The organism is Rhizobium sp. K33 (genome assembly GCF_056501445.1).
Window position 1 is genome coordinate 3,223,659 of record NZ_CP096478.1, and the last position, 56,667, is coordinate 3,280,325.

The 56,667-nt window shown below is 59.0% G+C and carries 55 protein-coding genes (2 of these 55 running past the window's edge); 31 read left to right on the plus strand and 24 right to left on the minus strand.

Annotated features, from left to right (window positions below; translation table 11 throughout):
* The 4 genes in view from M1E12_RS15700 to M1E12_RS15715 are tightly spaced (at most 2 nt apart) and all read left to right on the plus strand, a layout consistent with a single transcriptional unit that may run on beyond the window.
* A protein-coding gene (locus M1E12_RS15700; protein ID WP_479562474.1) for a chaperone NapD crosses the window boundary here: on the plus strand, positions 1-54 show its 3' end. It extends 240 nt beyond the left edge of the window; the window shows 54 of its 294 coding nt (coding positions 241-294); its start codon lies beyond the left edge, outside the window; the stop codon is at positions 52-54.
* Positions 29-2,533: a periplasmic nitrate reductase subunit alpha gene (napA, locus tag M1E12_RS15705; protein ID WP_479562475.1), complete on the plus strand. Its 2,505-nt coding sequence runs from the start codon at positions 29-31 to the stop codon at positions 2,531-2,533. The genes M1E12_RS15700 and napA overlap by 26 nt, the downstream gene beginning before the upstream one ends.
* Positions 2,503-2,994 carry a nitrate reductase cytochrome c-type subunit gene (locus M1E12_RS15710; protein WP_479562476.1) on the plus strand — a complete coding sequence of 164 codons (492 nt, stop codon included), beginning with the start codon at positions 2,503-2,505 and terminating at the stop codon, positions 2,992-2,994. The genes napA and M1E12_RS15710 overlap by 31 nt, the downstream gene beginning before the upstream one ends.
* 2 nt (positions 2,995-2,996) lie before the next feature.
* A complete protein-coding gene (locus M1E12_RS15715) occupies positions 2,997-3,707 on the plus strand; it encodes a NapC/NirT family cytochrome c (protein WP_479562477.1) in 711 nt (236 codons plus the stop codon).
* Positions 3,708-3,808: 101 nt separating this feature from the next.
* Here the strand turns inward: M1E12_RS15715 and M1E12_RS15720 are convergent, their stop codons facing one another.
* The 4 genes from M1E12_RS15720 to nirK form a co-directional block, all read right to left on the minus strand.
* Complete coding sequence (locus tag M1E12_RS15720) at positions 3,809-4,255, minus strand: pseudoazurin (RefSeq protein WP_479562478.1); 447 nt, start codon at positions 4,253-4,255, stop codon at positions 3,809-3,811.
* 97 nt (positions 4,256-4,352) lie between these two features.
* Entirely contained in the window at positions 4,353-5,054 is a 702-nt protein-coding gene (locus M1E12_RS15725) for a Crp/Fnr family transcriptional regulator (RefSeq protein ID WP_479564899.1), read from the minus strand.
* A gap of 97 nt (positions 5,055-5,151) precedes the next feature.
* The gene (locus tag M1E12_RS15730) at positions 5,152-6,048 is read right to left on the minus strand and encodes an SUMF1/EgtB/PvdO family nonheme iron enzyme (RefSeq protein WP_479564900.1); all 897 of its coding nucleotides are present in this window, start codon (positions 6,046-6,048) and stop codon (positions 5,152-5,154) included.
* A gap of 69 nt (positions 6,049-6,117) precedes the next feature.
* Positions 6,118-7,257, minus strand: a complete 1,140-nt coding sequence (nirK, locus tag M1E12_RS15735; RefSeq protein ID WP_479562479.1) for a copper-containing nitrite reductase — start codon at positions 7,255-7,257, stop codon at positions 6,118-6,120.
* Between the two features lie 229 nt (positions 7,258-7,486).
* On the opposite strand from nirK, the gene M1E12_RS15740 reads away from it, so the two are divergent.
* The gene (locus M1E12_RS15740) at positions 7,487-8,731 is read left to right on the plus strand and encodes an NnrS family protein (RefSeq protein ID WP_479562480.1); all 1,245 of its coding nucleotides are present in this window, start codon (positions 7,487-7,489) and stop codon (positions 8,729-8,731) included.
* On the opposite strand, the gene M1E12_RS15745 is transcribed toward M1E12_RS15740, so the two are convergent.
* Both M1E12_RS15745 and M1E12_RS15750 read right to left on the minus strand, forming a co-directional pair.
* Entirely contained in the window at positions 8,695-9,219 is a 525-nt protein-coding gene (locus M1E12_RS15745; RefSeq protein ID WP_479562481.1) for a DUF2249 domain-containing protein, read from the minus strand. The genes M1E12_RS15740 and M1E12_RS15745 overlap by 37 nt on opposite strands.
* Positions 9,220-9,306: 87 nt before the next feature.
* Entirely contained in the window at positions 9,307-9,660 is a 354-nt protein-coding gene (locus M1E12_RS15750; RefSeq protein WP_348625556.1) for a DUF2249 domain-containing protein, read from the minus strand.
* 123 nt (positions 9,661-9,783) lie between these two features.
* On the opposite strand from M1E12_RS15750, the gene hemN reads away from it, so the two are divergent.
* Complete coding sequence (gene hemN / locus M1E12_RS15755) at positions 9,784-11,136, plus strand: oxygen-independent coproporphyrinogen III oxidase (RefSeq protein WP_479562482.1); 1,353 nt, start codon at positions 9,784-9,786, stop codon at positions 11,134-11,136.
* Positions 11,137-11,208: 72 nt separating this feature from the next.
* Here the strand turns inward: hemN and M1E12_RS15760 are convergent, their stop codons facing one another.
* The 6 genes from M1E12_RS15760 to M1E12_RS15785 form a co-directional block, all read right to left on the minus strand.
* On the minus strand, positions 11,209-13,107 hold the full coding sequence (locus M1E12_RS15760) for a nitric oxide reductase activation protein NorD (protein WP_479562483.1): 1,899 nt from the start codon (positions 13,105-13,107) through the stop codon (positions 11,209-11,211).
* A 9-nt stretch (positions 13,108-13,116) separates the two neighbouring features.
* Positions 13,117-13,920 carry an AAA family ATPase gene (locus M1E12_RS15765; RefSeq protein WP_479562484.1) on the minus strand — a complete coding sequence of 268 codons (804 nt, stop codon included), beginning with the start codon at positions 13,918-13,920 and terminating at the stop codon, positions 13,117-13,119.
* A 61-nt stretch (positions 13,921-13,981) separates the two neighbouring features.
* Positions 13,982-15,328: a cbb3-type cytochrome c oxidase subunit I gene (locus tag M1E12_RS15770; RefSeq protein WP_479562485.1), complete on the minus strand. Its 1,347-nt coding sequence runs from the start codon at positions 15,326-15,328 to the stop codon at positions 13,982-13,984.
* A gap of 27 nt (positions 15,329-15,355) precedes the next feature.
* Positions 15,356-15,808, minus strand: coding sequence for a c-type cytochrome (locus tag M1E12_RS15775; protein WP_054149255.1), 453 nt, complete (start codon positions 15,806-15,808; stop codon positions 15,356-15,358).
* Between the two features lie 155 nt (positions 15,809-15,963).
* Entirely contained in the window at positions 15,964-16,239 is a 276-nt protein-coding gene (locus M1E12_RS15780) for a cytochrome C oxidase subunit IV family protein (RefSeq protein ID WP_479562486.1), read from the minus strand.
* Between the two features lie 8 nt (positions 16,240-16,247).
* Positions 16,248-16,793: a cytochrome c oxidase subunit 3 gene (locus M1E12_RS15785; protein ID WP_479562487.1), complete on the minus strand. Its 546-nt coding sequence runs from the start codon at positions 16,791-16,793 to the stop codon at positions 16,248-16,250.
* A gap of 124 nt (positions 16,794-16,917) precedes the next feature.
* Here M1E12_RS15785 and M1E12_RS15790 point away from each other — a divergent pair, with 124 nt between their 5' ends.
* The 8 genes from M1E12_RS15790 to M1E12_RS15825 all read left to right on the plus strand — a co-directional run bounded on the left by M1E12_RS15790 (position 16,918) and on the right by M1E12_RS15825 (position 23,354).
* Entirely contained in the window at positions 16,918-17,073 is a 156-nt protein-coding gene (locus tag M1E12_RS15790; protein ID WP_479562488.1) for a hypothetical protein, read from the plus strand.
* A gap of 10 nt (positions 17,074-17,083) precedes the next feature.
* Positions 17,084-17,560 (plus strand): hemerythrin domain-containing protein, encoded by a 477-nt coding sequence (locus M1E12_RS15795; protein ID WP_479562489.1) that lies wholly within the window; start codon positions 17,084-17,086, stop codon positions 17,558-17,560.
* Positions 17,557-18,240, plus strand: coding sequence for an NnrU family protein (locus tag M1E12_RS15800; protein WP_479562490.1), 684 nt, complete (start codon positions 17,557-17,559; stop codon positions 18,238-18,240). The genes M1E12_RS15795 and M1E12_RS15800 overlap by 4 nt, the downstream gene beginning before the upstream one ends.
* A gap of 103 nt (positions 18,241-18,343) precedes the next feature.
* Complete coding sequence (locus M1E12_RS15805; RefSeq protein ID WP_479562491.1) at positions 18,344-19,381, plus strand: ABC transporter substrate-binding protein; 1,038 nt, start codon at positions 18,344-18,346, stop codon at positions 19,379-19,381.
* Positions 19,382-19,392: 11 nt separating this feature from the next.
* Positions 19,393-20,199: an ABC transporter permease gene (locus M1E12_RS15810; protein ID WP_479562492.1), complete on the plus strand. Its 807-nt coding sequence runs from the start codon at positions 19,393-19,395 to the stop codon at positions 20,197-20,199.
* Positions 20,196-20,945 carry an ABC transporter ATP-binding protein gene (locus M1E12_RS15815; RefSeq protein WP_479562493.1) on the plus strand — a complete coding sequence of 250 codons (750 nt, stop codon included), beginning with the start codon at positions 20,196-20,198 and terminating at the stop codon, positions 20,943-20,945. Before M1E12_RS15810 ends, M1E12_RS15815 begins: the two co-directional genes overlap by 4 nt.
* Positions 20,942-22,162 carry an NnrS family protein gene (locus M1E12_RS15820; protein ID WP_479562494.1) on the plus strand — a complete coding sequence of 407 codons (1,221 nt, stop codon included), beginning with the start codon at positions 20,942-20,944 and terminating at the stop codon, positions 22,160-22,162. Before M1E12_RS15815 ends, M1E12_RS15820 begins: the two co-directional genes overlap by 4 nt.
* Before the next feature lies 1 nt (position 22,163).
* Positions 22,164-23,354, plus strand: a complete 1,191-nt coding sequence (locus tag M1E12_RS15825) for an NnrS family protein (protein WP_479562495.1) — start codon at positions 22,164-22,166, stop codon at positions 23,352-23,354.
* A 19-nt stretch (positions 23,355-23,373) separates the two neighbouring features.
* Here the strand turns inward: M1E12_RS15825 and M1E12_RS15830 are convergent, their stop codons facing one another.
* On the minus strand, positions 23,374-23,943 hold the full coding sequence (locus M1E12_RS15830; RefSeq protein WP_479562496.1) for a UbiX family flavin prenyltransferase: 570 nt from the start codon (positions 23,941-23,943) through the stop codon (positions 23,374-23,376).
* Entirely contained in the window at positions 23,940-25,463 is a 1,524-nt protein-coding gene (locus tag M1E12_RS15835; protein ID WP_479562497.1) for a UbiD family decarboxylase, read from the minus strand. Before M1E12_RS15835 ends, M1E12_RS15830 begins: the two co-directional genes overlap by 4 nt.
* A gap of 107 nt (positions 25,464-25,570) precedes the next feature.
* On the opposite strand from M1E12_RS15835, the gene ubiT reads away from it, so the two are divergent.
* From ubiT to ric, 4 genes are all read left to right on the plus strand, one after another.
* Entirely contained in the window at positions 25,571-26,074 is a 504-nt protein-coding gene (ubiT, locus tag M1E12_RS15840; RefSeq protein ID WP_479562498.1) for a ubiquinone anaerobic biosynthesis accessory factor UbiT, read from the plus strand.
* Positions 26,074-27,051 (plus strand): ubiquinone anaerobic biosynthesis protein UbiU, encoded by a 978-nt coding sequence (gene ubiU, locus M1E12_RS15845; RefSeq protein WP_479562499.1) that lies wholly within the window; start codon positions 26,074-26,076, stop codon positions 27,049-27,051. The genes ubiT and ubiU overlap by 1 nt, the downstream gene beginning before the upstream one ends.
* Complete coding sequence (ubiV, locus tag M1E12_RS15850) at positions 27,048-27,971, plus strand: ubiquinone anaerobic biosynthesis protein UbiV (protein WP_479562500.1); 924 nt, start codon at positions 27,048-27,050, stop codon at positions 27,969-27,971. The genes ubiU and ubiV overlap by 4 nt, the downstream gene beginning before the upstream one ends.
* Positions 27,972-28,079: 108 nt before the next feature.
* The gene (gene ric / locus M1E12_RS15855; RefSeq protein WP_479562501.1) at positions 28,080-28,748 is read left to right on the plus strand and encodes an iron-sulfur cluster repair di-iron protein; all 669 of its coding nucleotides are present in this window, start codon (positions 28,080-28,082) and stop codon (positions 28,746-28,748) included.
* A 924-nt stretch (positions 28,749-29,672) separates the two neighbouring features.
* Here the strand turns inward: ric and M1E12_RS15860 are convergent.
* Positions 29,673-30,218: a dihydrofolate reductase family protein gene (locus M1E12_RS15860; RefSeq protein ID WP_479562502.1), complete on the minus strand. Its 546-nt coding sequence runs from the start codon at positions 30,216-30,218 to the stop codon at positions 29,673-29,675.
* 45 nt (positions 30,219-30,263) lie between these two features.
* Between M1E12_RS15860 and M1E12_RS15865 the strand changes: the two genes are divergently transcribed.
* A complete protein-coding gene (locus tag M1E12_RS15865) occupies positions 30,264-30,875 on the plus strand; it encodes a TetR/AcrR family transcriptional regulator (protein ID WP_479562503.1) in 612 nt (203 codons plus the stop codon).
* Between the two features lie 438 nt (positions 30,876-31,313).
* On the opposite strand, the gene M1E12_RS15870 is transcribed toward M1E12_RS15865, so the two are convergent.
* The 6 genes from M1E12_RS15870 to M1E12_RS15895 all read right to left on the minus strand — a co-directional run bounded on the left by M1E12_RS15870 (position 31,314) and on the right by M1E12_RS15895 (position 38,278).
* Positions 31,314-32,204, minus strand: coding sequence for a dihydrodipicolinate synthase family protein (locus tag M1E12_RS15870; RefSeq protein ID WP_479562504.1), 891 nt, complete (start codon positions 32,202-32,204; stop codon positions 31,314-31,316).
* 27 nt (positions 32,205-32,231) lie between these two features.
* Positions 32,232-33,851: an ABC transporter ATP-binding protein gene (locus M1E12_RS15875; RefSeq protein WP_479562505.1), complete on the minus strand. Its 1,620-nt coding sequence runs from the start codon at positions 33,849-33,851 to the stop codon at positions 32,232-32,234.
* Entirely contained in the window at positions 33,844-34,761 is a 918-nt protein-coding gene (locus tag M1E12_RS15880; protein WP_479562506.1) for an ABC transporter permease, read from the minus strand. The genes M1E12_RS15875 and M1E12_RS15880 overlap by 8 nt, the downstream gene beginning before the upstream one ends.
* 10 nt (positions 34,762-34,771) lie before the next feature.
* The gene (locus tag M1E12_RS15885; protein ID WP_479562507.1) at positions 34,772-35,686 is read right to left on the minus strand and encodes an ABC transporter permease; all 915 of its coding nucleotides are present in this window, start codon (positions 35,684-35,686) and stop codon (positions 34,772-34,774) included.
* An 82-nt stretch (positions 35,687-35,768) separates the two neighbouring features.
* Complete coding sequence (locus tag M1E12_RS15890) at positions 35,769-37,268, minus strand: ABC transporter substrate-binding protein (RefSeq protein WP_479562508.1); 1,500 nt, start codon at positions 37,266-37,268, stop codon at positions 35,769-35,771.
* Between the two features lie 23 nt (positions 37,269-37,291).
* Positions 37,292-38,278, minus strand: a complete 987-nt coding sequence (locus M1E12_RS15895; RefSeq protein ID WP_479562509.1) for a DMT family transporter — start codon at positions 38,276-38,278, stop codon at positions 37,292-37,294.
* A gap of 120 nt (positions 38,279-38,398) precedes the next feature.
* Between M1E12_RS15895 and M1E12_RS15900 the strand changes: the two genes are divergently transcribed.
* From M1E12_RS15900 to M1E12_RS15910, 3 genes are read left to right on the plus strand one after another with little or no spacing between them, the layout of a single operon-like run.
* The gene (locus M1E12_RS15900; RefSeq protein ID WP_479562510.1) at positions 38,399-39,589 is read left to right on the plus strand and encodes a sialidase family protein; all 1,191 of its coding nucleotides are present in this window, start codon (positions 38,399-38,401) and stop codon (positions 39,587-39,589) included.
* Between the two features lies 1 nt (position 39,590).
* On the plus strand, positions 39,591-40,547 hold the full coding sequence (pdxA, locus tag M1E12_RS15905; RefSeq protein WP_479562511.1) for a 4-hydroxythreonine-4-phosphate dehydrogenase PdxA: 957 nt from the start codon (positions 39,591-39,593) through the stop codon (positions 40,545-40,547).
* Positions 40,544-41,665 (plus strand): iron-containing alcohol dehydrogenase, encoded by a 1,122-nt coding sequence (locus M1E12_RS15910; protein WP_479562512.1) that lies wholly within the window; start codon positions 40,544-40,546, stop codon positions 41,663-41,665. Before pdxA ends, M1E12_RS15910 begins: the two co-directional genes overlap by 4 nt.
* An 88-nt stretch (positions 41,666-41,753) precedes the next feature.
* On the opposite strand, the gene M1E12_RS15915 is transcribed toward M1E12_RS15910, so the two are convergent.
* Positions 41,754-42,479, minus strand: a complete 726-nt coding sequence (locus M1E12_RS15915) for a FadR/GntR family transcriptional regulator (RefSeq protein ID WP_185811840.1) — start codon at positions 42,477-42,479, stop codon at positions 41,754-41,756.
* Between the two features lie 2 nt (positions 42,480-42,481).
* Positions 42,482-43,510, minus strand: coding sequence for a four-carbon acid sugar kinase family protein (locus M1E12_RS15920; RefSeq protein WP_479564901.1), 1,029 nt, complete (start codon positions 43,508-43,510; stop codon positions 42,482-42,484).
* A 321-nt stretch (positions 43,511-43,831) separates the two neighbouring features.
* Here M1E12_RS15920 and M1E12_RS15925 point away from each other — a divergent pair, with 321 nt between their 5' ends.
* The 8 genes from M1E12_RS15925 (at position 43,832) to M1E12_RS15960 (ending at position 54,947) form a co-directional block, all read left to right on the plus strand.
* Positions 43,832-44,545 (plus strand): FadR/GntR family transcriptional regulator, encoded by a 714-nt coding sequence (locus tag M1E12_RS15925; protein ID WP_479562513.1) that lies wholly within the window; start codon positions 43,832-43,834, stop codon positions 44,543-44,545.
* Between the two features lie 57 nt (positions 44,546-44,602).
* A complete protein-coding gene (locus M1E12_RS15930; RefSeq protein WP_479562514.1) occupies positions 44,603-45,577 on the plus strand; it encodes a sialic acid TRAP transporter substrate-binding protein SiaP in 975 nt (324 codons plus the stop codon).
* Between the two features lie 67 nt (positions 45,578-45,644).
* Complete coding sequence (locus tag M1E12_RS15935; protein ID WP_479562515.1) at positions 45,645-46,220, plus strand: TRAP transporter small permease; 576 nt, start codon at positions 45,645-45,647, stop codon at positions 46,218-46,220.
* Between the two features lie 2 nt (positions 46,221-46,222).
* The gene (locus M1E12_RS15940; RefSeq protein ID WP_479562516.1) at positions 46,223-47,629 is read left to right on the plus strand and encodes a TRAP transporter large permease; all 1,407 of its coding nucleotides are present in this window, start codon (positions 46,223-46,225) and stop codon (positions 47,627-47,629) included.
* A gap of 56 nt (positions 47,630-47,685) precedes the next feature.
* Complete coding sequence (locus M1E12_RS15945; RefSeq protein ID WP_479562517.1) at positions 47,686-48,756, plus strand: L-idonate 5-dehydrogenase; 1,071 nt, start codon at positions 47,686-47,688, stop codon at positions 48,754-48,756.
* Positions 48,753-49,952, plus strand: a complete 1,200-nt coding sequence (uxuA, locus tag M1E12_RS15950) for a mannonate dehydratase (protein ID WP_479562518.1) — start codon at positions 48,753-48,755, stop codon at positions 49,950-49,952. Before M1E12_RS15945 ends, uxuA begins: the two co-directional genes overlap by 4 nt.
* On the plus strand, positions 49,952-51,355 hold the full coding sequence (locus M1E12_RS15955) for a mannitol dehydrogenase family protein (RefSeq protein ID WP_479564902.1): 1,404 nt from the start codon (positions 49,952-49,954) through the stop codon (positions 51,353-51,355). The genes uxuA and M1E12_RS15955 overlap by 1 nt, the downstream gene beginning before the upstream one ends.
* Before the next feature lie 970 nt (positions 51,356-52,325).
* Positions 52,326-54,947 (plus strand): bifunctional diguanylate cyclase/phosphodiesterase, encoded by a 2,622-nt coding sequence (locus tag M1E12_RS15960; protein ID WP_479562519.1) that lies wholly within the window; start codon positions 52,326-52,328, stop codon positions 54,945-54,947.
* Positions 54,948-55,014: 67 nt separating this feature from the next.
* On the opposite strand, the gene M1E12_RS15965 is transcribed toward M1E12_RS15960, so the two are convergent.
* Complete coding sequence (locus M1E12_RS15965; RefSeq protein ID WP_479562520.1) at positions 55,015-55,380, minus strand: hypothetical protein; 366 nt, start codon at positions 55,378-55,380, stop codon at positions 55,015-55,017.
* A 294-nt stretch (positions 55,381-55,674) separates the two neighbouring features.
* On the opposite strand from M1E12_RS15965, the gene M1E12_RS15970 reads away from it, so the two are divergent.
* A protein-coding gene (locus tag M1E12_RS15970; RefSeq protein WP_479562521.1) for a methyl-accepting chemotaxis protein crosses the window boundary here: on the plus strand, positions 55,675-56,667 show its 5' portion. It continues 1,212 nt past the right edge of the window; the window shows 993 of its 2,205 coding nt (coding positions 1-993); its start codon is at positions 55,675-55,677; its stop codon lies beyond the right edge, outside the window.

Here is a 56,667-nt window from a genome sequence, read left to right on the forward strand (position 1 = left end):
GCAGAGAGTTTGGAGGAGGGTTCGATCGATGGACACAGAACTGACGCGGCGTAGTCTGCTCAAGGCCCATGCTGCCGCGATTGCGGCGGCCACTGCCGGCGTAAGCTTGCCGGCCAATGCACAGTCTGTTCCCGGCGGCGTCGAGTCGCTTGAGATCAAATGGTCCAAAGCGCCCTGTCGGTTCTGTGGGACCGGTTGCGGTGTCATGGTCGGCGTCAAGGAAGGACAAGTCGTCGCTACGCATGGCGACATGCAGGCGGAGGTGAACCGCGGCCTGAACTGCATCAAGGGCTACTTCCTCTCCAAGATCATGTATGGCGAGGACCGCCTGACCACACCACTCCTGCGCAAACGCAACGGGCAATTTGCCAAAGACGGCGAGTTCGAACCCGTCGGCTGGGACGAAGCATTCGACGTCATGGCCGAGCAGTGCAAGAAAGTGCTGCGCGAGAAGGGTCCCACTGCCGTCGGCATGTTCGGTTCCGGCCAGTGGACGATTTTCGAAGGCTATGCTGCGACCAAGCTCATGCGCGCCGGCTTCCGTTCCAATAACCTCGATCCTAATGCAAGGCACTGCATGGCATCGGCGGCTTACGCTTTCATGCGAACCTTCGGCATGGATGAACCGATGGGCTGTTACGATGACTTCGAGCACGCCGACGCCTTCGTGCTCTGGGGCTCGAACATGGCCGAGATGCACCCAATCCTCTGGACGCGCCTCGCAGACCGCCGACTGGGCCACGAACATGTAAAGGTTGCCGTGCTGTCGACCTTCACTCACCGCAGCATGGACTTGGCGGATATTCCCATCATCTTCGCACCCAGCACAGATTTGGCGATCATGAACTACATCGCCAATCACATTATATCGACAGGTCGCGTGAACGAGGAGTTTGTGAAAGCACACACGACCTTCATGAAGGGTGTGGATGATATCGGCTATGGGCTTCGAGAGGATGATCCGCTTGAGGTGAAGGCGAAGAATGCCGGCGACCCAACAAAGATGGAGCCGATTGACTTCGATAGCTTCAAGGCCTTCGTTTCGGACTATACACTCGAGAAAGTGGCTGAACTGACAGGCGCTGATCCAGGCTTTCTGGAGCAGCTCGCCGAACTCTATGCCAATCCCGACACCAAGATCATGTCGCTTTGGACCATGGGCTTCAACCAGCACACACGCGGTGTCTGGGCAAACCACATGATCTACAATCTGCATCTGCTGACGGGGAAGATCTCGGAGCCGGGCAATGGGCCGTTTTCGCTGACGGGCCAGCCATCGGCTTGCGGAACGGCGCGCGAAGTCGGCACTTTTGCGCATCGCCTGCCAGCGGACATGGTCGTGACCAATCCGGAGCACCGGCATCACGCAGAGGAGATATGGAAGCTGCCGGACGGCCTTCTTCCCGACAAGCCCGGATACCACGCTGTGCAACAAGACAGGATGCTGAAGGACGGCAAGCTGAATTTCTACTGGGTTCAGGTCAACAACAACGTTCAGGCGGCACCCAATAACAGCAATGAAACCTATCTGGGCTATCGGAACCCCGATAATTTTATCGTGGTCTCAGACGCCTACCCGACGATCACGGCCATGTCTGCGGATCTCATTTTGCCCGCAGCGATGTGGGTCGAGAAGGAAGGGGCCTATGGCAATGCGGAGCGGCGAACGCATGTCTGGCATCAACTTGTCAATGCGCCGGGTGAAGCACGCTCCGATCTCTGGCAAATGGTGGAGTTCTCCAAAAGGTTCACCACGGACGAAGTCTGGACCGAGGAGGTCCTGACGCAAAACCCGGACTACCGTGGAAAGACGCTTTTCGACGTGCTGTTCGCAAATGGGAAGGTAGACCGGTACCCCCTGTCCGAAGTGGACGCCGACTATGCCAATCGCGAAGCCGAAGCGTTCGGATTCTACATCCAGAAGGGCCTCTTCGAGGAATATGCCGAGTTTGGTCGTGGCCATGGCCATGATCTGGCGCCCTATGACGTCTATCACCGGGAACGGGGCCTTCGTTGGCCGGTTGTCGATGGCAAGGAGACGAAGTGGCGGTACCGGGAGGGCTATGATCCCTATGTCAAGCCGGGTGAAGGTGTACGCTTCTACGGCAAACCTGACGGACGTGCAGTCATCCTGGCGGTGCCCTATGAACCGCCGGCGGAGTCACCGGACGAGGAATATGATTTTTGGCTGGTGACGGGGCGCGTGCTGGAACACTGGCACTCCGGTTCAATGACGATGAGAGTACCTGAACTGTATAAGGCCTTCCCCGGCGCCCGCTGTTTCATGAACGCCGATGACGCCCGAAAGCGAGGGATCAATCAGGGCGCGGAAATCACCATCGTCTCGCGCCGTGGCGAGATGCGAACCCGCGTCGAGACCCGGGGCCGCAACCGAATGCCACCCGGCGTTATCTTCGTTCCATGGTTCGATGCCAGCCAGCTGATCAACAAGGTGACGCTTGACGCCACCGATCCGATCTCCAAACAAACGGATTTCAAAAAATGCGCAGTCAAGATCGTTCCCGTCGCCTGACAAGAGGCCGAATTGGTGCCGTCGCTTTGCTGGCAGTCTGCCTCATTGGTGGTGGCGTCGTCGCACAATCGGTTCCGCAATTGTCGGGTCCACCGCAACAGATGGAGAGCGTCCCGGCAAAGCCCCTGCCAAAATGGAATGTGGATGACGTGCGAAAGATGCGTGCCTACCCCGATCAACCGCCTGTGATTCCCCATTCCATCGAAGGCTACCAACTGTCGGTCAATACGAATAGATGCCTCTCTTGCCACAAGCGCGAGTTCACTGAGGGCTCTGGTGCACCGATGATCAGCGTGACGCACTACATTACAAGGGAAGGACAGATGCTGGCGGATGTCTCGCCGCGTCGATACTTCTGCACGGCCTGCCATGTTCCCCAGGCAGAGACGAACCCTCTGGTTGGCAACACCTTTCGCGACATGAGCGACATGGGGGTGAAGCTGATGGGTGAGGAGCATTAAAGATGCAGAGGCTCCGCAATCTGTTTGCCTGGATATGGCGCGTTCTCACGACACCGGCGGCGACGCTGAGCCTTGCCTTCTTAACGCTGGGCGGCTTTGTCGGGGGCGTGATGTTCTGGGGCGCCTTCAACACCGCACTCGAGCTCACCAATACGGAAACCTTCTGTGTCAGCTGTCACGAAATGAAAACCAACGTCTACGAGGAGATGACCAGAACCGTGCATTTTTCCAACCGATCCGGAGTGAGAGCATCTTGCCCAGACTGCCATGTGCCTCATGAATGGACGGATAAGATCGCCCGTAAGATGCAAGCCTCGAAAGAAGTTTGGGGCAAGATCTTCGGGACGATTGATACACGCCAGAAGTTCTTGGACCAGAGGTTGCGCCTTGCGCAGCATGAGTGGGCAAGATTGAAGGCAAACGACAGTCTCGAATGCCGAAACTGCCATTCCTCGGCCGCCATGGACCTGTCGAAGCAGACAGAACGTGCGGCTGAGATCCACACTCGTTATCTCCTGAACGGCAAGGCAACGTGCATCGATTGCCATAAGGGCATCGCCCACGAGCTTCCAAATATGCAAGGGATCGATCCTGGCTGGAAAATGCCGGAGGAACTGGAAGGGAAGGAGCTGCCGACCGCATCGGCAGTTGACGAGCTACGCGACGCTATCAACCGCGCCCATAGCGGCCTTCTTGCTGACGGCGGGATTTGATGCGTGCATCGATCGCATATCAATGCGGTCCAGAAATGCCGACGCCGCCGGGGATCACACCCCGGCGGCGTCGATCAAGCAACATCAGCTAGCACACGTCTTTACTGGGCCGCAGCGACGGCTGCATCAATCCGCTCACGGGCCTTTTTTGGTAGCTTGGCAGCATTGAAGGCGTCGAGATTGGTGGCTGGAGCATCACCAACAAGGATCGCGGCAACCATACCCATGCCGACATGTGGTGCGCATTTTACGCCGTAAAGCCCCGGCACGTCGAACGTCACCTTGATTTCTTCGTTCATTTTGCCTTTGAACTCCGCAGCACCTTCCGGGATCATGCCCTTGATGGCTTCGGCATTGTGACCCTTATCGGTTGGGATGAAGGTGACAGTGTCGCCGGGGGCAATCTTCAAGCCAGCCGGTTCGAAGACCATGGCTCCCTCGGCGCCCTTGTTCAGCATCTTGACTTCGAAATCGGCAGCAATCGAGAGGGCCGGGGCCGAAAACAACAGTACGGCTGCCATGGTTACACTACGCAGTTTCATTTTCATCTCCTTAGACAGAACACCTCGTTCCGTTGCAAAAGAGATAGGCCAGGATGAACGAGCCTTCTTTGCGCAATATCAAGTATCAGAACGCTTCACGTGGTCATCGGCGCTCGGGGAGAGAATCCGCCAGCGATGCCAATTGCGCCATATCGCGCACAAGCAGTTTCTGCCGACCACCTTCGATCAGGCCCCTGCTCTCCCAGGCACTGAATATTCGCGAAACCGTATGAATCGTAGTACCGGTCATCTCGGCAATATCCTGCCTGGAGATCGGAAAGTCGATACGTATACCCGCAGCTTCTGAGCGACCAGCCTTCTGTGCAAGCCGCAACACGGTATGTGCCACTCTCTTTTCGACTTCTTGCGTCGACATTTCACGAATACGGACATGGGCTTCTTCGAGCCGTTGCCCGATGGTCTCCATCGCGCTAACGGCAAGCCTTGGATTACGCTCCACGAATTTCGGCCACATCTCTGTGGGCCAGGACAGAACAATGCTCTCAGCAGCAGCAAGTGCCGTACCCGGATAGTCTTGTCGCTGAAGCGCCTTGGCAAAACCGAACAGATCCCCGGGATGCACCACACGCACGATGATCTGTTGACCGGCGCTCGTCACTTGGGTGACCTTGAGACGGCCATGCAGGAGGAGAAAGAAATATGAGGCGGGCTGTCCCTGCTCGAACACCGACTCGCCGATCGGCAGTCGCTTCGTCTGGGCGGGAACCAACAGCGCGTCCAGCTCGTCATCGGTCATCTTGTCGAACAATGACAAAGACTTGATGATTGTCCGATCAAGCTTCAAAACATATCCCTCTCCCGCCACCAGCGCAAATTCTTTAGAGCTCGACGAGCCCATAGTGGCGGTTATGGTGAGTATCCAATTTGAGGGCTAGCCTATCTCACAAGGCACCGATCGAAAAGAGCAAAGGGGCATACCAGCGACGATCTTCGACCAGCCGGAAGCCGACATGGTCGGGAGGAACCCCAACAGAGCAGCCACCGCTTTTCGGGTCGCGGATAAACGAGCTTAATGGCGATCGGTGTTTGCCAGCGGTGATGTAGACGCCGCAGGCTTCAGTTGTGACTGGCTGCCCTTCATTGACGAGGTCCACACGTCGATTGCAGGTCGTTGTCCACTCCCAAATATTACCAGCAAAATCGGCAAGTCCGTGCTCGTTCTCGCCGAAGCTTCCATAGGCAAGCGGTTCCGGTTCCTTGGATCTCTTGCGGGCGGCCTCGCGCTCGTAATCCGCGAGCCAACGCAAGGCCGGGTTCCGATTGTCCGGATCTATGCCGAGGGCGTCATCTGGAAATTTTTCCCCTGCAGCGAAGGCCAGCTCCGCATCGCTTGGCAGGCGCCAGACCCCACCGCTCCTTCTCGAAAACCACCTGGCGAACAGTGTCGCGTCGTCGTGACTAACGCCGGTTGCCGGGATGTCAGGGCGCGAAGGGGTCGTCGATTCCCGACCCGGGCACGCCCCGTCGGTCACGCAGGCATCGTAGTCCTGGGTGCTGACCTGATACTTCATGATGGTGAGAGGAGCCGTCATCACATAATCGGCCTTCGGCCCGTCGACGGCATATCCCGCGCGGTAAAATTCGCCGGGCTGACGGTACAGGAAGCTGCCGGGAGCCAATTTAATGGTTTGAGGCGGCGGCATTCCGGCGCCATCACTCAGCCGGATGATGCCCGATTGAATCACGACGGCGGCCGACAGAGCGCCGATGAGCAGAAGCGGCAGCAGCACCGAGCCGATCGAGTTGGGCTGCCTGGGAGTGAGAACGGCGCCGGACATGGCGTTTTCCAACCAGTTGAAGAAGAGGTCCACGGGGGTGCTCGATGAGCACCCCCGTATTCTTGAGGATCAGCTTCCCGGCTTGACCACAGCGGTCATCAGATCGTCGTTCCAGTCGCCGGTGACCTTGAAGTGGGCGGCCGCCCCCTTTTCGAAGGCTTCGATCAGGTTGTGGTTGACATAAGCGTAAATGCCCGGCTGCTGGAAGGTATAGTAAGCAGCACCTGCTGCACCACCAGGGATGAACCAGGTTTCCTGATCGAGCTCTGGCGGGTTGGCAAACTTGCCGGTTGCCCAGACATAGTCGCCATGGCCACCGATCAGGTGCGGACGGGTGTCACGATTGGCCTGCGAATGCAGGATCAAGACCCGGTCGCCGACTTCTGCCGTCATAGCATTGTCGCCTGTCAGAGCTCCGACAGCACCATTGAAGACGATGTGGCTCGGGGTCAGCGTGTTCATCACTTCGAGCACGTCCGAATAGGCATCGCCGGCACTCTCATACTTCTTGTAGTTGCCGTCAGCATCCTTGGGGACATAAAAGTCCTGCTCGCCGACATAGTATACCTTGTCATAAGGCAGATCATTGCCCTTGTGGTCTTTCAGGCCTTCACGCGGCAGGACCATGATCGCGCCGTTCATGCCCGAGGTGACGTGCCACGGCACCATGCCGGGAGGTGCACAATGGTAGACGAAGACGCCGGCCTTTGTGGCCTTGAAGCGCAGTACCGCCGTTTCGCCCGGATTGACCAGTGTCAGCGCGCCGCCGCCAAGCGCACCGGTTGCCGAATGGAAATCGATGTTGTGCTGCAGGCTGTTGGTGTCGGGGTTGATCAGCGTAAGCTCAACATAGTCGCCTTCATGAACGACCATCATCGGGCCGGGGACCGAGCCATTGAAAGTCATGGCATGGACTTCGGTGCCAGCGTCATCGATGACGATCTTCTTTTCCTCAATGGTGAGCGTGAACTCGACGACCTTGGGCCCGCCTTCGGCCTTCTGAGCATGCGCATGGACGAAAGGAGGCGCGATAAGATCGACCTTCACCCGCTCCAGCTTAGCGATGTCAGCCGCCACGGCTGCGGCATTGGTCTTGATGTCGCCGCCTTCGGCGCGTGCCACTGTTCCTGTCAAAACGGGCACAAGCGCGCTTGCAAACACTGCTCCCGCGAGCATTGTTCTTCTGGTCAGATTGAGGCACTGGGTCATGATCTTTTCTCCTTGTCGTGCAGTAAGCGTTTCGCTCGAACTGTTGACATTGTTTTACTTCATCACGTGCCTTTCTATTTGACTTGGAACAATGAGCCGCTGAAGAAGCAGTGCGTCATTCAGCCGCCGACCAAATAATATTTTGGCCGGGGCTCTTTGATCGAGATCAATTACTTTACCTCGAAATCTCAGAGTCAGCGTCGAACGAGTATTTTTGAAAGCGATTTCCATGAAGGAAAAGGAACGAATAACCAGTGGCGGGATCCCGCGGGGCCTGGGGCGCGACGGCCTCGTCCTGCTGTCTTATGGGTTCCGGCCATTTTATCTCGGCGCGCCTTTATGGGCCATCACGACGATCGCAATCTGGATTTGCGCGGTGAACGGCTGGCTTGAGGTGGCGAAAGTCTACGGCCCATCCGCCTGGCATGCGCATGAACTGCTGTTCGGCTTCATGCCGGCCGTTCTGGTCGGATACCTAATGACAACAGTTCCAAACTGGACTGGTCGCTTTCCGCTTTCAGGCAAGCCGCTTGGCATTCTCGTGCTCATCTGGATTACCGGGCGCATCTCCATGCTGATGGTCGGAGAAACAACGGCCCTAACCACCCTCCTGATCGACTTGATCTTCCTCCCGCTCTTCGCCTACTTCTGCTTGAGGGAGGTATGGGTTGCGCGAAGGATCGCAGATGCGAAGCCGATCCTTTCTGTTATGTCGCTTGCCTTGATCAATGGCGGGTTTCACATGGCGGCGATGAACGGAGGAGACGTGGATGCTTGGGCACGGGCAGGTCTTTCAGTCTATATCCTGCTGATCACTGCGACCGCGAGCAAGCTAATCCCTAGCTTCACCAACAACTGGCTTGCCCAGGCGGGTAGATCACGCCTCGCCCCCGCAAATCACTTCATCGATCGTTTCGTGCTTGTTGCCACTCTCCTTGCCGCAACGGCTTGGACCTTTGAACCCTCCGGGCCAGTCGCGGCAATCGTGGCACTAGTGGCAGCCGGTTCGCACTTTGCCCGCGCAATAAGATGGTTCAGGCCAATAATCCTCAAATCGTCCATGATCGCAGCGATGCAGGTTTCGTACGCCTTCATCCCCCTGGGCCTGTTGGGAATTACAGGAACCGCGCTCGATACACTCGGCCTGCTCACTGCAATGCATCTTCTTGCTATTGGAGCCGTCACAGGAATGATGATTGCGATCATGAATCGTTCGATCCGCCTTCACACCGGTCGGAACGAGCAGTTTTCCTTGCGCCAGCGGCTGTCCGTCCCGTGCATACTGCTCGCAGCAAGCGGCCGCATCGCAGCCGACATCGTTCCGGGATACTATGGGGCGCTTATCGCAACGTCTGGCTTTTTCTGGATTGCCGCCTTTGTCTTCTTTCTAAGCGACAATGCGGGTCTCCTATGTCACGTTCAGCGGCAACCCGGTCGTCAACCTTCACCGCCCACTCGGATCAACATGCGATAGGCACGCTTTGAAGCATCGAGATTGCCGACCCATTGGTGACCGCGCTTTTCCAGCTCCGCACCGAGAAAGCGCGATTCCTCTGAAAACACCGCGAAAAGTACTTCGCCTGGCTCCATGAGCTCAATCAGCGAGAGAACTTTCTCCATAGGCGCCGGTGGCTGCTGCTCGGTGAGGTCGACCCTCCACAACGGGTCCGGCCAGGCCGCCGCTTCCTCTGCACCGATTGAGTGGAGAACTTCTGCAGAAGTGTCTGGGGTTGGGATGAACAGAACCTCCCACTCGCCGCCATCCAACTCCTTGAGCTCGGCCGAATAGCCGCGGCGCGCCATGACGCTCATGAGTGGTACAGGGCGAAAGGTAGCAAGCAAACGCAAACCTTCTCCTGGCTTCAATGACTGAACCGCATCCATGATTGCGGGAAATGGCTCGCCTCCGTCACGAAGGATGGGCCTCACATCGAGTTCTTTGAAACTGGCTGTTGTCGACACTTGACCTCCCGATTTTCGACTTCACCTGTCTGATCACGATGAACCTGCATGGGAGCGACCGCTATCGCCCGATCGCTCCCATGCAGTTCAATGACCACCACCGCAGTTGCAGTTGCATCCTTCGTGCTTCTTCCGGCGAATGCGGACTTCCCATATCTCCGGCCCACGGGAAAGGTATTCCCACCCGAACATCCCATCATAATGCATCTCGAGATGGTAGTAGAGCGGAACCGGATCATGATCGACGGTCAGGATCAACTGATAATCCGGAAGCAGTGAATTCAACATTCCGAATATACGGGGATGCCTTTCCACGCGCGGAATTTCGCGCACGTCGAGCTTGAGAATATGATCTTCAACAACAGTCATTCGCTGGCTTTCTTCAATGCGGGTTGCGGGAGTCGCATGCAGCGTAAGCTGCACCGCAGGATACTGAAGCACGGGCGCCTAGGCTTCGTTGTGCTGTAACAAGCAAAACCAGGAAAGCAGTGTTCCTGTTTGCCTTTCGACAACGAAGCGATGGCACCTGGCACTATCGTTAGGGCACCGAACCGGAGCGATACAATGAACACAGAGATTATCCGCCGTTATGGCGAAAGCCGCCTGCCCCGTTACACAAGTTATCCGACGGCGCCCCGCTTCTCGCCCAGTATTGGAGCCGGCACCTATCGTGATTGGCTGGCTAACATCCCCAAAAGCGAACCGGTGTCGCTTTATCTTCACGTGCCCTTCTGTCGATCCATGTGCTGGTATTGCGGCTGCCACACCACGATCACCCAGAAGGACGCACCGATCCTCGACTATCTGACCGTGCTGAAACAGGAAATCAGGCTGGTGGCAAAAGCCCTTGGACGGCGACAGGACGTAAGCGACATTCACTTTGGCGGTGGCACACCCACGATCATGACGCCGGAAGAGTTCCTCGATCTGACTGCCACCGTGACAGCGGCCTTTGGGATTAGCAGCGCGACCGAATTGGCGGTGGAAATCGATCCGAGAACGCTGACCCTCGAAATGTCAGAAGCGCTCGGTGAAGCGGGAATGACCAGGGCCAGCCTTGGCGTACAGAGTTTCGATCCCAAGGTGCAAAAAGCGATCAATCGCATCCAGTCGGCAGAGCAGACGGAGACAGCCCTTTCGAACCTGCGCAAGGCAGGAGCCAGAAGCATCAATTTCGACCTGATCTATGGCTTGCCCCATCAAACCGTCGACTCTGCAATTGAAACTGCGCGAGTGGCGGCTGCCATGCGCCCTGAGCGCTTCGCCGTCTTCGGTTATGCCCATGTCCCGGCCTTCAAGAAGCATCAACGCCTGATCGACACGGCAGCGCTCGGCGACGCACATGATCGACACGCCCAGGCGGAAGCCATCGCGGCGACGCTGTGCGAAGCCGGGTACCGACGGATCGGTCTCGACCATTTTGCGCTTCCTGGGGATCAGCTTTCGATCGCCGCCAATCGCAAGGCGCTGCACCGCAACTTCCAGGGTTATACGACCGACACTGCCTCAACACTGATCGGGTTCGGCTCGTCGGCGATCGGACGTCTTGCCGAAGGCTATGCGCAGAACGATATCGCCATCGGCCGATATGCCAGCCTCATTTCTTCCGGGAACTTTGCCACGTCGAAAGGCTACCGCCTCACACAGGAGGACCGCGTCCGCGCCTGGATCATCGAGCGGTTGATGTGTGACTTCCAAGTGGATTTTACAGCCAAGCCGGATGGCTTTGAACTTCCGGAAGAGAGCTTTGGAAAAGCCAATCTGCTGCTCAAGACCTTGTTGGACGAAGGGATTGTGACCTTGCGTGGCGATGTGCTGAGCGTGGACACGGAACACAGATTCCTCGTTCGAACGGTGGCGTCGTGCTTTGATGCCTATCTCGGCGAAACGAGCAGAACACACGCCACCGTGGCCTGAGACAAAACGGCAAAAAACGAGAAAGCCCGGTCCGATCTCTCGGTCCGGGCTTCCCCTTTGCGCGTTCGCGGATCAGCGGACGAGCGCGCGGTAGATCTGTGGCAAGGTCGCCGGAAGGCGGCGAATGTCGGGAACGACGGCATAGCCATGGTGGCCAAAGACAGCCGGCACATAGGTTTTGGCATCCTGATCGACCGTGACGCCGAAGACATGGATGCCACGCCGCCTTGCTTCGCTCACGGCCCGACGTGTGTCTTCAAGCGCATAACGTCCCTCATAATGATCGACATCATTCGGTTTTCCATCGGTCAGGACAAGAAGCAAGTGCTTGCGATTGGGACGCTCGGCAAGTTTGGCCGTCGCGTGGCGTAGGGCTGCTCCCATGCGTGTATAGTAACCGGGCTTCAGCGCGGCGATGCGATGGCGCACCAAGGCACCCATCGGCTCGTCAAAGTCCTTGATCGTCTCGACGCGCACCCAGTCCCGCCGTCTCGACGTGAAGCTCAAGATAGAATGCATGTCGCCGCAGGCAGCCAGCCCTTCGGCCAGAACCAGAAGCGCCTCCTTCTCGACATCGAGTACCCGGCGGTCGTTGAACCAGGCGTCGGTCGACAGCGAGACGTCGACCAGCAGGGTCACCGCAAGATCATGGGCCTGCGGCCGGCTTGCCAGGTGGATGCGCTCGGAGCATTCACCGCTCGCAGCGAGCTCGGTGCGGCTGCGCACGACCGCATCGAGATCGAGATCGGCACCGTCGACCTGTGCACGCAGCATCTCATGGCGCGGACGCATCGCTTCGAACTGCCGCCGCACCCGGCGAATCATCGCCTTCATCTCGGACGACTGGACCGGCGCCTTGTCCTGTTCGCACGCCGGGCCGGCAAAGACCCGGCAGTGGTCCCTCAGATAGACCTCGTGTCTGTAGTCCCATTCCGGATAGGTCAGTTCCGCTTCGATCGCGGAATGGATGAGCGCCTCGGGCGGCAGGTCCAGGTCGAACCGAAATTTCGCGGCTGGCCGGCCCTTGCGTTCTCCAAGCACCATCTCATCGAGTTCGTCAGCGGCCGACGCATCGTGATCGTCACTGTCGTCGGCGGGTCGGTCGACATTGACCATCTCGGCCATGGCGAGGATCTTCTCGAAGCGATTGAGGATGAAGGGGCTACGCTCGCCCTTGGCGGCGGAATCCTTCTCGCGGATTGCCACATGGCGTCCAGCCGGCTGCGCATCCGCCTGGCTGGAGCCGACGGGCTGGTCTAATTCCTGGCGACCGGCCCATTCCTCCCTAAGAATTGCCTGCGGCCAGAGCGGCACGGGCAACATCGGCAGATAGCCCGCAGGTGCCTGCGTCGGCATATCATTGCCTGCAGAGAGAGGGGCAAGGCCCGCGCCACGGCGCAGGAGATCAATGATGCAGTCCTCCAGCATCCCCTCCACCCGAGGCAGCGAGCCGCGGCGGCGCTCCGACAGGAGGGCGCGGCAAAGCCGACGATAGCGATCGACCAGACCGGGGAAGGTCTTCAGGACCCGCACTTCAAGCACCGACGCCGCGTCCAAAAGTGCAAGATCGGCCTTGAGGGGATCAGTCTCGGTCATCGGTTGAAGCGGCATCACGGCCATGGCTGCGGCCAGCCACACATAGAGGTCAAGATTGAGCGACTGCTCCGGCATGAGATCCAAGACTGGGGGCAACATCACGCTAGCTTCGTCCCGCGCCGGATGAATGAGCTTTTCTTCGCCCAGCCCCATGCGTTGCCGGAACTTCAGCCGGTGTTGCGAGGTCTTAGCCCGCGCCGGCACCAGTTGAACCGTCCGTTCACCGCCGAAGCCACGAAAGCAGACAGAGAGTACCGGAAGCACGTCTTCGAGCAGGACGGCCGCTTCGGGGTAACGTGGCCAGGTGCGGGTATCACCGGCAAGCCTATGCCAGGCGCGCCCAACCGTCTCCTCAAGCTCCAGAAAGTCCAGCATGACATTCTCCTAGCGGATGACCGCCTGTGCCAGTTCGAGGAGTGCAGTACGCACGTCAGGTTCGTCGGTCAGCGGCTCGATCATGGCGGCACGAACGGCGTCCCGTGGAGAAAGACCGGCATCAATGAGGCTGGCGCAATAGACGAGCAGTCGCGTCGAGACGCCTTCCTCCAGGTCATGACCTTTTAGTGCCCGCAGCCGCCGCGCCAGTTCGACCAATGGCTCTACAGCCGTGGCAGGCAGTCCACTTTCTGTCGAGACAACCTCGATCTCCCTGGCCTTGGGCAGGAAGTCGAACTCGATGGCGACAAAACGCTGGCGAGTCGAGGGCTTCAACGCTTTGAGGAGGTTTTGATAGCCAGGATTGTAGGAGACAACGAGCATGAAGGCCGGCGGCGCTTCAAGCTCTTCGCCTGTGCGTTCCAGGGGTAGAATGCGCCGGTCGTCGGTCAGAGGATGGAGCACGACGGCGACATCTTTGCGCGCCTCGACCACCTCGTCGAGATAGCATACACCGCCCTCACGGACTGCCCGGGTCAGCGGTCCGTCGACCCAGACCGTCTCACCTCCCTTCAAAAGAAAACGGCCAGTGAGATCGGCAGCCGCCAGATCGTCGTGGCAGGAGACGGTGGTCAGCGGCAAGCCAAGCCTTTGCGCCATATGACTGACGAACCGGGTCTTTCCGCAGCCTGTCGGTCCTTTCAGGAGAAGCGGCAACTGCCGCGTCCAGGCTGTCTCGAAGAGAGTGCATTCGTTGCCGGCTGGAGAATAGGCCGGGATATCCGGCTGAATGTTGCGGGCGATGATATTCATGTTGCTGATCCTCAAAATTGGGGAGAGCCCCGCCGCTTTTTGAAACAGCGGGGCCGCTGTTTCACTCGGCAGGCTCGACATAGCCGCCAAAGGCAGGCTCTTTTTCCTTGCCCGGCATCAATACGGCCCAGACGAACATCAGGGCGGACACAAGCACGACAGCACCCGAGCCGAGACGGACCCAGTAGAACAGGGCCAACTGGTCCTGGACGGCCATATAGCTTTCGCCGAGCACGCGCTGCAGATGCACCTGCAGGACACCGGCAAAGGTGAGCGCGAAGGTCATCACCGACATCGCCGTGCACATCATCCAGAAGCTCGCGATCGATAGCCACTGGTTATAGGGCTGGCGGCCGCGCATTTCCGGAATGGCATAGGCCATGATCGCAAGGTTGAGCATGACATAGGCGCCAAAGAACGCGAGGTGTCCGTGGGCTGCCGTCACCTGCGTGCCGTGGGTGTAGTAGTTGATCGAGGACAGTGTGTGCAGGAAGCCCCAGACGCCGGCGCCGAAGAAGGCCATGACCGAGCAGCCAATTGACCAGAGAAGTGCAGCACGGTTCGGATGCTTGCGACCGGCCTTCCAAGTCATCACGAAGGTGAAGATGACCATGGTGAAGAAGGGCGCGACTTCAAGCGTCGAGAACAGCGACCCAATCCACTGCCAGTAGCCGGGCGCGCCGATCCAATAGTAGTGATGGCCCGTGCCGAGAATGCCGGAGAACAGCGCCAGCCCGATGATGACATAGAGCCACTTCTCGACCACTTCGCGGTCGATGCCGTTGAGCTTGATCATCAGGAAGGCGAGCACCGAGGCCATGATCAGCTCCCATACGCCTTCGACCCAGAGGTGGACGACATACCACCAGTACATCTTGTCGAGTGCCAGGTTCGTTGGGTTGTAGAAGGCAAAGAGGAAGAAGATCGCCACACCCCACAGACCGAAGATCAGGATGTTGGTGACGACAGTCTTGCGACCCTTCAGCGATGTCATGGTGACGTTGAACAGCAGCATCAATGCGACAATGACAATGCCGATCTTGATGATGAAGGGCTGCTCGAGAAACTCGCGCCCCTCATGAATGCCGAAGAGATAACCGACGACCGCGGCGGCAGCGGCAATGAGGAAGATCCAGAACTGCGCAACAGCAAGCTTCGGGCTGTAAAGCTCGGTTTCCGCTTCTTCCGGCAGCAGATAATAGGTCGCGCCCATGAAGCCCATCAACAACCAGACGATCAGGGCGTTGGTGTGGATCATACGGACGATGTTAAAAGGGAGGAGCTCGGAGAGCGTATTGGGCAGAACGTAGATCGTACCCGCGACGACCCCGAACAGGACCTGGGCGATAAAGAGGCCGAGCGCACCGTAAAAATACAGCATCGCGACCTTCTGGCTTTGATATTTCATTTTGTGTCTCCTTGGGTCACGAAGGGCTCAGCCAGCCTCGTTCGGCGGCCAGTTCTGCGTCTTGATTTTGCTGGTCCATTCGAGGAAGTCTGCGAGATCGTTGATCTCTTCGTCGGTCAGATTGAATTGCGGCATCTGGCGGCGACCTTCGACCCCAGAGGGCTGTGCCGCCATCCAGGAACGAAGCGTCTCGCGTGCACCGTCGCGATCGTCCTGGCCACCCCAGCGGGTCCAGACATTGCCGAGTTCGGGCGCGAAGTAGGCGCCTTCACCCAGGATCGAGTGGCAGTTGATACAGGCGTTCTTTTCCCAGATATGCTTGCCGCGCGCGACGCTGTCGGTCAGCGTCGATTCATCTGTTGAAGTAGTGCGGATGTAGTAATGGCTGTGGGCGGTGAGCCCCACGAAGATCGCAAAAAAGAAAATGGAGCCGCCATAGAAGACGTTGCGCGCTCCGGTCTTGGTCAGGCGCTCTGCCATGCCCTTGTCCTTCCGTCTGCCAGGCTTGAAAGGCCCGACCTGGTTTCCCCGCCTCGAAGGCTTCGGCGATCCCCTCGCCGGCTCTGCGGGATATTCTTTTCATAGACAGTGATCGGAGTTGTTCTTTGCGCTTTGGCAAGCAACGGCGCGAATGTTCATACCAACAGAAGGACCACCAGCGACCGAGACAGTGCGGCGATCAGGATGATGCTCAACCAGCAGATGAGCGCAATCCGCATGGGATGATGTCCGCCCCTGAGTTCGAGGAAGTCGAGCACCACAAGCCGTCCCTTGGCAAAGGCAATCGCAAGAACGGCGGCAATCGGTACGATCGTTGGACCAGCGAGCGCCGTAACGATCGCACCACCAATTGCGAAGGTCATCAGCATGGCAAGCACACCCACCAAATCCTCGTGCTGTCTGCGGGTCATGGGAAGCCTCACGCGAGATAGAGAATGGGAAAGATGACCAGCCAGACGAGGTCGATCACGTGCCAGAGTGTGGCGATCAGAACCAGGTTCTCCCGTGCCGGGCGCCAGGCGACGAGAAGAAGCGCAATGGCTCCGAAGAAGACATGCAGGAGATGGAAGCCGGTGATGATGAAATAGAGCTCGAAGAAGGTATCGAGCGTCACATCATGAGCGAAGCGGACCTCACCCCAATATTCGAAGAGCTTGACCGCCGCAAAGCAAAAGCCAAGCAGAGCTGCAATGACCAACGGCCGTTTCACCGCCTCAAGATCAAGCCGATTTCGCATCGCCACGGCGACAAAATACCCGCTGACCAGCAGGATAAGCGTGTTCGCGCCGGCGATCCCCGGCCTCAAATGCAGACGCGCCAGTTCGAAGGCTTCTGCATCGAAGGTCGAGACGACGAGGAAGCCCAGGATCAGGATGCCGAAAGCGATCAACTCGCTCCACACCAGGATCCAGAGCAGCAGGTGGTCGTCCTTTGCCTCCTCCTGGAGGCTTGTTTGCATGGCCATCGTCAGTTCTCCCGTTGATCGGGATCGTTTCTAGAGAAAAATCCGAGGCGCTCTTTGTGGGAGCGCAAAGAAGACTGACGAAAGACAAGGCAGAGTGCTTCTACAACAGAAGGGAATGACTGAAATGACGGATGCACAAATCGGCCTTGTCGTTGCGACACCTGTCATCGTGGGCTTTGCCCTGATGCTGAAGCGCATGGGCGTACTCCAGGGCGGAGGCACGCTTGCCGCCGTGCTGGCTTCGCTTGTCATAGGCGTCGGCCTGTTTCTGGGCCAGTGAGGAGGCAACCATGGAAAGGATCGGATCCAGCTTGACGGCCACCGAGGTCAGGGCGCTTGAGGACAAGCACCGCGATCTTCTCATCCTCTGCTTGAGGCTGGAGGAACTGGCCACGGACTTCGACGCCGGCGAAATTCCGCGCGGCATCCAGAAGGTTGCCAAGCACATCGAACCGCTGGTCGCCGCCGCCCATACTCTGGAAGAGCAGAAGTTTTACCCCGACCTCGAGTTGCATGCCGGCTCCTGCTTCGGCTCCCTTCTTCTCGATCAGGTCAAGTCTGAACATCGCGTCGACCGCCGCGCGGCCCGTGAGCTATCCCTCACCTTGGCCGCTGTCGCTCGAAAACGGTGCAGACTGAGCCTGGAAACGGTGGCCCATATGGTTCGAGGTTTTCAGGAAGCTGTCCGGCGCCATATCACTGCAGAGCAGATGCTGCTGCAGCAGCTCCTCAATGTGGAACCAGAAACGCAGGTGCTGGCAACATGACCGAGGTCGTTCTCGCGCTTACAGCATTCTTGTTGTTGCATTCAGTGCCTGCCCTGCCAACCATAAGGGGAAGACTGACCGCAGCGCTTGGGTTGCGGCTCTACCTTCTGGTCTATTCCACAACATCCGTAGCACTCTTGATATGGGTCCTGCGGGCGGCCTGGAGCACCGAGTATGTCGAACTCTGGCAGCCGGGTTCCCGGAGCGCCATCGCCAATCTCGTGTTATCGCCACTCGGGCTCTTCCTCGTCACGGCAGGTCTCATCAGCCCCAATCCCGCATCTGTCAGCTTTATGGCAGGCGATACAGCTGGAGCGATTACGACCATTACTCGCCATCCAGTCTTGTGGGGTTTTCTCCTCTGGTCTATCGGCCATGTCGCGGCAAACGGCGACATGAGGTCGCTTCTCATCTTCGGCGGGCTAGGTCTGTTTTCTGCTGTCGGTATTCGCGTTACGGAAAAGCGCGCGAGACGCAGGATGGGAGAAGACTGGTTACCAGTCGAGAGATCAACATCCATATTTCCGTTGATCGCTCTGCTCTCCGGACGCGCCAAGCTGCGTCTGGATGGACATCTGGTAGCCGGGCTCGCCGTGACGCTGCTTGTCACACTTTGGCTGCTCGCGGGAGGCCATGCCGCCCTGTTTGGCGCAGACCCGATTCTCGCGCTCGACATCTGAGAACGATTCCAGCCGGTAATTCCACACACTACTTGCTCTACGTCAAACATCCGTGCGCGGACGGCTATAACATGAGGAAATAAATCAATTTTCGGAGAGCGGGATGCCCAACACCCTGAAACAGGTCAGCAAGGCGAATATCATTGAGGCAGACGCGGCAGGCTATGCAACAACCCGTCGCACTTTATGCGCTGGCATCGCAGCGACCCTTGCCCTTCCCTTCCTCAACACACGGGCACGCGCTTCCTCCCTCGACCAACTCGTCCTCTTCGGCCCTCCTGCCGGACCATCGATCACGCTGGCCTATGCGGTTGGCAAAGGCCTGCTGCGCAACGTCGCAGATAAGGTGGAGTTTAGGGTCTGGCGCACGCCCGATGAAATGCGGGCGGGCCTGTCGTCCGGATCCATGAGAGCCGTAGTCATGCCGACAACGGCGGCGGCAAATCTCCATACGCGCGGACTTGGCTTGAAACTGGCCAGCGTCATGACCAATGGCCTTCTCTATATGGTGTCGCGCAACGATAAAATCGCGGCTTTCGCCGATCTCGAAGGTCAAAGCGTAACCGTGCCATTTCCCAATGACACGCCGGAACTTGTCTTCGATGCGGCGCTTGCCCACCATCGAATGACCGGCAAGGTCAAGGTAGAGCGGGCCGGCACGCCAATCGAAGCCGTTCAGATGCTGCTCGCAGGGCGTATCGACACGGCGCTCCTACCCGAACCGGCAGTCTCTGCCGCCATCTTCAAGGCCAGTACAGGTGGTCAGGCGCTTCACCGCGTCATCGACATGCAGAAGGAATGGGGTACCGTCACCGCTACGGCACCGGTCATGCCCCAGGCAGGTCTCGCCCTGAGCCAGAGCTTTCTAGACGATCGTCCGGAACAGGCGACCGCGCTTCTTGCGGGACTTGCACGGGCGGCAGTCGAGGTGAACGCCGATCCGGCAGCGGCTGCAGGCCAGGCCGCATCAGCACTTGAACTGCCCTGGCCTGTGCTGGAGGCGTCGATCCCCTATTCGAACCTCGTCGCCATTGCCGCTCGGGACGCTCGCGGACCGATCGAGACACTGCTTAAAGCCGTGGCGCAGAGCCATCCCGAAATGGTGGGCGGTCGCATGCCGGACGCGTCACTCTATCTGTAAGGCGGAATCATATGGGCCTGGCTTATCGTGCGGGAAGGGTGGCGCGCTTTCTCTGGTCCGGCTGGGCGGGTCTCGGCGGCCTTGCTGTCTTTGCCGCCGTTTGGCAGCTTGGAGCCGAAGCCTATGGCAGCTTCGTGTTGCCTGCACCGGCCGAGACGATCCAGACCCTGTTCAAGCTGGCGGCAGATCCCGACAACCGTATGTTGGTGCTGTCAACGAGCCTGAGGGCGCTCGCCGGCTTTTCACTCGCCGCCGTGTTTGGAACGATGGCAGGCGTGGTGGCCGGATACCATCCGGCGATCATGAGGCTTGCGCGTCCGCAGGTAACCTTGCTGATCGGCGTCCCGCCAATTGCCTGGATCGTCCTTCTGATGATCTGGTTCGGCATGGGGGCCGGAACGGTCATTGCCACCGCGGCTATCGCCGCCTTGCCGCTTGTCTTTGTTGGTGCAGCCGAGGGCATCCAGACACGAGACCGGGGATTGGAAGAGATGGCACGTATGGCCGGCCTGTCGTGGCTGGCCCGCTTGTTTCAGATATCCCTACGGCAAATGCTTCATGCGGTATTTCCTGCTTTGGTCATGGCACTGGGCACGGCTTTCAAGGCAGCAGTCATGGCCGAGTTGCTGGCCAATGCCGGCGGTATAGGAGGCGCGCTCGCCAATGCCCGTTCCGCACTCGATGTGGAAGCAGCTCTTGCGTGGATCCTCCTGTCGGTCATTGCGCTGATCAGTGTCGAATATGGAGTTGTACAGCCACTGCGCGCCGAAGCCGAGGCATGGCGGGAAGCCGCCCAACCCTGGGGCGTACGCCGATGACCCTCCTCCAGCTCAAAGCCGTGGGGCACGTCTTTCTCGGCCGCCCCGTTCTCGAACAGGTCAGTTTGCAGGTCAGCCAGGGGGAAATGGTCGCGCTGGTCGGACCATCCGGTTGCGGCAAGAGCACGCTTGCCCAGATCGCCGCCGGGCTGATTATCCCCCGCCACGGCCAAGTCGAGCGAGGCTATGCGCGCTGCGCTTTCGTCTTTCAGGAACCGCGCCTCCTCCCATGGGCGACGGTCGAAGCCAACGTGGCACTGGGCCTGTCTGGCCTCCCCGTGGCGCCGTCCGAGCGAAGGGCAAGAATTGCAGCGGCCTGTGATCGCGTATCGCTGGAAGAGAGCGACTGGCAAAAGTTTCCATCACAGTTGTCGGGTGGCATGCGCCAGCGCACGGCGCTTGCCCGTGCTCTCGTCGCCGACCCCGATTTCCTCTACTTCGACGAGCCCTTCACCGCGCTCGATGCCGCCTTGCGACGGCGGATGCAGGATCTCGTCGTCGCCACGGCCTCAGACAGCGGCAAGGGCGGGCTCTTCATCACCCATGACATCCATGAAGCGCTGCGGATCTGCCACCGGATCGCGGTTCTCGATCGCTATGGCCATGGGATTCTTGACTGCGTCGCTGTTCCCGAGACACCGGGGCATCGCAGTGAGGACATAATTTTCGAGACGGCACGAAGGCTCATTTCCGATCATCCGCTGTTTGCCGTCGTTGAAGAACATGACGAGCGGAGGCTGGCATGAGTGTGCTTCCAGCCATACGCATGCTTCCCTCGGCCGATCTTGCCAGGGCCATGTCCGCCGAAGGTCTCAGACTGATGTTTCCACTTGCCGCCTTACATGCGGCGCTGTGGCCCTTTCTTTGGGTCGTGGTTTGGTCTCTCGATCTGCCTTTTGCTTCCTCGTCCCTTCCCGGTCACTGGCACGCGCAGGAAATGCTGGTCGGCTCCTTTGGAGGCGCGCTTTTAGGCTTCCTCACCTCTGCACTGCCAGAGTGGACGGACACGCGGCGGATCAGCGGTCGTCCACTCTTCCTGTTTGCGGGCCTCTGGGCCGGCGCACGGGTGCTCGGCTTGCTTGCCGTCGAGAACGGCTGGCTGATCGGCTTGATGTTCGATCAGGCCTGGATACTGTTCCTGCTCGCCTATGCGCTGCGCCTGTCCTGGACCAAGAAGAGCACAAATCTCCTGGGCTTCATCCTGTTTGTCACCACCTTTGCTGCGGCTGCGGCCATGCTGCGGATCGCAATGGCCTTTCAACTTTACGATCTGTCTGAGAGTGCAATCAGAATTCTCGGGTTCGCGCTTCTCGGCCTGCTCGGTCTGGCCCTTGCCCGCATCACCGTGCCGGTGACCAACCTGATTCTCGATCCGACCGAAAAAACCTCGCCCTACAGACCGCATCCGGGCCGGATCCATCTCTCGGCGGGATTGGTCATGCTGGTGATCCTGGCAGAGGCAGCCACGCTCTCGGACGCCGTGCGCGGCTATCTGATGGTCGCGGCCGGGGCCGCCTTTCTCGATCGGGTCGCCGAGGGCTTTGTCGGTTGCGAAGGCTTTTCCTTCGAACTTGGCGGTCTTTGGCTGTCGAGTGCGCTGGCCGGCACCGGCCTTGTTGTCTGCGGCCTCTCGCTCATTGGCCTGCCTCTGCCCTGGCTGGGCGGACTGCATCTGGCGTTGATGGGGGGATTGGGTCTTGGTGTGCTGCAGGTTCTCTCGATTGCAGGCCTGCTCCATACCGGTCAACCGCTGCGCTTTTCGAAGACAACCCGGATGGCGATCCAGCTTCTGGTCCTGTCGGTTCTTCTGCGGATCCTCCCGGAGTTCGCGCCGTCGCTCTCCCTGCTCTTCGGCGTTTACGGTCTCTCCTCTGCGCTGTTTTCGCTTTCCTTCCTCCTCTGGGCCAAGGCCTATATTCCTCTGCTCTGGTCGCCGCATACGGTTGACCAGGAAAGGTGCTGACATGACCACACTTCCCGGCCCCTCCATCCCACAGCGTCTCTTGTCAGGCGGATTTCGCCTGTTCTTTCCGGGCAGCGCGCTTGTCGCCGCCCTATCGATTGCGGTCTGGGTCCCCTGGTTCCTCGGCTTCATGCATGTTCCGACCCTCTTGCCCCCGGTTGCCTGGCACCAGCACGAGCTTCTCTTCGGCTTTGTCCCGGCCGTGATAGCAGGGTTTCTTCTCACCGCCGTGCCGAACTGGACCGGCAGGCCCGGTTTGAAGGGCATACCGCTTCTGGCGCTGTTTCTTCTCTGGATCGCCGGGCGGCTGACGATCAGTTTTTCAGAATGGACCGGCATGCTTGGCGCGACACTCGTTGCGCTGGCCTTCCTGCCAGTGCTCGCCATCTTTGTTCTGAGAGAACTTGTTACTGCCTCGAACCGACGCAACTACAAGATAGTCGCCGTTCTCGCGCTCCTGAGCGCCGCTCAGATGTTTTTCCATCACGAGATCGAGCGCTACGGTCGCGTCGAAATGGCCGACCGTCTGGCGCTGTCTGCGATCCTCATCCTCATCTCTCTGGTTGCGGGGCGCATTATTCCGGCATTTACCGGCAACTGGCTGAAGGCGAACAATCCAGGGCGGCTGCCGCAGAATTTCGCCCGTTTCGATCTCGCCGTCATGATCCTTGGAAGCCTTTCACTGGCGATGTGGATCGCTGTCGCCGGCGGTCTTGAAAGCCTCCAGTTTCCCACGGGGCTGCTGATGCTTGTCGCCAGCCTTGCTCATCTCGTGCGACAGGCAAGATGGTGCCCCGAGCGCACGCTCGGGGAGCCCCTCGTGACGATCCTGCATGTCGGCTATCTCTTCATTCCCTTAGGCTTTTTGCTGACCGGCCTGTCGATGCTGTTGGACCACTCCGGCTTCGCCTCGGCAGGCATCCATGCCTGGACGACAGGTGGGGTCGGGGTCGTGACGCTGGCGGTGATGACCCGCGCCACGAAAGGCCATACGGGCCAGGCTTTGACGTCCCCGCACTCGACAACCTGGCTCATCTATGCACCACTCATCCTCTCGGCACTGCTGAGGATCCTGGTCGCAATTTGGCCGCAGCACACCATGCTGCTATTGCCGATCGCGGGCATTGCCTGGATCGTGGCATTCCTGGGTTACGTGGTCTTCTACATGCCGTTGATAGCGCGAAAGGGATAGGAGGGAGCCATGAGCGCCCTTACCCTCTCCACTCAGGTATCAAGGGTGCGTCCGTCAACCCGAGCAGATCCACGGCACGAGCCGCAATATGGGCGACGAGATCCTCCACGCTCGCTGGATTGCGGTAGAAAGAGGGGACTGGCGGCATCACCACGGCCCCCATCTCGGTCACCGCCACCATGTTGCGCAGGTGCCCGAGGTGAAGCGGCGTTTCGCGGGCAAGGAGAACCAGCCTGCGACGCTCCTTGAGCTGCACATCGGCGGCGCGAGTGAGAAGATTGTCTGTGATCCCGGTCGAGATCGCGGCAAGAGACCGCATCGAACAAGGGGCGACGATCATACCGGCCGTGTGGAACGATCCGCTGGCAATCGATGCACCGATATCGCTTTCCGAATGGAAATGAGCGGCGAGCCCGATCAGCCGCCCCAGCGCCTCGTTGCCCGCCTCATGCGCGATTGTCCGGCGCGCTGCTGACGTGACGACGAGATGCAGTTCCACATCATCCATGGCCGCCAGGAGCCGACCGACCTGAAGACCGATCGCCGCCCCCGAAGCACCGGACATGCCGAGAATTACACGCCTCATCATGGCTCACCTTCCCTTGTCTTAAGGGATCCAAGTCCAAGTTCGCGCCAGATCGCATCGACGCGCGCCGAGACCTCCGGCGTCATTTGCAGCACGCGGCCCCATTCCCGATCGGTTTCTGCGCCAAGCTTGTTGGTGGCATCGAGACCGAGCTTTCCACCGAGCCCAGGCTTGGGAGAGGCAAAATCGAGGTAGTCGATGGGTGTTTTATCCACCACCACCAGATCGCGGGAGGCGTCGAACCGCGTGGAAAGCGCCCAGATGACATCGCTCCAGTTTCTGACGTCAACATCGGCATCGACCACGATGATGAGCTTGGTGTAGCTGAACTGCGGCAGCATCGACCAAAGCCCGAGCATGATCCGGCGGGCTTGCCCCGGATAGCGCTTGTCGATCGAGACGACGATCGCCCGGTAAGAGCAGGCTTCTGGAGGCAGATAGAGATCGACAATCTCTGGAAACTGGCGCTTCACCAGGGGAAGGAAGAGAGCATTCATTGCCTCTCCGAGCACAGAAGGTTCATCCGGGGGGCGGCCCGTAAAGGTCGACAAATACACCGGATCTCGGCGCATCGTCATCGCGCTCAAGGTCATGACGGGAAACGGCTCGACGGAATTATAGTAGCCCGTGTGATCGCCATAGGGCCCCTCAGGTGCCGTCTCGGCGATCGATACGGTTCCCTCCAGAACGATTTCTGCAGTGGCTGGAATATCAAGGGGCTGGGTGAGCGCCCGTACCACGCGGCTGCGCTTTCCTCTGAGCATACCGGCGAACGCAAGCTCGCTCATTGTCTCCGGCAGCGGCATGACGGCGGAGAGGATTGTTTGTGGATCAGCGCCGATCACGACCGCAATGGGCATATCCTGCCCCACCGCCTGCCACTGCCGGAAGTGTTTTGCAGCACCACGATGGGCAAGCCAGCGCGTGATCAATCGCTTGCGATCCAGCGCTTGCAGCCGGTAGACGCCGACATTGACATCCCTGGGGTCGGACGGCGATGCGGTGACGACAAGCCCCCAGGTGATCAGCGGTGCCGGTTCGCCGGGCCAGCACCACTGGATCGGCAGTCGGTTGAGATCAACGGCCTCGCCTTCGAACACGATATCCTGGCATTCGGCGTGAGACACCCCGCGGCATCCCAGCGCCATGGCGGAGCGAAGCACAGGCAGTTTCGTCAAGGCATCCCGGAGCGACGCCGGCGGCTTCGGTTCGCGCAATTCGGCCAGAAGGTCTGCGAGATCGCCGATCTTACCGCCAGGGATGCCATAGCCAAGTTCGATCCGCTCGCGCGTGCCGAACAGATTGGCAAGCAGCGGTATCTCTGACACTGCACCGTCCGACCGGACCGGGCGCTCAAAGAGCAAGGCCGGGCCTCCCTCTGCCAGGACGCGCCTGTGGATTTCGGTAATCTCATGAACAAGGCTCACCGGCTGCGCGACGCGGAGAAGTCGTCCCCGCTTTTCCAGTTCGGTCATGAAAACTTGAAGACCGTCGTAGCGACGAGGCGGTGCGTTCTGTGTCATGCGGACCGCTATGACCTGTGAATTCGGATGCGTCTTTGCGCTGGAGCAATCTGGATTGTCGGCCGTTCTCATAGGTTTGTGCCGGTTCAACCATCAAAATTGGCGCAATGCAGATAACATCCATTCTGGCTCTCCCGCTGAAAGCCGTGCCGCTCATGCCGCTCGTGCCAATTGAGCTCGTTGCACGTCGCCTTTTCAAGCTCCTGCTCCTAGCTCATGGCGATATGTTCGAGCGCCTTGGCACATACAAAAGCTGCCGCTTTTCGTTTGCTCCAACGGACCTACCCCTCGTCTTCCTCATCGAGCCTGGCGTCCCTCATCTCACTGTGTTGCGCAAAGGCGATACCTTCACAGCGGATGCGGGTGTCGAGGCCCCGCTGGTAACACTGCTGGCACTCCTTGAGGGGCGTTGTGATGCTGATGCCCTGTTCTTTTCCCGCGACTTGAAGGTGATCGGAGACATGGAGGCCATGCTTGCGATGAGAAACGCACTTGATGACTGCGATATCGACCTTCCGCGTGATCTCGCGCGGATCGGGGGACCGGCCGCCCCCGTCGTTCACAGGCTGGCCGTGGAAATCCGAAGCCGGTCGCTGAGGGAGATCCGGTGATGGAACTGATCTGTCCGGCGGGAACACCAGCCGCATTTCGTGAAGCCGTCGATGCAGGCGCTGATGCGGTCTATTGCGGCTTCCGCGACGAGACCAATGCCCGCAATTTTCCCGGCCTCAATTTCAGCCGAGATGAGTTGCGAGACGCGATTGTCTATGCCCGCAACAAAGGCTGCATGACATTTGTCGCCCTCAACACTTTCATGCGGGCTGGCGACGAAGAGATCTGGTATCGCGCGGCGGCCGACGCGGTAAGGCTCGGTGCCGATGCGCTGATCCTGGCCGATTTCGGCCTCATGGCCCATGTCAGGGAACACTATCCAGAGCAACGCTTGCATGTTTCGGTCCAGGCGTCTGCCTCCAATCCCGAAGCCATCAATTTTCTCGTCGAAGCCTTCGACGCAAAACGGGTCGTCTTGCCGAGAACGCTGACGATCGGCGACATTGCCCGCATTGGTCGCAAGGTCAAATGCGAGATCGAGGTCTTCGTCTTCGGCGGGCTTTGCGTCATGGCCGAGGGACGCTGCTCGCTCTCCTCCTACGCCACCGGCAAATCGCCCAATATGAACGGCGTCTGCTCTCCGGCGAGCCATGTGCGGTACCGACAGGACGGCTCCGACATGGTGTCGGAGCTCGGCACTTATACGATCAACCGGTTCAGCCATGGGGAGGCCGCCGGCTACCCCACACTGTGCAAGGGACGCTTCGACATCGGCGACGCCCGTGGCTACGCCTTCGAAGACCCCGTGTCCCTCGATGTCATGGGTGAAATCGAAGCCTTGAAGGATGCCGGCGTCTCCGCGTTGAAAATCGAAGGACGCCAGCGCGGCAAAGCCTATGTGGCCGAAGTCGTGTCAACGCTGCGCCAAGTGCTCGCAACCGCCCCCTCGGGACGTGGCCCCTTGTTGACCCGGCTGAGAGCGCTGAGCGAAGGGCAGAAGACCACGGTCGGTGCCTATGAAAAGCGCTGGAGATGAGCATGAATGAACTGACACTGGGCCCCGTCTACTATCTCTGGGACGGCCCGAAATGGCGGGATTTCTATTATCAGATCGCAGACGAAGCGCCCGTGGATCACGTTATCCTCGGCGAGACTGTCTGCTCCAAACGGCAGCATTTCATCGAGCCATACTTGGCAGACGTGGTGGAACGCCTGGAACGGGCGGGAAAGTCGGTGGCCTTTTCCTCGCTGGCGCTCGTCACCTTAGAGCGAGAAAGTCGGATCGTGAAAGAGCTGATCGAGACGTCGGACTACCCCATCGAGGTAAACGACCTCTCCGCCATCGGCCTGATCAAGGGCCGCCGGCACCTCGTCGGACCCTTGGTCAATGTCTATAATGGCCCGACCGCGCGCTTGCTGGCACAACGCGGGGCAGACCGCATCTGTCTTCCGCCGGAACTTCCCTTTAGCTCGATCGCCAGGATCGCCGCCGAAGCGCCGGATGTGGCTCTCGAAGTGATGGTATTCGGTCGCATGCCGCTTGCCATATCGGCTCGCTGCGCCCATGCCCGTTCCAAGGGCAGGATCAAGGACAATTGCCAGTTCGTCTGTGGCGACGAGCCGGACGGCCTGTCAATCAGGACACTCGATCGCCAGTCATTCCTGGTGCTCAATGGCGTGCAGACAATGTCGCATACGTGCCAACTCCTGCTCAGCGAACTGAAGGACTTGCAAGAGGCCGGGGTCAATGCCTTCCGTCTCTCACCACAGGACTGCGACATGGCACGCATCGCCGCCATCTTCCAGGAAACGCTGTCGGGCAGCATGGAACCCCGAGAGGCCGTCGAACTGATCGGGCATACTTATCCCAAAGCCAAGTTCTCCAACGGCTTTCATCACGCGCGAGAGGGAGCTGCCTGGGTATCGCGGGCGAAAAACAATGCCCATGCGCCATAACGCGCGGGGGAGTACGAGCACATCTTGTTTGCGAAAGCGCAACGACCGGACCGGCATTCCCCACCATAGTCGGCACCACAGCGATAACGCATTGAAGCGCAAAGCAAGGTGAACTCGATGGAACTTGACGCAAGCCAGACGGTCGGAAAGATCGCGACCTCCCTTCCCGGTGCAGCCGCACTTTTCCGCCGTCACGGCATCAGTTTCTGCTGCGGTGGCTCAGATAGCATCGAGGCTGCGGCTGAAGCCGCAGGACTCTCGCCGAAAACCCTGGTGGACGAATTGCAGGGCCTTGTGGACGCCGCCTCGACAGAAGCACCGGATGGCACAGCCGATCTGATCAATCATCTCAGGACACGCTACCACGATACCCATCGTGCAGATCTCATCTCATTGATCCCGCTTGCAGCCAAAGTCGAGCGGGTGCATGGCGATCACCCCGATGCTCCGATCGGCCTGGCAAATCTCCTTGAGCGTATCCAGAGCGATCTCCATAGCCATATGCACCGAGAGGAGCTTATGCTCTTCCCGCTTATGGAACGCGGCGACCATCAGGCACTGAGCGTGCCCATCGAACAGATGCGCCATGAACATGACGTCGAGGCACAGCATCTGGCGGAACTGGAGCACGTGACAGGCGGATTTCATCTGCCGGACGGCGCATGCAATTCATGGCGCGCGCTTTACGCAGGCGCAAAGAAATTCGCCGACGATCTGGTCCAGCACATGCATCTGGAAAATGAAGTCCTCTTTCCGCGCTTCGCAACAGGTGGCTAAAGCTTGGACAAGAGGCAATGTCGGTATCTCATTCGGATGACGACAATGCGCCCGAGGGCAACGCGCGGTGCGTTTCCACCACGGATCGGCAGTCACATTGCAAGCGAGAGTTTGACACGGTCTTGGATGTGCATGAATGCATTCTGAGCGGATGCTCGCACTCTGAGGCAGTGGGACATCTAATTGACCGCGTTACCGAATCAGCGCTTCGCTGTCTACGTTTAGACGTTGATACAGGCCTCCCCTGAAGCTGGACGAGCAATAGTTTGGAATGCTGGAAAGGCGGTATATGATGGAAAATATCTGGCGAGAGTGGTACGCATGGTTTCCCGTGAAGCCTCTGGACGAACAAGGGCCGTTTTGGCTTGAGGTAGTCTGGCGGCGGCGAGATAAGATCACTGGCGTTTGGGCCTACAAATCCTTCCGCTCTGATGATCAAAAAAACGCGGAGTCCGCTTTCCGAGAACTATAGCGTGAGTGGTACGGGCAGCGCATCCGCAGTGGGATAAGATGGCGGTCGGCCATGCCAATGAAAATCAGCCGACCGACGGCAGCTGCAGTTCTGTCTCGATCAGACGGTCTGATCAATGCCGAAAGTCTCAATCGTGAAGCCCGAAACCTAGCTAGACCGCGTGACACCCGTTCGACAAGAATTTGATCTCGGGCTTCACTTGAGAGAATGGCTGCTTCTGCGCGCTACACACTACAACATGAACGCATACTTGAAAACGAGGAGAAGGTGATCTCCAGGGAGGCTCCTGCGTGCATCGATGTGGTGCTTGCTGGCCGGCCTAAAATCGCGACCAAGGCGTTGCGCATCGCCAGAATGTCTGCGATCACCCGCTGTGGCTTTGCGGGCTCAGGAAACCCTGGAGCAGTGGAGATTAGCTGACAACGGGTATTTTGAGGCGGGACACGCAGAGGCTAGGACATTTTGGTTGAGGCAACCAATCCGTAATGCAGCCGAACGCATCCTTTGTCGAGCGTTTTTGCGCTGATCAGCCTCGGGGTTGATCTGAAGCCAGTCGGCGGGAAAAGAGAACGACCACCGCCAAGCAGCTCGGGGATGATGTAGATCTCGATTTCGTCGAGCGCGGCACGTTCAATGAACGCCATCTGCAGCATCCCCCCGCCTAGCATCCACACATTGCCATCGTCGAGCCTTCGAAGCTCCGCTATTAGGTCGTCAACATCGTCTCTGACCTCAATCGAGCCTTTGGGATTTTCGATGGGACGGGACGTAACGACGACGACCCGTTGGTCGCCATAGGGCCAAGGTGCGGGATCTTTTGCCAAGAAGTCGTAAGTGCCGCGACCCATGACGATCGTGCGGATGCCCTTCACGAATAGGCGGTAATCGTGCTCGCCCAGATCCATGCCGTCGTACTTGAACAGCCAGTCAAGCTTGTCATGCTTGTCTGCGATGAAACCATCCAGACTCGCTGCAATGTATCCAACGATCTTTGCCATCAACGCCTCCTTGATTTATAAACGAATGTACGTTTATATATTGCCATGACGAGACGCAAGACAATCCCCGATGAACAGGTACTAGACACCTTGTTCGAGCTAATGATGAAGACAGGACCCGATGGTTTGACCTTTGCGCGTGCGGCGAAGGCTTCAGGCTTGTCGGCGGCGACACTGGTGCAACGCTACGGCAACCGCGAGCGCATGGTCGAGGCGACCCTCCTGCAGGCGTGGGACCGGTTGGATGCTGAGACCAAAGCTGCAGACCTCGAAGAGGATCTATCGCCTGAGGGAGCCATCAAGCTTCTAATGCGGTTGATGTCTCCCGACACGGCCGAGCGTGATGCCACTGATGGGCTTCTTCTGCTTCGAGAAGACATAAGAAACCCAAGACTTCGCGAAAGGGGCGCTGCCTGGGGACGCGCCTTGGTCTCAGCACTCGGACGGCGGCTGTCTTCGGACCCGCAGGAGGCGGATATTCTAGGCTGGCAGATGGCCGCTCTCTGGCAGGGTGCACACACCTGGTGGGCGTTCGATCAGACGGTGCCCGCAGATCGTGCAATCCGGCAGGCTCTGCAGGATTGGCTGCACGGTGTTAGCGATCAAACGCGCCTTACCCGCCAGCCGAGTATCGGACGATCATCGAAACGATCTTGAGGCCAATGTCGGACGAAGATCCGCTACCAACGCTTTCTCCAGTAAGGCAAGGCACCTTGGCAGTGAGATTACCTATTGTGCGTGGGAGCATGGTTCATAAGGGGTGCTGCTCATCCGCGTCTAGCACGATGCAAAGGTCTGCGTGTCTGTCTGGACCAGGCCAGTCGTCTCCGCCTTGAAGGGACATGAACCATCGACCTGCGAGTCAGTCCGTTAAGCGATTGAAATCCAATGGCTTCATGCAAGCGGAGCGTGTGCTGTAGCGTAACGTTAAATTATGGAACTTCACGCAGTCTGGTTGGCTTGTGAGGAGTTCGATGTGCGACATGACTCCGGGACATCTGCCAAATCGGTGACTTCCACTTGGCATAGGTGATCGCAGTCAGGGCGAGAGCTGCCGTGAACGTCGCGACCGAGTGCTGTTTGCGAGAAAGCGGACTAGCCCTTTACAGCTAAGCCATAGCGGCGCAGAATCTCCGCGACTTTCGCATCTTGCTCCGGATCCGGCAGAAGTGCCGGCTGGCGGCTGGCACCCACAGATGCGTCCTGCAGGTAGAGCGCCCGCTTGACCATGGCAGGCGCAAAGCCAAGCGCATAGAGATCGGTGCGGAAGGCCGTGAAGATCGCCTGCTGGCGCTCGGCTTCTGCGATATCTCCGCTGTTGTATCCCTTGAGAATTCCGGCCAGCACATCGGGAAGCGCATTGCCAAGACCTGAAATACATCCGGCTGCACCATTCTGCAAAGCCCAGAGCACGAGATGATCAGGACCGGAATAGACATCGAAACCGGGCATATCGCGGGAAACGGCAAGATAGGCTTCGAGCGTCTCCTTGGCACCGCCCGAATCCTTGATGCCGGCAATATTGCCATGGGTCGCCAGCTTGCGCGCCGTTTCCGGTTCAATATGGTTCTGGGTGCGGGCTGGAATGTCATAGAGATAGATCGGCGTCTTCACGGCATCGGCGACCGTCGAAAAATGCCTGACAAGGCCATCCTGGGTGCAGGCGATGAAGAAGGGCGTTATGACCGCGATCGCGGTAACGCCAATGCGATCGAACTCCTTCGCGAGCTTGATCGTCTCGAAGGTTGCGGGCATGCCGGCATTGACGATCACGTCGACCTTGCCGCCGACTTCATCGACCACGGCTGCTGCGAGCTTGACCTTTTCCTCGAAAGTGAGCGCGGTGAAATCGCCATTGGTACCGGCGCACATGATGTTGTTGCCGGCTGCCACCTGGCGGCGCACCTGAGCGCGGGTCGCTTCGTAGTTGATCGTTTCGTCCTCATTGAAGCAGGTAACGAGCGCGACGAAGGCCTTTTTCGACATGATGATTTTCTCCGCAATGTTCTGGTTTTAAGAGGCGCGACCGATGCGTGCGGCCCGGTTCTGCGCTTGCACGTCGGGATCAGGATCAAGCCCGGCTGCGAGCAGCGCCTGGGTGTACGGTTTTTGCGGCGTCTCGAAGATCTCGCGCACCGTACCGAGCTCGACCACTTCGCCTTTCTGCATCACCATCACACGGTCGGCGAAGTCTCGCACGACCGGCAGGTCATGAGCGATGAAGATGAAGGCGATACCCATCTCCTTTCGCAGCCCGTCGAGAAGCGCAATGACCTGAGCCTGGACCGAGACATCAAGCGCAGAAACGGCCTCGTCACAGATGATCAATTGCGGCTCAAGTGCAAGCGCCCTGGCGATCGCGATGCGCTGGCGCTGTCCGCCGGAGAACTGATGCGGATAACGCCCCATATGCTCAGGCCCCAAGCCCACCTGCGTCAGAAGTTCAGCGACACGCTCCCGCCATTTGGCCTTCGGCAGGATATCGGGATGGATCACCCAAGCTTCCGAGATCAGCTGGTAGACGGTCATGCGAGGATTGAGCGACTGGGTGGGATCCTGGAAGACCATCTGAAGATCGCGGCGAAGCTTGTAGAGCTCAGCCGGTGAGAGCTGGAAAAGGTCCCTTCCCTTCCAAAGCGCTGAGCCGGCGTCCGGTTCATCAAGCCTGAGCAGGATGCGGGCCAGTGTCGATTTCCCCGAACCGCTTTCGCCGACGACGGCCAGTGTCTCACCGGCCAGCAAATCAAAAGAGACGCCCTTCAAGGCAGAGAAAGCGCCATAAGTCTTGCGCACATCGCGAACGCTCAAGACGGGTTCGGTACCCTTCAATGGCTGATGCATTTCGCCTTTGCCCGGCGCTGCCGCGATCAGCTTCTTCGTATAGGGGTGCTGCGGGTGCTTGTAGACCTCGCGCACAGTGCCGGCCTCGACCAGGACGCCCTTTTCCATCACCACGACACGGTCCGCGATCTCGGCAACAACACCAAGATCATGCGTGATGATGAGAACGGCCATTCCGGTCTCGCGCTGCAGTTCCTTTAAAAGCTCCAGCACTTCGGCCTGCACGGTGACATCGAGCGCGGTCGTCGGCTCATCTGCTATCAACAGATCGGGCCGAAGCGCGAGAGCCATGGCGATCATCACCCGCTGCCGCTGGCCACCGGAAAACTCGTGCGGGTACTTGTCGAGGGCATGCTCGGGGTCGAGAATGCCGACACGCCCGAGAAGCCGAAGCGCCTCGGCCTGTGCTTTGGTCGCATCCGTGCCATGCGTCGTCAGCGCCTCACGGATCTGCCAACCGACGGTATAGACGGGATTGAGATGGCTAAGCGGATCCTGAAAGATCATGGCAATGCGGCGACCGTTGATCTCGCGCCGCTGCGACAGCGGCATCTTCAGCAGATCCACGCCGTCGAGCAGAATTTCGCCTGAGGAGATCCGACCGGGAGGCATGTCGATGAGGTTCATGATCGCCGAAGACGAGACCGACTTGCCTGAGCCGCTCTCGCCGAGGATGGCGAGCGTCTCACCCCGGTCGAGATGATAGGACATGTCACACACGGCCTTGACGACGCCGACTGCCGTATGGAACTCGACTGAGAGATTGCGGACTTCGAGCAGATGGTCAGCCATTCTTGGCCCCTTTCATTTCCAAACGCCAGCGCTGTACGGGATCAAGCGCAATTCGCAACCAGTTGGACAACAGGTTCAGCGACATCGTTGTCAAGATGATCGCGAGCCCCGGCCAGAACGAGAGCCACCAGGCGTTGGTCAGGTATTGCCGCCCTTGGCTGATCATCAACCCCCAAGTAATTTCCGGCGGCTGAATGCCGATGCCGAGGAAGGACAAGGCACTTTCCGCCAGCATCACATAGGCGAAGTCGAGGGTGGCGAGGGTGGTGAGAGTTGGCAGGACGACCGGAAGAATATGCCGGAAGACAATGCGTTTGCTCGATGCGCCCATGACGCGCGCCGCCTGGACGAACATTCGTTCGCGGATCTCGAGCACCTCGGCGCGCGTGGTTCGCAGATAGACCGGGATCCGGGTAATCGCGAGCACCACCATCAGGTTCAGGATCGAGGAGCCGAGGATGTAGAGCACGATGACGGCGATCAAGAGCGACGGGAAAGACATGATCACGTCGGCAAGCCGCATGATGACCTGACTGACCCGCGGCGAGGAAAAACCGGCGATCAGGCCGAGAACCGTTCCAATGACAGCCGAGATAAACACCGCGCCGGCCGCAACCAGAACGGTGTTTTGCGTGGCGACGATGATGCGAGCCAGGAGCGGCCTGCCGAGCGCATCCGCGCCCATCCACCAGACCCAGGCCCTTTCGAAATCAAAGGGTGCTGCATTACGGCCGCGCAGGTTCTGCTTGGTGGCAAGCTCACCCAGCCAGCTTGGGCCGATAATGGCCATCAGGAGAATGATGAGCAGAAAGATCGCCGCACAAAGTGCGAACTTGTCGGCGAGCAGCATGCGGACCATTCGTTTGAGGAAGGGAGGCTCGTCAATGATGGTTGTGGCGTCGATGGACATGACCTTCTCCTCAATTCCGGATCCGGGGATCAAGCAGCGCATAGGCAAGATCGATCAGCAGGTTCATGAGGAAGATGGCAAGCGCCGTGACAAGGATCGCCGCCAAGACCACATTGAAGTCGCGCTGCAGGATGGAATCGATCATCAGCTTGCCGACGCCTGGAAAGCCAAAGATGGCCTCGATGATGACGGCACCGTTCAGAAGGCTGGCTGCCTGGTCGCCGATCACGGTGATCACAGGTAGCATGGCGTTGCGCAACGCATGCACAAAGATGATCGGGGTCGATTTAACACCCTTGGCACGTGCTGTCTTCACATAGGCCGAAGAGAGCGCTGATATCATGGAGCCGCGCACCACCTGAACGATGATGCCGAAGGGCCGCACGAACAGCACCGATATTGGCAGGATCCAGTGCCAGATCGTGCCCGTACCAGAGGTCGGCAGCCAGGAGAGGTTCACGGCAAAAATGACGATGGCGACGATGGCCAGCCAGAAGTCAGGGACGGAGGCCCCGACAAGCGAGACGATCGACGAAAAGCGATCAAAGAAGCCGCCGGCCCGGAAGGCTGCAAGCGAGCCGACAATGATGGCGGCAGCGGTCACCAGGGTCATGGTGATGACTGCAAGCCACAGCGTCCAGACAAAGGCTTCGAGCACCACATCAAGCGCTGGCCGAGCCTTGCGCAGGGATTCGCCAAGATCACCCGTGACGACGTCGCCAACATAGCGGCCAAACTGCACGAGGAGAGGATCATTGAGCCCATGCAGCTCACGAAACTGGTTCTTCATCTCCTCGGATGCCTCGACCGGCAGGAACAAGGCGGCCGGATCGCCGGTCAACCGAGAGAGGAAGAAGACCATGACCACGAGCCCGATCAGCGAGATCAGACTGGCCACGGCGCGTTTTCGGATGAAGCTCAGCATGGCGTCCTCTAAGAAAACGGTGCGGCGGGATCATCCCGCCGCATGGCTTGCCTTGGAATAGACGGCGAGTGCCGCCCGATGATTACTTGATCTTGATCTCGGAGAGCTGGAGCATGGAATTGGTCGCCATTGTCGGCTTGAAATCCAGTCGCTCGGAAACACGCGAGAAGCCGACCATGTGGAAGAGAAGCACGTCTGCGACGACGTCGTCATGCAGATAGGCGATCAGTTCCGACCACAGCTTGGCACGTTCATCACCAACGGCAGCAGAGGCACGCGTAATCAGATCGTCCACCTTGGGATCGGAGAAGCCGGACTGGGTGCCTTCGGTTGCATATTTGAAGAACATCGAGAAGGACGGATCGCCCTTTGAATTGTCGTGCATGGCAGCGACAATCTGCGGGCCACGACCTTCTGCGAAGGGCTTCGAATAATACTGCTCGTGCTCGGCCACTTCGACGAATTTCAGATCGATCTTGAAGCCGACTTCCTGCAACTGTTGCTGGATTGCCTCCATGATCTCGGTAACGTTCGGAAAGTTTGCCGAACGGGCGATGATCGTGATCGGGGTGTCGACCTTCACGCCATCCGCCTTTGCTTCCTCGAGCAGCGTCTTGGCTGCATCGGGATCATAGGCCGGCACCTTGACATCCGGATTCCAGCCAAGGGTCGGCGGCGGCACGATGGCGGTGGCCAGCAGTGCGCTGTCCGGCAACAAGGTACCAAGGAAGGCTTCACGATCGACGGCAAGGTTCAGCGCTCGACGAACCCGGACGTCATTCAGCGGCTCGATATTGTGGTCGATGCGCAGATAGACGGTTTCGCTGTCGAGATAGGAGAAATCGGTGGCGGGATTGGTCGCTTCGACCTGCGAAATCGAGGGCGAAAGATCGGCTTCACCCGCCTGGACCATGGCCGCGCGGACAGCAGGATCGGCGCGGAACACATAGGTGGCTTCGGTCACTTCAGGCCTTGTACCCCAGTAGTCGTCGCGGCTTGTCAGGACGATCTGCTGGCCAGGCGTCCAGTTGGTCAGCTTGTAGGGGCCTGTTCCAACCGGTTCGCGAACGAATTCGAGAGGCGTCTCTTCAGGCACCATGGTGACGAGCGACAGGAGCAAGGGCAGGATCGGCTGAACCGGATCAGCCTTGAAGTCGACCGTGTAATCGTCGACGATCGTCGGCGTCACGGTCATGCCGCCAAAGTAGCGACGGGACTCGCAGGTAATCTTGTCACTCATCATCCGGTCGAAGCTGTGCTTCACGTCCTTCGCGTCGAAGGCGCTGCCGTCGGAGAACTTGACACCCTGGCGCAGATGAAAGCGCCAGCTACCATCGGCGTTCTGCTCCCACTTCTCAGCCAGGCGCGGCTGAACGCCGGCGCCGCCGCGCACATCGAGTTCCGTCAGCGTCTCGCTGACATTTTCCATGATGATGCGACCGATATTGGATCGCGTTGCCATGCAGGGCTCGAGCAGATCGGCCTCTTCCGGCAAGACAATCTTGATCGGACCAGAACCGGCATAAGCCGGGGAAAGGGCAGCCCCCATGACGAGGGCACACAGCAAAGCAGTCTTTCTCATTTTCATTCTCCTCCCAGATGAATTCAGTTTGAAGCCTTCACGCCTCGCGAGCGTGCAGCCATGAGCGCCGCGAGTGAGATCAAAACAGCACCAACCACCGTGGTCAGCGCGACTGTTTCTTGAAACAGGGCAAGGCCGCCAAGCGCCACGAGCGGCAGCCGCAGAAAATCGACAGGCGCAACGATAGTTGCCGGGGCAAGCGACATGGCATGTGTCATGAGGCCCATGCAGCTCGTACCTACGACGCCCTGGATGGCGAGCAAGGCCAGCTCCCGATTGCCGGGCATAGCAAAAAAAGGCACGGCCATCACAAGCGAAATTGGCACCGTTAGCAGCAGATTCCACACAACAAGGGTCGCCGTGGAATCGCCACGCGACATGGATTTGAGGATCAACTGGATACCGGCCTGCAGAAGCGCGCCGACAAGCGCAAGGCCAATTGCCAGGGTGAAACCCGAAGCAGATGGGCCGACAATGATCATCGCACCCGAAAATCCAATCAGCGGCGCAGCAAGCATGGCCAGCCCCGGCCTTTCGCCAAGCACAAGGGCTGCGCCGAGAACGACGAAGATCGGAGACATGAAGGCGATGGCCGTCACATCTGCCAGCGGCCCAATGCTGAAAGCGGCGAAAAAAGCCACCATTGCAAAGAGCTTGAATAGGGCCCTTACCGCATGCTGGCTGAGCGTATGGCTCGACTTAAGCACTTGCGGCCTCAGGACCAGGAAAGGCAGCACGGCGACAATGCCGAAAAGAGCTCGGAAAAAGGCGATAACAAAAGGATGCACTGCACCGTTGAGGGCGCGCACGATCACCGCATCGGTTGCCGCCAGTACAGCCGCCCCAATCGCGAAGAGCACTGCCGCGGAAACCCGCTCACGCCTCTCTCCACACTGCATAACATCCTCCCGGACCGACCTCCACGTCGGCATACGCAGACCATCCAACTTCCGCTCATCTTTGTCAAATGTTTTTCCGCTGTAAAATTTCTGCGGGAATCGCATCTTCATAAAAATGTTTAATATCAATTTCTTAATAGTCGTTTTTTTTGCTCCTCAGATAATTTCCTACATAAACAAACTTGACAACTTTGTAGAAAAGGCAGATTTCAAAATCGAGAGGAGTGCTCCATGACACCTGATGACATCGCCCGGCGCATGACCGGCGCACTCACTGTGGCTGATAAGGGCCGGATAGAGGCTTATCTTCCGTCCCCAATGGTCCAGAACCACGCAGCCTTTCTGCACAGGCAGGCGAACGGAAGTCTGATCTGCGCCTGGTTCGGCGGCTCGCTTGAAGGCAAGTCCGACATTTCGATCTACGCCTCCGTATTGCCTGAGGGTGCATCGGCTTGGGGTCCACCCCAGCGGCTGAGTTCAGACCCTGACCATTCAGAACAGAACCCGGTTCTGTTTCAGGCGCCCGACGGCCGCCTCTTCTTGATTCATACGTCGCAGCCTTCGGGAAACCAGGACGAATGCCGGATCAGGATGACGGATGTTGCAACGGATAGCGCCGATCCGACGCGGCTGACCGCTACACAAGGCCGCTATCTCGATCTGCCCCGCGGCAGCTTCGTTCGAGCCCCGATCGTGATCCGCGCAGACGGCGCTTGGCTTCTCCCAATTTTTCGCTGCATTCCCCGTCCCGGGCAGAAATGGAATGGCAGCCATGATACGGCAGCTGTCGCCATCAGCAGGGACGCAGGTGTAAATTGGACGCTTGAGGAACTCCCCCAGTCGATCGGCTGCGTGCATATGTCTCCTGCGGCTCTCGGTGGAAACCATATGGCCGCCTTTTTTCGCCGCCGTCAGGCAGACTTCGTCTACCGTGTCGAGAGCAGTGATCAAGGCCTGACCTGGAGCACCCCGGCACCGACTGACCTGCCGAACAACAACTCATCCATCGCAGCAATTTCGCTTGACGACGGCCGCATTGCGATCATCTGCAATCCCGTCAATGCTGAAACCTCCCCGGACCGTCGAACCTCTCTTTATGATGAGCTTGGAGAAGCGGACGACAGGCCGGAGGCGGACCCGACCGGGGGCTGCGCGGCCATCTGGGGCGTGCCGCGCGCGCCTGTCTCGGTCTGCATTTCACGCGACGGCGGCCAGACATTTCCTGAGCGCCTTCTGATTGAGGACGGCCCGGGAACCTGCCTGTCCAACGATTCCATCGATGGACGAAACAAGGAAATGTCCTATCCATGGCTTCTGGCCGGACCGGACGGCTCACTGCATATCGCCTACACCTATCATCGACGCGCGATCAAATATGTCCGGCTTGCCCCCGGCTGGGATCGTCCCGAAAACGGAGCATGACATGAGCGGCACTATCGGCATCACCATGGGCGATCCCTGCGGCGTCGGCCCCGAGATTTCGGTACGGGCTTTGGCCGAAATGTCGGCTGATGATCGCGCCGCAACGCGGATCTATGGCAATCTGGCAACCCTTGAAGCTGCACGCAAGGCGCTTAACGTCGACATCGACCTTGCCCCTTACGTCGTCGACATCAAGGTGGAGGGCGCGCCGCTTCCCTGGGGCACTTTGAGCCCGGTCGCCGGCGATGCCGCCTTCCGCTTCATTGAAAAGGCTGTTCGTGACGCAGAAGCCGGAAGGATCGGCTGCATCGTGACGGCCCCGATCAACAAGGAAGCCCTGAACCTCGCCGGCCATCATTATGACGGCCATACCGGCATGCTGCGCAGCCTGACAGGCTCCAAGGCGGCTTACATGCTGCTCGCTTCAGAACGGCTGAAGGTGATCCACGTCTCGACCCATGTCTCGCTGCAGGAAGCGATCCGCCGGGCAACAACCGAACGCGTGCTGGCAACAATCAAGGCTGGCAACGACCACTTGAAGCGCATTGGCTACGACAAGCCACGCATTGCGGTTGCCGGCGTCAATCCGCATTGCGGTGAAAACGGCCTGTTTGGCAGCGAAGACGACAACCAGATCACCCCCGCAGTCGCAGCCGCCCGCGCCGAAGGGATCGACGTGTCCGGCCCGATCTCGGCCGACACGGTCTTCTACCGCGCCTATTCCGGCGCCTTTGACCTGGTCGTCGCGCAATATCACGACCAGGGCCACATCCCGATCAAGCTCGTCGCCTTCGACACGGCGGTCAATGTCTCGGTCGAATTACCAATTGACCGCACGTCTGTAGACCACGGAACAGCCTTTGACATTGCCGGTAAGGGTATCGCCAATCATGGCAACATGAACTCCGCCATCGCCTATGCCCGCAAGCTGGTTGCCGGCAAGGCGAAGCAAGGATGACCTCAATGACCGCATCCATCACCCTTCACCAGCCGCGTCGCTTGATTGTCGGTGCCGGCACGATCGGCGAGGTCGGCGGCCTCGTTTCCGACGCCACATCCGCCTTGGTCATCGCGACGCCGATCACAGCGGGCTTCGTCGATCGCCTGAAGCTGTCGGGCAAGATCGAGGTTTTCGATGCCATTCCTGGTGAACCAGATGTGGCAACCCTTGAGGCAGCGCTTGCTGTAGCGCGGCGGGTCAAACCAAACGTCGTTGTCGGGCTCGGCGGTGGCTCCGTGCTCGATGTCGCCAAGCTTGTGGCAGTTCTCTGGGATAGCGAACAGGCACTTGCTGATGTCGCAGGCCCCAATAAGGTGAGCGGACGCAACACCCGGCTCGTTCAAGTTGCGACGACGGCGGGTACGGGGTCCGAAGCAGGCATTCGTTCGCTGATCACCGATCCGGTGAAGGGCGCTAAGATTGCGGTCGAAAGCCCCCACATGATCGCTGATTTCGCAATCCTCGATCCGCAACTGACATTCACGGTCCCGCCGGCCGTCACCGCGGCCACAGGTGTTGATGCCATGGCCCATTGCGTCGAGGCCTTCACCAACAAGCGCGCTCATCCGATGATAGACGGCTTTGCTCGCATGGGCTTCCGCCTGGTCGGCAAGTATCTCGCCCGCGCCGTTAAGGATGGTTCCGACACGCAAGCCCGAGAAGGTATGATGCTAGCCTCCTACTACGGCGGCATCTGCCTTGGCCCTGTCAATACGGCGGCTGGTCACGCGATCGCCTATCCGCTCGGTACACGTCTCGGTTTGCCTCATGGCCTGGCCAACGCAATCGTTTTCCCGCATGTGCTGGCTTTCAACCAGCCCGTGGTCGAGGACAAGACGGCGGAAATCGCGGAGGCGCTCGGCTTTAGCGCCGGCTCGCGCGATGCTCTGCTCGAAAACGCCTGCCGCTTCTGCACGGATCTCGATATCGAAATGCAACTCTCTCGACACGGCGCCAACGAAGCTGCTCTGGCGGGCTACGCAGCAGAGGCACATGCCAATCGTCGTCTCATGGACAATAATCCCGCCGACATGGCGGTCGAAGATGTGCTCGCGATCTACCGAGCGGCCTATTGAAGGCCCTCGGTTCCGACTGATTTCCAAAAAAAGGGGCCTGCCAGCCCCTTTTTCCATTCTCAAGCCTTGCGCCGCAGCAGAGCCGGCTTCAGCCCTCCGGCAACGTCGCCAGCGACGCGCTCGTCTGAAAGAGACGGGCGCGGGAGCCGGTCAGATGGGCATGCATGAGATCCTTCGCTCGAACACCTTCTCCCGCTGCGATCGCCGTCGCAATCGCCTCATGCTCTGCAAACACGCGCGATAACCCGGCCGTATCGCGTTTGACCGAGACGCCATGGAAGCGCATGCCGACGGCGATGTGATCCTTCAGCGCCTCCATCGCCGTCGAAAAGTAAGTGTTGTTGGCGGCCCGCGCGATGGCGAGATGGAACTGGAAATCCGCATCCTCCCGGTGCGCCTGGCGGTTGGTCGCGTCGCGCATCAGTTCGAGTGCCTCGCGGATCGAAGCGAGTGTGGCCGGCGTATGGCGCATGGCGGCCGCTTCTGCCGCAGCCGGCTCGAGCGTCAGGCGAAACTCATAGCAATTGAGAAGGTCCGCGACATTCTCCAATTGCCCAAAGCCGAGCGGCTGTTTCATGCCGACAGACCGCACAAAGCTGCCGGCACCACGCCTGGAATAGATGAAGCCTTGCTCGCGCAGACGTCGCAGTGCCTCGCGAATGATCGGACGAGACACTTCAAACTCGATTGCCAGATCATGTTCGGTCGGCAGTCGCTCATCCGGCTGGTAAGAACCTGATTTGATAGCCCGATGCATGCGCTCGAACACAAGATCTGCCAGGCTCTTGCGTGCCGTTCCGCTTTGCAGTCCCATTGTCAGCCCCTACCCCCATGCAGTTTTTCGGCGAGCGTCACCAATGTTTCCGGCACTCCGAATCCGCCTGATTTGGCGATGATACATTGCCCACCCGCATAGGCCAGCCCGAGCCCTGGCAGGCATTCGCCCTGCAAACGAAAACACTCGATCCCCATGCGAGCCATAACGGCTTCAGCAGTCGAGCCGCCGCAAAGGAGGAGGGTGCGGGCACCTTCAGTCAAACCGGGATGCACTGAGGACGCAAGGTTTCGAGCGACCTCCTCCGAACTTATCTCTGCTTCGCCGGAGACCGCCTGCACAAGCAGTGGGAACGTCTGCGGCTGGGCGACAATCTCCAGCAAGCCATTAGGTGCCGGATGGTGGTTCACAGCATCCATCTCGCGCAACCGATCGACCTGCTCCACGGTGATGCGATCATGCGACCCGATGACAAAGAGCGCGGGCCCGATGGGAGGCTCAACCAGCTCGGACATCGGTTGGCCGGTCATCTCGACGGCCAATGCCTCGGCAAGCCCGCGTGCGCCGATGAAGAGATCGATGCCCTCCGCTTGGGCACCTGCCAGTGCATCACGCATGTCCTGATCTGTCGCTGAATCGACGACGCTGCATCGCGATGCATGGTGACCCAAGGCGTTTGCCACGGAGATGGGCGTCGGCACTCCAAAACCCTGCACATGTCCGTCGCGGACGACGCGTCCAAAGGCAGGAATAGCGGGCGCGACAAGTGCGCGCTTGAATGGGATGGCATCAAGCTCGACTGCGATATGCCCCTTGAGGCGCGAGTCGACCTTTTTGAACAGCGTGACATCGGGCGGCAGTGCTTCCATCACCTGACGCATGGCTTGGAGCGCATCTTCCGAAGGCCGCTCCCGAGAGGCCAGATTTATCGACAGAACAGCTGGCCTATGCGAAAGCCCCGATGGCACCGCATTCGGTGTCAAGGCGACTTCTGTATGCAGCCCGCGCGCGGCAAAGGGGGCAGCAGTGTCCAATGCTCCGGTCAGATCATCGGCTATGATGACAAGCACCATCAGGCTCCATGTTGTTATCTTCTTGATCGAAATATGATCGCATTTCCAGAAGGATGCAACAGTATGATAACAAATCATATCTGGAGAATGATGTCGTGGCGAGCGCCAGTCCCACTGCTTCTCCAGTCATGCCCACCTGCCCGGCACCGGTTCGAGCGCAGCCCTTTGTCAAGTGCAACTGATCACCATCCCGCGAGCCACCACACTCGGCTCTGTTGCAAACCCGCTTGACAGGATCGATTAAAAACTCATACTAGAAATTGGTCAGACAATCTGACCGCCTGCGTGTCAGGGGAGTGATACGCTCGAGGGAATTCCATGTTCGTCGCTTTGGAGCCGCGCCGGCTTTACCGCCAGGTCGCGGAGCAGATCCGTGCGCTCATCGAAACGGGTGAATTGAAGCCCGGCTCGCGGCTTCCGCCCGAGCGCGAGCTCGCAGACCGCTTTTCGGTCTCAAGACCGACTGTCCGCGAAGCGCTTATCGTGCTCGAGGTCGAAGGACACATTCAAATCCGCATGGGCTCTGGTGTCTATATCAGCAGCCGGCCCCGGCCGACCCAGGAGGCGATCGACCATGATGACAGCGAAGGACCGCTGGAAATCCTGCAGGCGCGCTGCCTGATCGAAAGCGGCATCGCCGAAGAAGCCGCAAGGCTTGCGACGGCAGAGGGTCTCAAGCGTATCGACGCCATTCTGGAGCGCATGGAGGGCGGACTGGAGGATGGCGCGGTGGCGCTGGCCTGCGACCGCGATTTCCACACGGCGATTGCCGACATCATCGGAAACTCGGCGCTCAAGCACTTCACCGGTCTGATCTACGATTCGCGCATGTCGCCGTATTTCAAGAAGCTGGCCAGCTATTTCGAAGGGCCGCATACCTGGAAACTGGCGCTCGAAGAGCACCGCATTATTCGCAACGCCATCGCAGCCGGGGACCCAAACGGTGCCCGGGAAGCCATGCGGCGTCATCTGACGCTGGCGCAAAAGAGATTCTCGGAAAGCTTTGAGGAGGAGCCGACCAGAGAAGACTGACCGTCCGGGCCTCGCGCCCACGGTTTCCAAAGAGTTCTGTTTCAATGGGAGGAAAACATGAAACTGACACTTAAAACGCTTCTTGGAGCAGCAGCGGTAATTGTCGCGTCCACTGTCTCGGCTCATGCCGAGACCATTCTGAAATGGGCCCATGTCTACGAGACTTCGGAGCCCTTCCACACGGATTCCGTCTGGGCGGCAGAAGAGATCGGCAAACGAACCAATGGCCGCTACAAGATCGAGGTCTTCCCGGCTTCGCAGCTCGGCAAGGAAGCCGACATCAACCAGGGTCTCAAGCTCGGCACCGTCGACATCATCATCTCAGGTTCGAGCTTTGCCGCACGCGACCACAATCCGATCGGCGTCACCTATTATCCCTATATCTTCCGCGACCCGAGCCATCTCCTGGCCTACACGAAAAGCGACGTCTTCAAGAAGTTGACAGCCGGCTATGAAGAGAAGACCGGCAACCATATCGTCGCTGTCAGCTACTACGGAACGCGGCATACGACATCAAACCGCCCGATCGGCAAATGCGCCGATATGGAGGGCTTGAAGATCCGCGTGCCGGATGTGCCGGCCTATCTGGCGATGCCACGGGCCTGCGGCGCCAACACAACGCCGATTGCCTTTGCGGAAGTCTACCTCGCCCTGCAGAACGGCACGGTTGAAGCCCAGGAAAATCCGCTGACGACGATCGAGGCCAAGAAGTTCTACGAAGTCCAGAAAAACATTGTGCTCACCGGCCACATCGTTGACCACCTGAACACGGTCGTCTCCAAGACCCGTTGGGCAAGTCTGTCGGATGAAGACAAGGCGATCTTCACCGAGGTGATGCTGGAAGCAGCGGCCCGCACGACGAAGACTATCGAAGCCCGTGAAAAGGCGCTGGTCGACGAGTTCAAGGCAAAGGGCATCACAGTCACCGAAGTCGACAAGGCTGACTTCGAAGAGAATGTCCTCGCCAAGGCGAAGTTCGAGGACTTCGGCTACGACAAGGCTGATTGGGAAGCCATCCGCGCCATCCAGTAATGGCGCCATCCCGGCGCCAGTCAGGCGCCGGGACTCCTTCAGACATCATCGAGAATTGGAGCGACCCATGACGGAGCACCCGCACGCGCCGATCAGTGTGGAAGAGATGGCACATGCCTTCGAGGAGGAGGCGGCACCGGTCGATCTATCCCATCATGCCATCGAGGATTGGGTGACGCTGGCCGTGTTCTGGGGCATGGGCCTCGCCGTGTTTCTGCAGTTCTTTACCCGCTACGTCCTGAACAACAGCTTTTCCTGGACCGAGGAAATCGCCGCCAACTGCCTCGTCGTGGTCGTCTTCATGGGGTCCGCCATGTGCGTGCGCACCATGCGGCATATCCAGGTGGACCTGCTCTACCGCTTTCTGCCGACGCGGGCGGTCAGGGTGCTCGAAACGGTCGTCGATGCCATCGGCATCGCCTTCTTCGCCTACATGACCTGGCTGATGTGGCGCTATCTGGAGATCGTCGGCGAGGAGCGCATGGTCACCGTGGACCTGCCGCGCGGCATCGTCTTCTACACCGTCTTTGCAGCCTTTGCGCTCATGTTTGCCCGCTCTGTCCATAACCTCGTCAAGGATCTGACGGGGGCGAAAACCGCGCGCCAGAGGGCGCAGGAAGACATTCACGCAGGGGGGATCTGACCATGCTGCTTCTCATCGGTTCCTTTCTGCTTCTCTTGATCCTTGGCACACCGGTCGCGGTCTCCATGGCCGTCGCGTCGCTCGCCTATCTCGTAATCTATGGCGTAGCTCCTGATATCATCGCGGCCCAACGCATGATCGCCGGTGTCGAGAGCTTCCCACTGATTGCGGTGCCGTTCTTCATCCTGGCCGGCAATCTCATGAACATTGCAGGCGTGACGGGCCGCATCTACAAATTTGCACTGTCGCTTGTCGGCTGGATGAAGGGTGGCTTGGCGCAGGTCAACATCATCGGCTCGGTGGTTTTTTCCGGCATGTCCGGAACGGCGCTTGCCGATGCCGCCGGCATTGGCACCATCGAAATCAAGGCCATGAAGGATCATGGCTATCCGGTGGAGGCTGCTGTTGGCGTCACCGCGGCCTCGGCAACGCTCGGTCCCATCTTCCCGCCATCTCTGCCCTTCGTCATTTACGGCATGATGGCCAATGCCTCGATCGGGGCGCTGTTCATGGCCGGCATCATTCCGGGGGTCGTCATGACAGTCCTGATGATGCTGACGGTTTACATCTTCGCCAAGCGCAAGGGCTGGGGCTCTGATACGCCATTCGAACTGAAGCAATTGCTGGCTGCCTCGCTGGAAGTGGTGATCGTCCTCGCCTTCCCTGTCGCCATATACCTGATGATCCTGGCGGGAATGTCGGTCAATATCGCGGTGCTGATCGGACTTGCGGTTCTCGTGGCGCTCGACTGGTATTTCGACTTTTCCGCGGTCATGGCGTTGATGACACCAGTTCTCCTGATCGGCGGCATGACGATGGGCTGGTTCACGCCGACGGAAGCGGCCGTGGCTGCCGTTCTCTGGTCGCTGTTCCTCGGGCTCGTCCGCTACCGGACGATGACGGTGAGGACGCTGGCGAAGGCATCGTTCGACACGATCGAGACCACGGCCTCGGTACTGTTCATCGTCACCGCCGCGTCGATCTTCGCCTGGTTGTTGACGGTGAGCCAGGCAGCACAGCTGTTCTCGGACTTCATGTTCGGGCTCACCGACAACTGGTGGACCTTCCTGATCATCGTCAACATCCTGCTGCTGGTCGTCGGGGCCTTCCTCGATACGATTGCTGCCATCAGCATCCTTGTGCCGATCCTGATGCCGGTTGCAGCCCGCTATGGCATCGATCCGGTGCATCTGGGCGTCGTCATCACCCTCAACCTGATGATCGGGCTTCTGACCCCACCCGTCGGCATGGTGCTGTTCGTGCTTTCACGCATCTCCAAACTGTCGGTGGAAAAGACGACCTTGGCCATCCTGCCCTGGATGATCCCGCTCTTCCTGGCGCTTGGTCTCATCACCTTCATCCCAGCCATCACCATGTGGCTGCCGACACAACTCGGTCTCATCCGTTGATCGGCTGGTCCGCTTCGGCGGGCCGGTCTCCGTCTTGAACAAAAGGTCTCTTTGCGATGCAAACCCGCGTTGCCCGCCTTCATGCCGAACGCGACCTGCGCGTTGAGCATCTCGATTATCCGTCATGTGGCGCCGGCGAGGTTCGACTTGCGATGGCAGCAGGTGGCATCTGCGGTTCGGACTTGCATTACTACCAGGATGGCGGCTTTGGCCCGGTCCGCGTCCGTGAACCCATCATCGCCGGTCACGAAGCCTCTGGCTTTGTGGAGGAAATAGGCGACGGTGTTTCGGGCCTTGAACTCGGGCAACTGGTGGCGGTCAATCCGTCCCAACCCTGCGGCCAGTGCCAGTATTGCCGGATCGGGCAACCCATTCACTGCCTGGACATGCGCTTCATGGGCTCGGCCATGCGTCTGCCGCACGAAGACGGCATGTTTCGCGAACACTTGGTTGTGCCCGCCATTCAATGCCATCCCGTCGGCGGCGACGTCACACCGGGAGAAGCGGCCTGCGCAGAGCCGCTGGCGGTCTGCCTCCATGCAATTGCTCAGGCCGGCGACCTCAAGGACAAGGCCGTTCTTGTCACAGGCGCAGGGCCGATTGGTCTCCTGACCGTGGCTGCCGCCCGACATGCAGGTGCCGGCCAGATCGTGGTCACCGATCTGACTGATTCCGCCTTATCGCGGGCGCACGCTATGGGTGCCACGCAAGCCATCAATGTGAAAAGCGAGCCGGACGGACTTCTGCCATTCACGGAGCACAAGGGCCATTTCGACGTGGTATTCGACTGCTCGGCGGCTGGACCTGCCCTGCGCTCCGCCTTTGCTGCCATCAAGCCACGGGGCATACTGGTCCAGGTCGGCGTGACCGGCGACATAACAATTCCCCTCAACGCACTGGTCGGCAAGGAAATCGTTTGGCGCGGCTCGCAGCGGTTCGATGAGGAATTCTCTGAGGCCGTCGCCTTGATCTCGACGCGCCAGATCGATGTGCGTCCGATCATCTCACACAGCTTCCCACTCGATGCGGTGGTGGAGGCCTTTGAACAGGCCGGTGACCGCTCCAAGGCCTGCAAGGTGCAGATCACATTTCCACAGACGCATGAAAGCCTAAAGGACGAGAGATGAGACATACCTGGCGCTGGTTCGGCCCCATCGACAAAGTCAGTGTGAGAGATGCAGCCCAGGCGGGCGCCGAGGGCATCGTGTCGGCACTGCACCACATCGCAACCGGCGAGGTCTGGCCAGAAGACGAGATTGCCAAACGGCATGACGCAATCCGCGCCGGCGGCCTGGTCTGGGATGTGGTCGAGAGCATTCCGGTGTCCGAGGACATCAAGACGCAGACCGGCGACTGGAAGCGCCACATTGCCAACTGGCAGGAAACGCTCAGACGCCTGTCGGCTTCGGGGATCCGAACGGTCTGCTATAACTTTATGCCGATCCTCGACTGGACGCGGACCGATCTGCGGTGGGAAACGGGTCACGGCGCCAAAGCCATGCGCTTTGATCTCGTCGATTTCGTAGCCTTCGACATCCATATCCTGAAGCGACCCGAGGCTGCCGCAGACTATCCGGACTGGCTGACCGACGAGGCAGCACGGCGTTTCTCCGGCATGGAGGATGCGAAGATCACGGCCCTCGGCAAGAACATTGGTGCCGGCCTGCCGGGCTCTGCCGATGGCTACACGCTCGAGCAGTTGCTCGAAAAGCTCCGCTCCTATCAAGGCATCAACCGCGAACGGCTGCAGCAAAACCTCGTCGATTTCCTGAGCGAAGTCGCGCCGGTGGCCCAGCAGGTCGGCATCAATATCTGCGCACACGGCGACGATCCGCCCTGGTCGCTGCTCGGCCTGCCGCGCATATTGTCGACAGAGGCAGACTATGCGCACATGCTGGATGCCGTTGATATCCGCGCCAACGGCGTAACCCTCTGCACCGGATCACTCGGTGCGCGCCCTGACAATGATCTGCCTTTTCTTGCCAAGCGCTTTGCCGACCGCATCCATTTCGTCCATCTCCGCAACGTGACCCGTGACACCGACACGGTCCCCTGTTCCTTCTTCGAGGACGAGCATCTGGAAGGCGGGACCGACATGGTGGCCGTCATCGCGGCCCTCCTGACGGAGGAGGCAAGACGGCGCAAGGAGGGGCGTGAAGATCATCAAATTCCGATGCGTCCCGACCACGGCCAGGAAATCCTCGATGACCTGACACGTGGTGCACAGCCGGGCTATCCAGCCATCGGCAGGCTCAAGGGCCTGGCAGAGCTTCGCGGGATCGAGCGCGCGCTGTCGCATGCCCAATACGGACTGGGAGGCTGATATTGCAAAGGCTCTCCAGCACGACAGGTCTTCCGGCTACGGTTCGTCAACCGCAGTTTGACCGGACGAAACTGAAACCCGGCATCGTGCATATCGGGATCGGCGCGTTCCACAGGGCGCATCAGGCGGTGTTCACGCAGCGTGCTCTGGAAGCCGAATTCGGACCCTGGGGCATCATTGCCGTGAACCTGCGTTCGCCGGAGCCGGTCGAAGCGCTTGCCGCTCAGGATGGTCTCTATTCCATCACGACACGGAGCGAGTCGGGGGATCAATCCGAGCTCATCGGCGCGACCGTCGACTGGATATGTGCCGCGTCCGATCGTGCCCGTGTGCTCTCGGCCCTGGCCGATCCGGCGATCCGCATCGTGACGATCACAGTGTCGGAAAAAGCCTATGGCCTCGATCCGGCAACGGGCGGGTTGGATCATGCTCATCAAGCCGTTGCTGCGGACCTCGAGAGGCCAGACGCGCCCGTCGGTGTGCTGGGCTTCCTCGTTGAGGGCCTTGCCCAGCGTCGTGCTGCGGGGCTTGCCCCCTTCACGGTCCTTTGTTGCGACAATCTACCATCCAACGGCAAAGTCGTGCGCCGCCTGGTTCTTGAGATGGCCCAGTTGCGCGATCCCGCGCTGGCCGATTGGATCGCCGACAAGGGTCGCTTTCCCTGCTCCATGGTCGACCGGATCGTGCCCGCCGCGACCGACACCACCCGGCTTCGTGCCGAGATACTGCTCGGAGCCCAGGACGCACTGGCAATCGATACGGAGCCATTTTTGCAATGGGTCATCGAGGATGACTTTGTTTCCGGTCGGCCCGCCTGGGAGGCCGGTGGCGCCATCTTCACAGGCAATGTCGAGCCCTATGAGAAGATGAAGCTGCGGCTGCTCAACGGCACGCATACACTGCTTGCCCATCTCGGGATCCTTGGAAACCTCGACTATATTCGCGACGTGATGGCCGTACCGCATCTGGCGGCAAGGGCGCGGATGCATATGGAGGAGGTTGTCTCGACGCTCGATCCGGTGTCCGGCATCGACCTTGCCGCCTATATTGACGATCTTCTGGCGCGCTTTTCTAATCCGACCATAGACCATCGCAACATCCAGATCGCGCTCGATACGACGCAAAAGCTGCCGCAGCGGCTTTTGACGCCCACCGTCGACATGCTGGCGAAAGGTGAGACAGCGGCAGCGACCGCCTATGCGGCGGGGGTCTGGATGGCGTCGGTGAAAAAGCGAGGCGATTGCGGCGATCCCCGCCGCAGCGAGGTCCTTGCGGCCGCAGCAAGCATGGACGCTACCGACCCCTCCGAACCCTTCTTTGCGATAGCCGGACTATTTCCACCTGAACTGATCGCCGCACGCGGTTGGCGCGATCGGGTAAACGCAGCGATCCTGTCGTTCTAGAGTAAGCGGCAATAGCTTCAAGAAGCGGATCCTTTTCATGACTTCCTGGCGGGTCTAGCACGCGACGGGAAGCAAGCGGGTTAATCGCTCTTGAAAGGATCAGAACCTGCCACCCGCTACCCGAGGGGGCTAAGATATTGAGGTTGTTCGCCGAGTCGCCGGTTATCTTGTGTGGCATGAAAGAACCTGGGGACCCTACGACGCCACGAGTGGCTAACCCGTTGATGGGCCGTATTTGCGACAATGTGACCGACTGCCGGCCGAACCATCACTGAGGGTCCACGTGGGCGCGTTGCTCTAAATCCTTGGAGATGGGCCTCTTGAGCTCCATACCAACGCGCGAGGCACCTATATCTTCCCATTGCTTGATTAATCTGCAAAGTTGCTAATGCGGGCGGGGTCCCCAAGCCACCGGCTCAAAACGGTCTGCAGCCTTCATCCCCGGCGATGCGCAGCTGCCCGCGCCTTCAACAACAAAAGTTTGCAATCTGACGGACGGCGACCAAGTGTCGAGCCTTGGAGCGCTTTGCAGGGAGGCCAGTGGACGATCTCGGTCTACCACGCCCCGCTGAACCACGGGGTCAATCCATATCCCTTCGACCAGGGTCGGCACTAGCCATCATGACGATCAGTAGGCGCCTTCGTGGTACACAGGTGTCGTCGGTCATTGGACAAATTGCCGCTCATTGCAAGATCTGAGAGAACTGCCTGCTTCAGCCAAAGTTCTCGTGCCTTAGCCACCCTTACATGGCGGGCTTATTCTTTTGATATTGCTTAATCAGTTTTCCTTAAGGTACTCAATCGCGACGCATCACCGGCGCTGAGATGCGGAACCCCTGTCTCGGAGAGAGTGTCAGCACAGGTCTCTTTTCGAGACTAGATGGGTGACATAGGCGCGTGTTGCTCGACAGCATTAACTCCTGCACGGACCGCTTCTACGAGGGGCGCTTAGCCTAAAATGGGAACCAGCATGCAATCCTTTCCAAGCGCGCCTACGGAAGCGGCGCGTCTCGCGGCACTGAAATCGCTCTCCCTGTCCAAGACGCAGATCGACGCCTCTCTCGACGCTGTCTGCCGTACTGCCAAAGAGGTGTTCGGCGTACCCGTGGCTCTGATTTCTCTCGTTGAAGAGGACCATCAATGGTTCAAGTCGAACTGTGGCCTCTCGGTCAATGAAACTTCGAGGGAAGTTTCGTTCTGTGCTCATGCCATACAGCAAGATGGGGTTTTCGTAGTCTCCGACACTGCCAGCGACACCCGGTTTTGCTCAAACCCCTTGGTCACGGGAGATCCCCACATCAAGTTCTACGCCGGCGCGCCTATCTCGTTGGCACCCGGCATCAACATCGGCACCCTCTGCATCATCGACCGCGTCGCACGATCATTTTCAGACATCGAAGCCGAGAAACTCGCAAGCTTGGCCCAGATTGCTACGGCGCTCCTTCAACAGACAAAGCTCCAGAACCAACTGCGCGCGCAGAACAATCGGAGACTGGCAATTTTCGAGAACGCCACTGCGGGAATAGTCATCTATGACGAACAGGGACTCCCCGTAGAAAGCAACGTTGAGGCTGCCCGCATCCTTGGTCTGACCGTGGAGCAGGTGCTAGGACGCAGCGCGGCTGATCCAACGTGGGCCTTGATTGATCAGAACGGGGTCGCGCTTCCAGTAGACGAAACGCCGGCGTTGCGAGCTCTTTCTGGAGCCAATGTTCGTGGGCAGGTTGTCGGCATAAGACTAGGAGAAGGTCACACCCGCTGGCTACGCGCCGATGCGCAAGTTTTTACGGTAGAATCTGGAGAGAAACAGGTCCTCGTCAGCTTTACCGATATCACGGTAGAAGAAGACGCACGGCGCGAAGCAGCCGCAGCCCGAGAAATGATGACCACCATCATCGAGACTATACCGGACGCAATTGCCGCTTACGACCAAGACGACCGCTTACTACTCTGTAACGGGGCATATCGCGACTACTATGCGACCTCTGAGCCCGCCATCAGGATCGGAGAACGATTCGAAGACATATTGCGCTTTGGCCTTGCCGCTGGGCAATACAGGGATGCCGGCAATACGCCCGCCAGCCACGAGGCGTGGCTCAAGGCAAGGTTGAAGCGCCATCGCAATCCTAACCGCGACGTCATGATACAGCACCTGGATGATGGACGCTGGCTCCAGGTGCGAGAGCGAAAATCGCCTTCGGGCATCACAGTCGGCGTTCGAACCGATATCACGGCCATGAAGAAAGCCGAGGAGAAGGTCCGCCTTCTTGCAGACCGAGACCCGCTCACTGGCCTTCTCAACCGCAGATCCTTTATGCGCCAGCTGCAGAATGCGGTTGAGGGGCGCCGACCTGAAGATGGAATTGGTGCTATCGCGGTTGTGGACCTCGATCATTTCAAGGACCTCAACGATACGCTGGGGCACGATAGCGGAGATCAATTCCTGCAAGAGATATCTCGTCGACTCCAGAAAGGCGTTCGCCCACTCGATAAAGTCGCTCGACTGGGAGGAGACGAGTTTGCTCTGCTTTTCCCGGGTCTTGCCAATCCCAATCTCGCACGCCAAGTTGTCGAGAGGCTCGTCACAACTGTGACAGCGCCGGTGGAGGTTGCGGGCAAAATGATTAAACCGCAAATGTCCATAGGGGTTGTCAACTACCCTTCTGACGGCAAAAAGGTTTTTGAGCTTCTGAGAAATGCCGACATCGCCATGTATGAAGCTAAAAGGGCTGGCCGCGATCGCGTCACAGTATTCAATCAGGCTCACAGGGAAGCCGTCTCACGTCGCAGCTACATCGGCGAACGGCTGCGTGAGGCCCTGCGCAACGATCAACTGGATGTTGCACTACAAGCGCAAGTCGATTTGGCGACTGCGAGGCACATCGGTTTTGAAGCTCTGGCGCGGTGGGATTTAGATGGAGAGACTATACCGCCATCTGAGTTTGTCGCAGTCGCGGACGACTTGCAGATGGGTTCAGAGGTCGACCTGCAAATCTTGAGAAAGAGCCTCCTGGCGATCAGCAGGCTTCACGCACATGGCTTATCTGCGGGGACCGTGGCGGTGAACATGGGTGCGCGATTGTTGCGAGACCCGCGATTGCCAGAAATCGTGACCTCAGCGCTTGCCGAAGTGCAGGTGCCTCCCAACCTCCTCGAGATTGAGGTCACCGAGGGAGTCATGATAGAGAGAGGGCACGACGCAATCAGGACCAATCTTGAGGCACTAAGAGGCCAAGGCATCTCTATCGCACTGGACGATTTCGGTACAGGCTATGCTTCCCTGACCCATTTGACACGTTTCAATATTGACAAGATCAAGATCGATAAGCGCTTTGTCGGCGACGTTGCAACATCCAGTGGTGGGGATGCCGTAGCGCGAACTCTTGTTTTGCTTGCCAAGTCACTTGGTATCCAGACAGTGGCCGAGGGCGTTGAGACCGACGAACAGCATCGTGCACTTGCTGGCTATGGCTGCGATTTTGGGCAGGGCTACCTCTTTCACAAGCCACAGCGGAACGTTGACGATGTGGCGCGATACCTCGAGCGGGTAAATTCTCTCAATACGAGCGAGGCGGAGCAAGGAGGGGTGTGACAGCCCCATGTGTACCACCATGGTGTCTCACCCAACCACTCCATGCGGAGAGTTCAGTGGGCAGTCCTCACTGAGATATGAGCGCGCTTTCTTCCGTCTCGAACATCCATTTGACCGGCTTGTTCAGGGAGCGCGCATAGGCGATCTCCCGCTGCGTGCTGGAGCCAACATACCCACCAACATTAATGACAAATATCTCATCGGCGAGATCGATCTTTCGAAGGTGCAGTTGATCGATCGCCTGCTTTTCTCGTGTCGTCTCGTCCCCGTCTGACAGCAAGAATCGAGATCCCCCAGGCTGATCGGCATGGCCGAACGCGCCCAAGCTGATGACAATGCATCCTTGCAAGGAAAAATGAAGGTTTGCCAGATGAAAGGCATCGGGAAAGCGGCTTGAACCGCAAAGCGTTATGATCTTGGGGCGGGATTCCATAGGAAGCTTTCTCAGGGGCAAGTCGTGGCTCCGGCGGAGCAACCGATACTAGCTGCAGTCCCACTTGTCCCGACAAACTTCACCCAAGAGGCCCGTTGCCAACAACTACTGAGGGGGATGCCGGTTCCTGCCAAAGCACGCTCAGGTTTATTTTTACTCGTCTTGGCTTTCGTCAAATTGGACGTAGGTCGTTAGGATTCCTTTTAGAAATTCACTTCAATCATCGCTAAAAATCACATCGTATCATGATGTTACGATATGTCTGCATGAAGCTACAGCTTAAGGTGCCCCGGCATGCGTATCGTCGACTTCAAGATCAGCAACCGTCTCTGGCTTGCAATCATGCTCCCTTTGATTGCAGCACTTTCACTAGCATCTCTGGAAATCTGGAACTCCTGGTCCTCTTATCGGCAGATGACGTCGATTGTCAGGCTGAGCGAAAAAATTGCCACGATTGGCCAGATCGTCCATTCCCTTCAGGTAGAACGAGGGCAGAGCGCCGGCTATCTAGGCGCCAAGGGCAGCATTGATCAAGCTCCGTTGCTCAAAGCTCGAACATCCGCAGACGAAGCCCTGGTGGCGCTTCCAGCACTCACTGGTGATCTCGCTTATCTTCGCGACGAAGAGCTCGTGAACCGCCTGACCCCGATCAAGGAGGCCGTCGACAGCCTGCCAGTCACACGGCGCGCGATCGACAGTCTCAAGGTTACGGCAAAACAATCGTTCGATCTGTACACGGACCTGATCGGCAACCTCACTGACCTGGCTTTCGAGCTATCCATGCAAGGCACCGGTTCACGGATTGCCGCCGATTTGATTGCCTACAACCTCCTCATGCAGGCGAAAGAAATCGCCGGCCAGGAGCGGGCGACCGGCAATACGCTCATTATCTCTGGCGCGCTGAACCCTGACCTGATGGTTTCATTTGCCGGAATGGCGGGTGCACAAGACGCACTCATCGGCAATTTCCTCTCACTCCAGGCCAAGGGCTTGCAGAGCGCTTATTCCGCATCTCTTGCTGTCCCTTCCGTCCCCGAAATCGAGGCGACACGCTCAACCCTGCTGGGAGCACCATCGGGCTCCTCGACCGCATCCCTCGACGCAAAGTCCTGGTTTGCCGCCGCGTCTCAACGCATTGAAGCGATGAGGTCGCTTGAGAGCACGAGCCTCGGCCGCATCGGAGAAGACGCCCGAACCGTTGCAGAGGCTGCGCTGAAGCGGCTCTCAACTGTGCTTGCGCTTAGCGTTCTTGGCGCAGCAATCGTCATGTCTTTATCAACCTTCCTG

What these genes read in the sequence shown, in the direction of transcription:
- napA (WP_479562475.1), top strand. Translation starts at nt 29, where the DNA reads ATGGACACAGAACTGACGCGGCGTAGTCTGCTCAAGGCCCATGCTGCC.
- M1E12_RS15710 (WP_479562476.1), top strand. Translation starts at nt 2,503, where the DNA reads ATGCGCAGTCAAGATCGTTCCCGTCGCCTGACAAGAGGCCGAATTGGT.
- M1E12_RS15715 (WP_479562477.1), top strand. Translation starts at nt 2,997, where the DNA reads ATGCAGAGGCTCCGCAATCTGTTTGCCTGGATATGGCGCGTTCTCACG.
- M1E12_RS15720 (WP_479562478.1), bottom strand. Translation starts at nt 4,255, where the DNA reads ATGAAAATGAAACTGCGTAGTGTAACCATGGCAGCCGTACTGTTGTTT.
- M1E12_RS15730 (WP_479564900.1), bottom strand. Translation starts at nt 6,048, where the DNA reads ATGTCCGGCGCCGTTCTCACTCCCAGGCAGCCCAACTCGATCGGCTCG.
- nirK (WP_479562479.1), bottom strand. Translation starts at nt 7,257, where the DNA reads ATGACCCAGTGCCTCAATCTGACCAGAAGAACAATGCTCGCGGGAGCA.
- M1E12_RS15740 (WP_479562480.1), top strand. Translation starts at nt 7,487, where the DNA reads ATGAAGGAAAAGGAACGAATAACCAGTGGCGGGATCCCGCGGGGCCTG.
- hemN (WP_479562482.1), top strand. Translation starts at nt 9,784, where the DNA reads ATGAACACAGAGATTATCCGCCGTTATGGCGAAAGCCGCCTGCCCCGT.
- M1E12_RS15760 (WP_479562483.1), bottom strand. Translation starts at nt 13,107, where the DNA reads ATGCTGGACTTTCTGGAGCTTGAGGAGACGGTTGGGCGCGCCTGGCAT.
- M1E12_RS15765 (WP_479562484.1), bottom strand. Translation starts at nt 13,920, where the DNA reads ATGAATATCATCGCCCGCAACATTCAGCCGGATATCCCGGCCTATTCT.
- M1E12_RS15770 (WP_479562485.1), bottom strand. Translation starts at nt 15,328, where the DNA reads ATGAAATATCAAAGCCAGAAGGTCGCGATGCTGTATTTTTACGGTGCG.
- M1E12_RS15775 (WP_054149255.1), bottom strand. Translation starts at nt 15,808, where the DNA reads ATGGCAGAGCGCCTGACCAAGACCGGAGCGCGCAACGTCTTCTATGGC.
- M1E12_RS15780 (WP_479562486.1), bottom strand. Translation starts at nt 16,239, where the DNA reads ATGACCCGCAGACAGCACGAGGATTTGGTGGGTGTGCTTGCCATGCTG.
- M1E12_RS15785 (WP_479562487.1), bottom strand. Translation starts at nt 16,793, where the DNA reads ATGGCCATGCAAACAAGCCTCCAGGAGGAGGCAAAGGACGACCACCTG.
- M1E12_RS15790 (WP_479562488.1), top strand. Translation starts at nt 16,918, where the DNA reads ATGACGGATGCACAAATCGGCCTTGTCGTTGCGACACCTGTCATCGTG.
- M1E12_RS15795 (WP_479562489.1), top strand. Translation starts at nt 17,084, where the DNA reads ATGGAAAGGATCGGATCCAGCTTGACGGCCACCGAGGTCAGGGCGCTT.
- M1E12_RS15800 (WP_479562490.1), top strand. Translation starts at nt 17,557, where the DNA reads ATGACCGAGGTCGTTCTCGCGCTTACAGCATTCTTGTTGTTGCATTCA.
- M1E12_RS15805 (WP_479562491.1), top strand. Translation starts at nt 18,344, where the DNA reads ATGCCCAACACCCTGAAACAGGTCAGCAAGGCGAATATCATTGAGGCA.
- M1E12_RS15810 (WP_479562492.1), top strand. Translation starts at nt 19,393, where the DNA reads ATGGGCCTGGCTTATCGTGCGGGAAGGGTGGCGCGCTTTCTCTGGTCC.
- M1E12_RS15815 (WP_479562493.1), top strand. Translation starts at nt 20,196, where the DNA reads ATGACCCTCCTCCAGCTCAAAGCCGTGGGGCACGTCTTTCTCGGCCGC.
- M1E12_RS15820 (WP_479562494.1), top strand. Translation starts at nt 20,942, where the DNA reads ATGAGTGTGCTTCCAGCCATACGCATGCTTCCCTCGGCCGATCTTGCC.
- M1E12_RS15825 (WP_479562495.1), top strand. Translation starts at nt 22,164, where the DNA reads ATGACCACACTTCCCGGCCCCTCCATCCCACAGCGTCTCTTGTCAGGC.
- M1E12_RS15830 (WP_479562496.1), bottom strand. Translation starts at nt 23,943, where the DNA reads ATGATGAGGCGTGTAATTCTCGGCATGTCCGGTGCTTCGGGGGCGGCG.
- M1E12_RS15835 (WP_479562497.1), bottom strand. Translation starts at nt 25,463, where the DNA reads ATGACACAGAACGCACCGCCTCGTCGCTACGACGGTCTTCAAGTTTTC.
- ubiT (WP_479562498.1), top strand. Translation starts at nt 25,571, where the DNA reads ATGCAGATAACATCCATTCTGGCTCTCCCGCTGAAAGCCGTGCCGCTC.
- ubiU (WP_479562499.1), top strand. Translation starts at nt 26,074, where the DNA reads ATGGAACTGATCTGTCCGGCGGGAACACCAGCCGCATTTCGTGAAGCC.
- ubiV (WP_479562500.1), top strand. Translation starts at nt 27,048, where the DNA reads ATGAGCATGAATGAACTGACACTGGGCCCCGTCTACTATCTCTGGGAC.
- M1E12_RS15860 (WP_479562502.1), bottom strand. Translation starts at nt 30,218, where the DNA reads ATGGCAAAGATCGTTGGATACATTGCAGCGAGTCTGGATGGTTTCATC.
- M1E12_RS15865 (WP_479562503.1), top strand. Translation starts at nt 30,264, where the DNA reads ATGACGAGACGCAAGACAATCCCCGATGAACAGGTACTAGACACCTTG.
- M1E12_RS15870 (WP_479562504.1), bottom strand. Translation starts at nt 32,204, where the DNA reads ATGTCGAAAAAGGCCTTCGTCGCGCTCGTTACCTGCTTCAATGAGGAC.
- M1E12_RS15875 (WP_479562505.1), bottom strand. Translation starts at nt 33,851, where the DNA reads ATGGCTGACCATCTGCTCGAAGTCCGCAATCTCTCAGTCGAGTTCCAT.
- M1E12_RS15880 (WP_479562506.1), bottom strand. Translation starts at nt 34,761, where the DNA reads ATGTCCATCGACGCCACAACCATCATTGACGAGCCTCCCTTCCTCAAA.
- M1E12_RS15885 (WP_479562507.1), bottom strand. Translation starts at nt 35,686, where the DNA reads ATGCTGAGCTTCATCCGAAAACGCGCCGTGGCCAGTCTGATCTCGCTG.
- M1E12_RS15890 (WP_479562508.1), bottom strand. Translation starts at nt 37,268, where the DNA reads ATGAGAAAGACTGCTTTGCTGTGTGCCCTCGTCATGGGGGCTGCCCTT.
- M1E12_RS15895 (WP_479562509.1), bottom strand. Translation starts at nt 38,278, where the DNA reads ATGAAGATGCGATTCCCGCAGAAATTTTACAGCGGAAAAACATTTGAC.
- M1E12_RS15900 (WP_479562510.1), top strand. Translation starts at nt 38,399, where the DNA reads ATGACACCTGATGACATCGCCCGGCGCATGACCGGCGCACTCACTGTG.
- pdxA (WP_479562511.1), top strand. Translation starts at nt 39,591, where the DNA reads ATGAGCGGCACTATCGGCATCACCATGGGCGATCCCTGCGGCGTCGGC.
- M1E12_RS15910 (WP_479562512.1), top strand. Translation starts at nt 40,544, where the DNA reads ATGACCTCAATGACCGCATCCATCACCCTTCACCAGCCGCGTCGCTTG.
- M1E12_RS15915 (WP_185811840.1), bottom strand. Translation starts at nt 42,479, where the DNA reads ATGGGACTGCAAAGCGGAACGGCACGCAAGAGCCTGGCAGATCTTGTG.
- M1E12_RS15925 (WP_479562513.1), top strand. Translation starts at nt 43,832, where the DNA reads ATGTTCGTCGCTTTGGAGCCGCGCCGGCTTTACCGCCAGGTCGCGGAG.
- M1E12_RS15930 (WP_479562514.1), top strand. Translation starts at nt 44,603, where the DNA reads ATGAAACTGACACTTAAAACGCTTCTTGGAGCAGCAGCGGTAATTGTC.
- M1E12_RS15935 (WP_479562515.1), top strand. Translation starts at nt 45,645, where the DNA reads ATGACGGAGCACCCGCACGCGCCGATCAGTGTGGAAGAGATGGCACAT.
- M1E12_RS15940 (WP_479562516.1), top strand. Translation starts at nt 46,223, where the DNA reads ATGCTGCTTCTCATCGGTTCCTTTCTGCTTCTCTTGATCCTTGGCACA.
- M1E12_RS15945 (WP_479562517.1), top strand. Translation starts at nt 47,686, where the DNA reads ATGCAAACCCGCGTTGCCCGCCTTCATGCCGAACGCGACCTGCGCGTT.
- uxuA (WP_479562518.1), top strand. Translation starts at nt 48,753, where the DNA reads ATGAGACATACCTGGCGCTGGTTCGGCCCCATCGACAAAGTCAGTGTG.
- M1E12_RS15960 (WP_479562519.1), top strand. Translation starts at nt 52,326, where the DNA reads ATGCAATCCTTTCCAAGCGCGCCTACGGAAGCGGCGCGTCTCGCGGCA.
- M1E12_RS15965 (WP_479562520.1), bottom strand. Translation starts at nt 55,380, where the DNA reads ATGGAATCCCGCCCCAAGATCATAACGCTTTGCGGTTCAAGCCGCTTT.